This is a genomic window from Bacillus sp. ISL-47 (genome assembly GCF_018613175.1).
In the GTDB taxonomy this organism is placed as follows: Bacteria; Bacillota; Bacilli; order Bacillales; family Cytobacillaceae; genus Cytobacillus.
On the sequence record NZ_JAGGQS010000078.1, the window covers coordinates 1 to 55,091 of the forward strand.

The window sequence follows — 55,091 nt, forward strand, 5'->3', positions numbered from 1 at the left end:
ACCCCCTCCTACTCGATTATTTAGAGAAGATGCTGTTATTGTTAACGACCTGTAATTCTTTTGTCGTCTCGTTCATTTCACTTTTGCAAATTGGACAGATAGGTACTTGGCTGCTTTTAAAATTGTCTCTCACCCAGCAGTTACAAGATTCTGATGAACATTCCCAAACCTTAACTTCCTCAACCTTAATTTCTTCCATATTCTTTCTGCCAAATCCCATTGCCATATTCAGGCACCTCCCAATGAGTAAGACCCTATACCCAAAATAAAAATCACTTGCTATATAAAGGGGACAAAAATACCAGCTCTATATAACAAGTGTTTACGGGCAATATTATATTCTTTTAACTAAAAATAGTATAACATATATAGGTTAACCTGTCAAAAAGATATACTTTTTAGTTAGTTTTATAATAAAACCATAATTATACTCAAATTAACAAACAGAGTAAATACTATCATCCTCTTCTGGGAAAAGTGTATAATGACTTGTACGGCAGGTTATGTTTATGTAGGAAAGGATGGAGGCCATGAACATTACAGGATATTCAGTTGAGTACATAAAAGATCCGACAGGCATCCTCTCGGGTGACCGTTATGAATTCTTTTTAGATATCGATGTGGATGAAGAAGACGAATTGTATTCAGAAAACGGCATTAAATTAAGAGTTCTTTTCTTTAAAAAACAGGAGGACGAAAAGATTCTAAATTATCACTTTCTCGAAAACCAGACAGGAAAGGTTTTAGAATTCGCGTTGGATGAAGAAGAGGAGAAAGTAGTGTCCCATTTTTGCAGCGAAAACATATCTCAAGCTGAATAAAAAGAGCAGGGTTTTTTCCCTGCTCTTTTTATATGTATATTATACCTCGATTTTCTTTCCTTCTTCTGAAATGTGGTACATTAAGTGGGCTAAATGTTGAATAGGTGTATACAACTCTTCATCCTCATTCTGATCATTTTCCTCATTAAAATCCAAATCATTCAGGTGAAGTGCTGTAAATTGATAAAAGTCTTTTAATTCAAAAGCATAGCAAGCACTCGGCTCGTCCTGGTCTTCTTCATATTGCAAAACCATGTAAGATTCTTGGCCATCATTATCAAGGCCATCAAAAAAAATAAAATAGCCAATGTTGGTATCCAACTCAAATAAATGCCTCGTTCCGCCCTCAGTGTATTGCTCAAAGTCTTTTTCACTTAGTTTTTGAACATGCATAGGCTGCACCTGATCTTCATTGTGGAAATTTACAGTAAAAGTTTTCATGGATTCTCCCCCTCTACTCATCCCATGCTAACATAAAGAATATTATATTCCTATTATTACCCTCTCTAAAAGGCAGTAACCCAATTTAGGTCTATTCGTTTGTAATTTTTTCCTATATGATATGTAAGAAGTAACTTAGTCAGATTAATTCCAGGGAGGCAGAAAGATGTGCTGGCAAATAAACAATTAGAAGATATTAGATCTCTGCAGCAAATATGCGAAGCGAAAGAAAATATTGAGTTAAAGCTAAATTGGGATAGCTTGCGAAACAGGCCTGATGGGCAGCAAAATGACTTTTTCCAATATGATGATAATGGTAAATTACTCGGTTATCTCGCTCTCTACACTTTCGGAGGGCCTATGGAATTATGCGGAATGGTTCACCCTGATCACAGGCAAAAGGGTATTTTCAGCAAACTGTTCAAGGAGGCAAGGAATTCGCTGGAAAAAGCCACCAAGTTGCTTATAAATGCTCCAGCCAACTCTCGATCTGCAAAAAGCTTATTAAAATCCTGGCCCTGCACTTACTCGTTTTCTGAATACCAAATGAAACGCCAGGCAACCAAGGTATTAGCAGAAGTAAATCCACAAGTAACTTTGCGAAATGCAGTTGATAGCGACCTCAAATTCATCAGTTACCTGGATTCTGTCTGCTTTAATATCCCCGAGCAGGAGGCAATAGCTTTTAATAAAGAAATTTGGGCTGGAGAAAATGAACCAACCTTTATCGTTGAATACGTTGGGAAAGAGGCTGGGAAAATAAGGATTCAAAAAGTTGATGATGCAACTTGGATTTATGGTTTCGCCATCGAACCCTCTCTGCAGGGAAATGGAATCGGCAGAAGCGCACTTTCACAAATTGTTTTGAATGAACAAAACAAAGGGATTGAAAGGGTGCATCTAGAAGTAGCAGCTGAAAACGAGCATGCACTGGGCTTGTACAAATCATGCGGATTTGAGCCATACGGCACCCAGGATTATTATGAATACAACCTGAATAAACTTTAGCAGTCCGGAAAAAGGGCCTAAAGTTTCCCTTTTCAAACTTTTGAATCGTAAAAGATATGCCTGAGGTGCATTTTATCTTCTATTTCCATAATGCCAAATGAATATTGCGGCTGTCTGCGCTTATCTGTGGGCGAACCCGGATTAAATAGGGTAAGTCCACTTTCATCTTTATTGACCGGAATATGCGAATGCCCAAATATTATGCAATCCACTCTCTCATTGCCAAAAGCCGCGATACTCCTTTTTTCCGTGGTTTTTCCCTGCCCATGTCCATGAACGACCCCAATTTTATAGCCTTTTATCTCAAGCAGCAGGCTTTCTCTAAAAAGTCCGCATATCTCTTCGCTATCGGTATTCCCATATACGCCTTCAACAGGGGCAAAGGTCTTAAATTCATGATATACATCAATAGTCTGCCAATCTCCGGCATGAATAATTAAATCGCAGCCATTTAATTCCCGCATAAGCACACTCGGGAGCTTCTTTGCTTTTTTAGGCATATGGGTATCCGACACAATTATAATTTTTATGGGTGCTCCTCCTCCTTAACTTTCCCATTGTTTAGTTAGCCTGCCTCTATTTCAAAAAAAAAATAAAGGAGCCCCTTATTAGCAAGGGGCTCCTTTATTAGCATTATAACTTTGTTACATTAACAGCTTGAGGTCCACGTTGGCCCTGCTCTATGTCAAAGTTAACTTCTTGGCCTTCATCAAGGGATTTAAAGCCTTCTGTTTGGATTGCAGAGTAATGAACAAATACATCTTCTCCGCCTTCAACTTCAATAAAACCAAAACCTTTTTCTGCATTAAACCATTTTACTTTACCTGTTGCCATTTTATTTCCTCCTAATATCTATAACTCACAGGATGAATTTTACCCTGCATTTACTAATATGGGTAAATTAATCAGATTTTATAATAGGATGTTCAAAAAGTCCTTTAAAAAAAGATGTAAGTACCTTTTGCACTCTTTTTGAAAACATCTTCATATTATTTGCTGCGATTTTTGCTGCGTCTGTCTCTTCCGCCTTTAAAATCTCTTCGATCCCTGCTGCCGGTTCTGGATCTGTCGCCAAATCTTCTTCCGCCGCGGTCACCGCCGCCTTTAGGCTTTCTCACACGGATAGGTTCAACAGCAGTCAATTTAACAGGTGTCACATCAGGACCCTTTGTCAGTAATTTTAATGCAGCTGCCAGCATCGTAACAGAATCGGTATCCTCAAGAAGCGTTTCTGCAGCTCTCTTAAAGTCCGCATGTTCACCTTTATCAATAACTTCCATTAATTTGTTGATGGTAGCCTGCTGGTTGCCTTCAACCACATCCTTGAATGATGGTACCGGCTTTTTGGTCATTTTACTTTTTGTTACACTTTCTATAATTTTCAAATGATCCGTCTCTCTTGGTGAAACGAAAGTAATAGCCAGCCCTTTGTTTCCAGCACGTCCGGTACGACCGATACGGTGAACGTAACTTTCTGGATCCTGCGGGATATCAAAGTTGTAAACATGGGAAACACCGGAAATATCCAATCCACGGGCAGCAACGTCTGTCGCAACCATAATCTCGATTGTCTGCTCTTTAAAACGGCGGATAACCTGGTCACGCTTTGCCTGAGGAATATCTCCATGAATTCCTTCGGCTGAATATCCCCTTTTAATAAGACCTTCTACTACTTCGTCTACCCGTTTTTTTGTTCTGCCAAACACAATCGCCAATTCCGGAGATTGAATATCCAAAAGGTTGCAAAGCACATCAAATTTTTGCTTTTCATGCACTTCCATATAATATTGTTCAATATTTTTTACAGTCATTTCTTTTGCTTTTACTTTAACCATTTCAGGTTCCTGCATGAATTTTTCAGCAAGAGACTGAATTCTCCTTGGCATTGTAGCAGAGAAAAGAAGGGTTTGGCGCTCACCTTTAATTTCACTAAGGATTCGTTCAATATCCTCAATGAAACCCATATTAAGCATTTCATCTGCTTCATCCAAAACAACCATTTTAATGTTACTTAAACGGATTGTTTTTCTTTCAATGTGGTCAATTAGCCTTCCAGGTGTTGCTGCAATGATTTGCGGGTGTTTTTTTAGAGCTCGAATTTGGCGATTAATATCCTGTCCGCCATATATCGGAAGGGTTCTAACCCCTTTTACCTGTCCAATGCGATTTAATTCTTCGGCTACCTGGACAGCAAGCTCACGCGTTGGAGCTAGCACTAGGCCCTGAATGCCTTCATTAATGTCGATTTGTTCTAAAAGAGGTACTCCAAATGCAGTTGTCTTTCCTGTACCGGTTTGCGCCTGTCCGATCATATCCTTGCCCTGCATACCGATAGGAATCGCTTGTGCCTGTATTGGTGTTGGTTCTTCAAACCCCATATTGGAAAGGGCTTTTACTATTTCATTACTTAAACCGAAATCTGAAAAAGTTGTCAAAATAAATTTTCCTCCTTGTACTAAAGCCTTTTTAAAAAGACTGTAACATTTAATTTTGATGACGTTCACTACGTTACTAGGCTTTCCAGTTTGTATCTCTTTTTTACATTTCCAAATGTACTAATTTTAAACTTTATTTTGTAAGTGAAGTAAATTATATAGAAGAAATGAAAAATATTTTATTCCTAAAAAGCAGTTAGATGGGAAGAATCTGTTTTGAGGAATGCATGCAGACTACAAAGTGGATGAGTAAAATAACGTAAAAAGGTGATGCATGATTAGACATGCATCACCTCATTTTAAGCAAGATTATGCTTTTGTTACGTTAGCAGCTTGAGGTCCACGGTTACCTTCAACGATTTCGAAAGTTACGTCTTGACCTTCTTCTAAAGTTTTAAAACCTTCAGTTTGGATAGCGGAGAAGTGTACGAATACATCTTGACCTTCTGAAGATTCGATGAATCCAAAACCTTTTTCTGCATTAAACCATTTTACTTTACCTGTGTTCATTTGTGTTGCCTCCTGAAAAATTGTTTTTCACTATAATGTACCATATAAACTTAAACATAAAAAGTCGCAGCCACAAGAAATGAGGATGAACGATCGCCTACATTTCTTTGCAGCTACGACTTATCCAAAAAGTATATAACGAACTTTACAGCGTTAACCTAATAATAAACGACACATAGTCATAAGTCAATCTTTTTAGCAATCATTTTCAAATAGTGACAAATTGACTATTTGCGCCTTCCTTCTTTTTTATCCCTTTTTCAGCAGCCTGAACTGTATGCTTTAAAAGCATGGAAATGGTAACCGGCCCTACTCCTCCTGGAACAGGAGTAATAGCAAAAGCTTTCTGGTGGCAGCTCGTGTATTCAACGTCGCCTATGTTTCCTTTATTATAGCCTGCATCAAGAACTATAGCGCCTTCCTTGATCCACTCGCCTTTTATGAAATTGGGCTTGCCAACCGCAGCTACAACGATATCAGCTTGCTGAAGGATTTGCGGCAAGTTTCGGGTGTGTGAATGGCATGTTGTCACAGTAGCATTGCGATTAAGAAGAAGGGCAGAGACAGGCTTTCCCAAAATCGGGCTTCTGCCCACAACAACCGCATGCAGCCCATCTGCACCAAGCTTGTAATAGTCCATAATCTCTAAAATGGCCGCCGGTGTACAGGAAGGGTATTCGCCAAATCCGAAGGCGGTTTGTCCGTATCCCAAACTAGTAACACCATCAACATCTTTTTCAATAGTAATCGCTTCGAATGCTTTCCGTTCATCAATATGACCAGGCACTGGATGCTGCAGAAGAATTCCATGTACTGACGGGTCTTCATTTAATTCCGTTATTGTCTGAAGAAGATCATCCGTTGCAATATCCTTTGAGAGGTGAATACGCTTTGAAATAATTCCGAGCTTTTCACAGGCATTGCCTTTCATTTTAACATACGTTTCCGATGAAGGATCATCCCCCACCAGAATGGTTGCCAGGCACGGCTGTACATCGAGCAACCTTAATTCGGCGATTCTACCTTTCAGTTGTTCCTTCACATGATTTGCTACAACGATTCCATCAAGTATAAGCTTATTTTCCATGTATTTCCCTCCAGATACGGAAAAGCGCATTGTAAGGCTGACGGGCTTCTCCATTTATTTATGAAAAAAGAGACAAGGGAATCCCTTATCTCTGCCCAGACGACCGGCTATACATAGACGCAGCTCCCCAGCGGTTAATTCCGCATTGTCGTCAGTCACTGCGATTTGGCTTACTTATTCTAATAATGCCATCATACCACAAAATACATATGTTTCAAGTTTTTTTAAGCTAAATGTTCGTGTTTTCACAAAAAAGCTGTTTTTCGCAAACTTTGTTGCTTTATAAACAAGTAGTGAGGCGAGGTTGATTTCGCTCCAGGATGCTCAGCGAACGCGGGGCGGGCGGTGCCTCGGCGCTCAGCGCCTGTGGGGTCTCACCTGTCCCACTCCTCCCGCTGGAGTCTCGCACCTTCCGCTCCAATCAACCAACCCTTATTTGTCAGTTTTTCACATAATCTATTTAAAACAACAACCATTTAGAAAACAGCCAAAAAAAGTGAATAAATAAGGACAGCACAAGAAATGCTGTCCTTTATATTGATATATTTGAGTTATTAATTATTACCTAAAACAATGAAAGCCCTTCCTCTCTTCCATCCTTGCGGCTCCTTGACCGCGCCAGCGGGAATCAGGTATATCGGTATGATCCGAATCGATGCTCTCTGAGATTTCAAATAAAATGGTAAGAAACTTACTGAAGTAAAAAAACGGAGAAGTGTCTGGTTTATAGAAGATGATTAAGAAGAAATTCGGCATAAAGCCGTCCACACAAATTATTTCTTAATTACAAACACATGCCTACTCTTTTAAAATCCTAAAGAGCATTAAACATAACAAAAAGCCGGACTTCCACACAAAATGAAGGAGCAAAGGCGCCTACACTCACGTGAATTCACGACTTCAAAATTGTACCTCAAATACTTCAATACCTATACTACCTCATAATCTTTTCTCTGTCAAGATAAAAACTTGTCACCTATTTAATGATCTAAACGGTTACGGCTTGCTAATCTTCCCCTTTGTATTCAGTTACATCAAAATAATCAGTTGTATCTTTATAATCATTATAATCAATATCCAGATCATGAAAAAAGCGATGCAGCTTAATGAGATTTTCCTTATCCTTGGAGCCGCTCCCGATTGCTTCCGCCAAATTGCCTATTGTATCCAAGTCATGCTGCAAATCTTGATTCTCAGCTGAAAGGCTGTTTAACGCGCTTGATATTAAATCAGCTTGTTTCCGCTGTTTAGACCAGCTGACAAAACGGTCCCTGCCCCAGCCTAGTGTTTCATTATAATAGGTATGGTTCGTGGCAATAAAATCCCCTAAATCACCGTACATCAAGTCCTGTGCTGCCATTTCTGCTGTTTTGGAACTATTTTGCTCATCCGCAGTATTCTGCTCATTGTTTAAATACACAAGAAGGCTGTATGCAATGGCTATGGCAAAAATTATGCCGATTATGGAAATAATTGGGCTTATTTTTTTATTTTTCAGCAATGGTAAGAGCCTCCATTTTCTTCTGTTGGTTTTATTGGAAACTAAATGGATTTTCTTTCGTAAAAATTGATAACAAACCTAATGGAAGGGGTGAACAAGTTTGGGCTATGGTTTCTTTGATATGTTTTCTATCGCAGAATTTCTGTTCCCCTTATTCTTCATTACTATTTTAACCTTCATCTTTTTTCAGATTTTTCGTGGCATTAAACAATGGAGTGAGAATAATAACCAGCCTGTGCTCGATGTCTCGGTCACAATAAAAGCAAAACGACTCAGGTGAACAGGAATGCCCATAGCAACGGAGAGCATGTACACCACCATACCTCTACTCGTTACTTCATTACTTTCGAAGTGGACAGTGGTGACCGTATGGAGTTCCATGTAAGCAGAAAGGAATACGGGCAGCTTTCTGAGGGCGATTAATAAGATTTCAGGGTACTCGCTTTTTAGGATTTAATAGATGGCAGTAGACCTCCAGGAGGTCTTACTGTACATTCTTTATTTTTCTTGCTCTATTAAGTAAAACCGGATTAGATTATCAAGTGTTTCATGCAAATCAGAAAAAGTAAATCCCAAGCTTTTCACCCTTTCTGTACTAATCGACCAAGAACCCGGCAAAGCATATGGTGAAGCATTATTTGAATCGATTTTATCCGTTACAAATGCTTTTCTAAGTGTAATGTTTTCAATTTTATTTAAGAGCTCATTTAACGAGAGATCTCCTTCGCTACCTGGATTAAACGCCCCGGTGTAAGCCGTCTCACCAATCCTGTATAAAAAATCTGCTGCTTCACCTGATAATATAAAGCTATACCGCGCTTCAATATCATGAATTCCGATTGGCTCCCTATTCTTGACTTTATCAACATGAAACTTGAGGCGGTTTGTATAATCATCTTTTCCGATTACAATCGGAAATCTTATGAAAGATGTTTTAAACCCTTGTTGACGTAATAGTACTGCTTCTGCAGCACGCTTTGCTTCCTGGTATCCTTCGTACCCCTTATATTCATTTCTTGGTTTATATGTAATAGAATATTTTTCGGGCTTAAAATCTCCTTCTTTATGATTTGTCCCAAAATCATAGACAGCCATTGAGGATGTAAATATATAATGCGCCACCTTTCCATCTAAAGCCTCTGCAGTGTCCTTCGCTTCCTGTGGGGAAAAACATGATTGATCATACACCAAATCCCATTTCCTCCCCGAAAAAGCATCAAGCTGTGATTCCTTATTTCCCCTGTCAATAGTCAAGCGTTCCACACTGTCACCGAATGAATCTTTTGTAAGTCCTCGGGTAGCTATTGTTACATTCTTCTCTTTACGTAGCAGCTTTTCAACAAGCCTTTTTCCAAAAAATTGTGTACCGCCCAGAACAAGTATGTCTTGCATTAAGAGTTCTCCTTCTTTGCAAATGTTTTCCATACTATTTCTATACAAAGTGGCTAATTCCTTCATAAGAAAAAAAAAGCCCTTAACATAGTTAAGTTAAAGGCCATTGTCCGTATTGGCTTGGGAAAGGAACACCTCCATAAAATCAATCACAAACCTTTCCAAATCTAGTTCCATCGCGATGTTATCAAGTGTTTCAGGTGGTTCCTCGTCAGGTTTTGGCCTAAAGTCTGCCATACTTTTGCCTTTTGCTCTTCCAAAAAGCTCAACCGTTACCCTTCGAGGTATATACTTTACCAAATCAGGTTTTGTTAGCACACTTAACACCAAAACGTCATGCAGCGGAGCACCCTCTATTCCAGGAACTAATTTTTTATAAGCTTCATAGTAATAATCATATGCAGGCTTGATTAACTCTTTAAAGGGAGACTGGGTATTATTTGCCAAAAAATCGATGGTTTCTGGACGTATGATGGCTTTATTAGTCACGTTTAAAGGAAAAAGATATATGTTTTCTGCCTTTTCCATGACTGAATTTGCTGCAATCGGATCTGCATAAAAATTTGCCTCAGCCTCTGCTGTGACATTTCCAGGTACAAGAAATGCGCCACCCATTAAATAAAGCGCATTAACGTCCTTATACGCATCCTTTCCATAAAGTATAAGCGGCAAAGCCAGATCTGTTTGTCTTCCCAACCCTACAATTACAAGATTATTTTTATATTCATTCACAATCTGAATAACTTTATTGATATCAAAAACTTCCAAGCCCTCAAAATCCTCTGGCGGCTGTATTGGTCCAAGCCCTTCCTCCCCATGAATTTCAGGATAGAAAACAGCTGTCTCCCCAGACAGTGGCCCACTGGCCCCTGCAATGATAGGAATGTCTTCCCGGCCGGCGAGTTTAATTAAATAGGCAGTGTTGTTGATGGATTGCTCTTTCGTGATGTTTCCGTAAGCACTTACTACACCAACAACATTAATTTCGGGATGCTGGAGTGCATACATCAGCGCAAGTGAATCATCGACTCCCGAATCAACAAACATCAAAACATTATGCATAGGCCACCTCCACAACATATCTAGTCTATAGTATGCCCTTGGAATGTCCAGTTTGTTAAAGAATATTCTACTTTAAAGAAAGCTCTCTTCAAAAAAGATTATTGTTTTTAAATAGATTTGGGAATAAAAACATGGATAAATAAGTTGGTTGATTGGAGCTCTTGCATTCCGCTCAATCAACGAGGTGCACAAAAAAAACAACAATAAACTTACCAGAGCCAAAGAAAAAACTCCCCTAAAAGGAGAATTTTTAATTTTGATCTGCGGGAATCGCAGCAAATCGGATTTCCTGATTTAGCTGTTGTTCAAAATTCTTTTTTTCTGATGAATCCCATATGAAGGCATCGGCCATATATTCTATAACCTTATCTTGATAGGTTCTTACGGTTTCGATGTCAAAGAGAAGAGCACCTGTTCTGCGATTAAAGAAATCGACAGGCGTTGCTGCCATTTCATGGTCAACGGCATATTTCAGCTTTGCCCATAATACAGTTGGCAGTCCAAACTTCTTTGCATCACTTCCTTTTTCCTCAATCATTTTAAAAATAATAGGTACATTTGAACCGTACATTTTAACGAGGTGAGAGGACTCTTCTTTTGTTAAGCCTATAGCTATCCCTTTATCTATCTGGAAACCAATAAATTCTTTAAATTTACCTGAGCCCCCAACGTTCCCGCCGGAAATAGGCAGATTCTTCGTTACACTGCTCGTGTAAGTCTGCTTAAATTCCTGTTTGAATTTGTCTGCAAGCAGATCGACAATGGTCTCGGCCATTTTACGATACCCCGTTAGTTTGCCTCCTGCGATTGTCAGCAGTCCTGTTTCTGATTCCCAAATTTCATCCTTGCGGGAAATTTCAGAAGGGTCCTTTCCCTCCTCCCAAATAAGCGGACGTACTCCAGCCCAGCTGGATTCAATATCATTTTCTGTAACTTTTACAGAAGGAAACATAAAATTGATAGCGTTTATGATGTACGTTCTGTCACTTGTCGTCATTTTCGGGTTAACAGGGTCTGAATCATAAAAAGTATCCGTTGTGCCCACATAGGCTTTTCCATCTCTTGGTATGGCAAAAACCATCCTTTTATCAGGTGTATCAAAATACACTGCCTGTTTTAAAGGGAATTTCAATTGGTCAATTACAAGGTGAACCCCCTTTGTCAACCGCAATGTTTTGCCACTCCTGGAACCATCTTTCTCACGGATGGAGTCAACCCAGGGACCAGCTGCATTGATGACTTTCTTTGCTTTTAGTTCATGCTGCTTGCCTGTAAGCTGATCTACAGCCTCGACACCGCACACTTTACCCTTTTCGTCATATAGCAGCTTTTCAACTTTCAGATAGTTAACAGGCACGGCCCCCTTTTCAGCAGCAGCTTTCATCACTTCAATCGTTAACCGCGCATCATCTGTCCGATATTCCACATAATAACCGCCGCCTTTTAATCCTTCTTTTTTAACAAGCGGTTCTTTAGCCAGTGTTTCATGCACAGATAGCATGCTTCTGCGTTCAGATTTTTTAACTCCTGCCAAAAAGTCGTACACTCTTAAGCCAATCGAGGTGCTGAATTTGCCAAAAGTACCGCCCTTATGCATTGGTAGCAGCATCCATTCCGGTGTGGTTACATGCGGTCCGTTTTCATAGACGATAGCACGCTCTTTACCAACTTCCGCAACCATTTTTACTTCAAATTGTTTTAGATATCTTAAACCGCCATGTACCAATTTGGTAGAGCGGCTGGAAGTCCCTGCTGCAAAATCCTGCATTTCCACAAGTGCTGTCTTCATTCCCCGCGTTGCTGCATCAAGGGCTATTCCGGCTCCTGTGATGCCCCCTCCAATGATCAGGACATCGAATTTTTCAGAAGTCAGTTTATTTATCATTTCATTACGATTTAAATTTGAAAATGTCATTGCTGTCTCCTCCTTAATGAAAGGCTAGCCTGTATTCTTACTACCCTTTATTTGCAGGGAATAAAAAAGAGACCACAAAATACATTATCGATTAGCCGATAATGATCTTGTGGTCTCTCCGCATCTCCTGCCGAACTATTAACTTGATTTCATTATAACATAAAGAAGTCTATTTGAGTACTTTTATTTAAAAGCGATCGCGGCCTTGACTGCTTTTTTCCATCCTCCATAAAGGACATTACGGACTTCCTCTTCCATTGATGGATTAAATGATTTGTCAATTGCCCATTGTTCAGAAATTTCCTCCTGGGAATTCCAATAACCGACAGCCAAGCCAGCAAGGTAAGCTGCTCCCAGGGCTGTTGTTTCATTAATATTCGGTCTTTCAACAGGAACATTTAATATATCCGACTGGAAGTCCATTAAGAAATTATTCTTAACTGCTCCACCATCTACACGGAGAGTTCTTAGCTCAATGCCTGAATCCGCCTCCATAGCAGATAAAACATCCTTCGTCTGATAAGCAAGGGATTCCAGAGTGGCGCGAATAAAATGCTCTTTGGACGTCCCGCGAGTCACTCCGAATACCGCACCGCGTACATCACTATCCCAGTACGGTGTCCCCAGGCCCACAAAAGCAGGCACAACGTACACACCCTCAGTGGAGTCCACTTTCTTCGCATAGCTTTCGCTGTCTTTTGCATCCTTAAGCATTCGCATTCCATCTCGGAGCCATTGAATAGCAGATCCCGCAACAAAAATACTGCCTTCAAGCGCATATTCAATATTTCCGTTAAGGCCCCATGCAATGGTAGTTAAAAGGCCATGTTCCGAACGGACTGCTTTTTCGCCCGTATTCATAAGCATAAAACAGCCTGTTCCGTATGTGTTTTTGGCCATCCCTTTTTCAAAGCACGCTTGACCGAATAATGCGGCCTGCTGGTCTCCCGCTGCTCCTGCAATCGGGATTTCCTTCCCAAAGAAATGATAATCAACCGTATGGGCATATAATTCCGAGGAAGGCTTTACCTCAGGAAGCATTGACTTAGGAACTCCTAAAATTTCAAGCAGCTCTTCATCCCATTGTAAATCATAAATATTAAACATAAGCGTGCGGGAAGCATTGGAATAATCAGTTACATGCGCCTTACCGCCAGATAGCTTCCAAATCAGCCAAGTATCAATTGTTCCGAATAATAATTTCCCCTGTTCAGCTCTTTCACGCGCTCCTTCTACATGTTCCAAGATCCACTTTACTTTCGTTCCAGAAAAGTAAGCATCAATTAGAAGTCCTGTTTTTTTCCGGAATAGATCATTATATCCTTTTTCCTTTAAATCATCACAAATGCTGCTTGTTTGCCGCGATTGCCATACGATAGCATTATAAACTGGAGCACCTGTTTCCTTATCCCAGACAACGGTTGTTTCACGCTGGTTTGTGATCCCGATGCCGGCAATTTGTTCAGGTTTGACTCCAGATTCTGAAAGGACACCAGCAATAACAGATAATATTGAGCCCCATATCTCATTCGCGTTATGCTCTACCCAGCCCGGCTTTGGAAAATGCTGAGTGAATTCTTTTTGAGCAGTATGCACAATTTCACCTTTTTTATTAAACAGAATGGCACGTGAACTTGTAGTTCCCTGATCTAAAGATAAAATATACTTTTCCATTATAACGCTCCCCCAATTATTTTAAATAATATGTTTTATGCCGCCACTTTCGAAGTATCCGTTTCTGCTGGCTGCTTTTTTCCTAAAGTATATGAAAGAATTAATACTATTATATTAACAGCAATCACTCCCCATAACATTCCGGAAGTTTTGCCTGCGAACATAAATTGGTAGAACACAGAGCCAAGTGAACCTCCAAGGACTGGACCGGCGACGGGTACCCATGCATATCCCCAATTTGACTTCCCCTTACCCGGAATCGGCAGCAGGAAGTGGGCAATGCGAGGGCCTAGATCACGAGCCGGATTGATTGCATAACCTGTAGTTCCCCCAAGGGACATCCCGATAACGACTATAAGAAGACCAACTGCAATTGGGTTTAATCCTTCAGTAAATTGATTAGCTCCTATAAACAGCAAGCCTAATACTAGAATAAAAGTACCAATGATTTCACTTAATAGATTTGAAAATGTATGCGGAATCGCAGGGCTTGTAGAAAAGACAGCAAGCTTCGCACCCTGGTCTTCGGTTTCTTTCCAATGCGGCAGGTAATGCAGGAAAACGAGAACGCCTCCTAAAAAGCCGCCAATCAGCTGGGCAATTATATAGCCAGGCACATCCGCCCAAGGAAAGTCGCCATTAAGCGCTAAACCAATTGTTACAGCCGGATTTAAATGAGCACCGCTAATGGATCCGACAGCAAAAACACCCATAGTTACCGCTAGCCCCCATGCAATGGTGATGACAATCCATCCCCCATTAAATGAGAAGGTCTTTTTTAAATTCGCTCCCGCTACAACGCCTCCTCCAAAAAGAATCAAGATCATTGTTCCAATTACTTCTCCCATAAAAGCAGACATCTTAAAATCCCCTTTCCCTAATGTTGCATCGAAAAATAAAAAAGGAGATCCACGACAGAATAAACCCTGAAAGGCTAAACTGTGTGAATCTCCTAATCTCCGACACGTGAATTAACTTGTTAAATAGAGTATACAAGCCTATGAAAACGTTGTCAATTGCACATCAAATTTATTTTTAAAATTATTTTATGAGAAAATTTCCCATAGTTCCACCTTAGAGGTAGTAATCGCTGCAGCTCCCGCATCAAGAGCATTTAATACTTCTTCTTTTGAACGGATTAGACCGCCTGCAAAAATTGGCGTATTCAAGCGTTCATTCACTTCTTTTATCATCCAAGGCATTGCTCCCGGCAAAACTTCTATATAATCAGGTCTTGTTTTTTCTAACAGCTTATAGCTCTTCTCAAGAGCATGTGAATCAATCAGGAAAATTCTCTGGACCGCGACAACTCCTTTTTGCTTTGCCTTTAGAATGACACTGGACTTCGTGGAAATCAACCCGTATGGCTTAAATTCCTGGCATATATATTCAGTTGCATAATCATCACTCTTAATTCCGTGGATCAGATCCACATGATAGATCATTTTTTTTTGATGTTCTATTGCCATCTGTGAAACATGCTTTAGCTGAGAGATATGAATGTCGAGAAAAACCCCAATTTCATATGGGCACTTCAGGAATTTTTCAAACTCTTTCATGTTTGAAGAAGCAGGCAAAATCTTTTGATTCATTTTTTCCACTCCGTTTCCGTTATTCTCCCTATGTTATAAGGAAAGTGGGCAATTCTCAATACTTATCACAAATTTTTGCGGAATTCATAATATCGAAATCCTATTATCATGATCGTCAGCCATACACCGCCTGCAGCAAAACCTGCAATCACATCACTTGGAAAATGCACTCCCAAATATATGCGGCTTAACCCGATTGCGATTATAAAAAAGCTCAGGAGCAGAACCCACGCAGCCTTCCATCTTCTTCTCTTTGCCAGATGGACAATCATATAAGCAAGAGAACCATAAAAAATAAATGAACCCATCGAGTGTCCGCTTGGAAAACTGAATCCCTGTTCCTCAATCAGCGGCTTAATATCTGGGCGCTCCCTTTTAAAAATCCACTTTAGTAATATATTGAAAAGCGCGCCAACTCCCGATGAAATAACCATAAAAAGTGCTAAAGAGCGCTTTTTAAAAATAAACAGCAGGACTGCTCCTATAATGACAGCAAAAGCCAGCCACTTTACAGAGCCCAGGAAAGTAATCACTTGCATGAGCTCCGTAAGTCGCGGAGATATAAAAGCTTGAACATAGTTAATCACCTGCTCATCAAAACGGACGAGCTCTTTCTCTCGCAATTCATCAACAATCTCAATAAATAGAAACAAAAACACGCCAAGAATAACTGCTGCCGATGCAATATAGATAATTTTTTTTAAAGTTAACGTATTCCAGCTCATACGCACAAATCCTTTTTAGTTATAGGATTACCACAAATTTGGGGAAAGTGAACGTAATTTTGGATTTTTATAAGAAGAAACAGAATTTATATTTATAGGAGGATTAACTCGTTTAACCTCCACTATCTTTTCAAAGGGGTTAATCACGACGATAAACTCCTTTCAGCTTCACTTTTTCAATTCCAAGTACTACCATATCAAAGAGAGAGCAGACTATTTCGTCGTTAATCCCACTGATTAACTATTCATGGCCTTTAGCTCCCTTCAGATTCTCCTTTTCTGTTCTACGGTGAAAAATGGTGCTTACGTTCCGATATTCAAAATCATTTACCTATAAAAAAACCGATTTTACATAAAGTAAAACCGGTTTAGCTCCGCCCCTGAATTAAGCTTGTTTTTTCACTTTTGCCTTTGCTGTTGCTCGTTTCTTTTTAGCTGCCGGTTTTTTCGCTGTTTCCTTTTCGGCAGGCTTTGTTTTATCAATGGATGCCTGCAGGGCAGCCATAAGATCAGTAACATTGGTGGCTGGTTCTTTTTCAACTGGTGTAACAATTTCTTTTCCTGTTCGCTTGGCTTCAATGAGTTCGAGAAGCGCAGTCCGGTAATCATCATTATATTTTTCAGGCTGGAATTCGGAAGTTAACTGGTCAATCAGCATGATTGCAGTATCGATTTCTTTATCAGTTACTTTATCTTCGGCTGGTACATTTGGAACATCTGCCGCTTTGCGCACTTCGTCCGGATAATGTATTGTTTCCATAACCAGTGTATTTTCATATACACGGACAACTGCCAGCTGTTCCTTTGAACGAATAATGATTTTTGCCAAGCCCACTTTTTCTGAATCCTCAAGCGCTTTTCTTAATAATGAATAAGCCTTTCCCCCTCCATCTCCTGGGGACATATAATACGTACGGTTAAAATAAATCGGATCAATTTCCTGGATTTTAACAAAGTCCATAATCTCTACAGCTTTATCTTCTTTTTCCTGTTTTAGCTTTTCGAGATCCTCATCCTCTAATACAACAAATTTTCCTTTGGTGTATTCGTAAGCTTTTACAATATCCTCATTTTTGATTTCCACTTCGCAAACAGGACACGTCTTTTCGTACTTAATTGGCGAGTGGCACTCTTTATGAAGATTTCTCAGCTTTATATCTTTATCCTCTGTAGCGGCATGAAGCTTAATCGGTATGTTAACAAGCCCAAAGCTGATGCTTCCTTTCCACATTGTATGCATAGGAAAACTCCATTCTCATTATGTTTTATGTACTCTTAATTTGTGTTTTAACAATTTAGCACATACCCGAAAAGAATTGGAAACAGAGTAGTTTTTACGGATAAGGTAAAACTAACGTGGACTATCCGCAAGGAGGCCAATTTCAATGAAACCAATGCTTCCTACATTGACTTTTGATGTACCCGAAGGTGAGGAGTGGCTGTTTGAAGCCAAGTATGACGGTTTCAGGGCGATTCTGCACTGGGATAAGGAAATCACCCTGACAAGCAGAAATGATAAACCCTTGTTAGACTTATTCCCTGAAATAAAAGCATTTTTAGAACAAAACAAAGCAAAGTTCGAGCCCTTTCTTCCGCTCACATTAGACGGTGAACTGGTTTATTTAGAAAATGCCTATAAAGCTCATTTTGGTTCCATTCAGGTCCGAGGGAGAATGAGATCAGAAAAGAAGATTGCTGAAAAAGCAAAATCTGCCCCTTGCCGCCTGCTTATTTTTGATGTCCTGATGCTAAATGGAAAGAAAATCAGCAATCAAGAGTATCTTTTCAGAAAAGAGGAACTGGAGGGACTTTTTAAAGCATGTGATCTTCCTATGAAACCTGATGAGACTAATCCGAAACTGATTCAATTAATACCTAATTATCAGAGCTTTAATGAACTATGGGAAAAAGTTGTCCTTCATGACGGCGAAGGCATAGTCGCAAAGCAAACAAAAAATCATTGGGAAGAAGGCAAAAGATCAGCTTTATGGTTAAAATTTAAAAATTGGAAGTATGTCTCATGCATCATTACCGCCTACGAAAAGTCAAATGGCTACTTTTATGCAGGCGTATTAAAGGGTAATAAAATCTATCCGATCGGACAATTTATCTTCGGCTTAAAACCTGATGAAAAACAAGCCTTATTCCAAATAATCAAAGATAATAAAAAAGATGAAGACAGCCGATTTATTTACGTTGAACCGGCGATCTGCGTGGAAGTTAAATATCTGGAGATCTATGAAGAGCAAATGCGCGAACCTCACTTCCATCGATTCCGTTTTGATCTTAAGCCTGATGATTGCACGTATGATAAATTTATACAGCATCAAAAAAATCTGCCGCAAGAAATAGAAATTACACATCCCGACAAGCCTTTATGGGAAACGCCTTCTGTACAAAAAATCGATTATATACATTTTTTGCGGGAGATCGCTCCCTATATGCTGCCATTTTTGAAAAACCGGCTGCTGACCGTAATCCGTTATCCGCATGGCATTTTCGGAGAACCTTTTTATCAGAAAAATTGCCCGGATTACGCACCAGATTTTGTAGAAACACAAATGTCCGAAGGCATTAACTATATCGTTTGCAATAATTTAAAGACGCTTCTTTGGCTCGGAAACCAGCTGGCATTTGAATACCATATTCCATTTAAAACGATTCAAAGCAAGGGTCCAAGCGAGATTGTATTTGATTTAGATCCGCCTTCAAAGGATGCCTTTTCCCTTGCGATTAAAGCCGCTTTATATATTAAAGAGGTGCTGGATCACTTGGAGCTGATTAGTTTTATCAAAACATCAGGCAATAAAGGCCTGCAAATATATATCCCATTGCCTGAAAATACGTATTCCTTTGATGAAACGCGCCTGTTTACTGAATTTATAGCCGAATATCTTGTCACCAAAGATCCAGATTCCTTCACAACTGAACGAATGAAAAAAAAACGGGGCGGCCGCCTTTATGTGGATTATATCCAGCATGCGGAAGGGAAGACGATTATCGCTCCTTATTCAGCAAGAGGACACAAAGCAGCAACCGTTGCCACCCCTTTATTTTGGGAAGAAGTGAATGAGCGTTTAACGATGGAACAATTTCAAATACCCAATCTTATGAAACGGATTAACAGTGGCGGGGACCCCTTCCAATCGTATTTTCAGACAAAAAATATTCAGAACTTCTTTCCGGTGCTCGACTTCTTAAAGCAGCAGAAAAAAAAAGGATAAGGCATATGCCTTATCCTACATCCATTCCTTTAAAAATTGCTGCGCAAATTCCTGAAGCTTTGCATACTGTTTTATTTCATCTGCGAATTCCACTTTTGGCGAAAGAGTAAACTCTGCCGGGTTTTCCATATTCACATCCGCATCAGCGCGATATACGTAGCTGGCATTCCCGATTAAGTCGATATACTGCCTGCCATTTTTCTCATGAACGACACAGCGTACTTTCCCTCCGTTATTATAAACTTCAACGGGTTCCTCTATTTCATTAAGGCCATTCATGCACGTAACAAGAGTTGAAGCGGACATTGCCGTTCCGCAAGCATTGGTAAAGCCAACGCCCCGTTCAAATGTTCGGACATAAATATGGCCTTTTTTTAGCGGTTTGACAAAGCTGACATTTACTCCATCAGGAAAGAATTCATTCGGTCCGTTCAAATATTCGCTAATATTCTTTTGCAAATCGGAGGAAATATGCTCCGTATCAACTATTGAAACAAAATGAGGATTCGGTACTGCTAAAGCTGTAAAAGTTAATTCCTCAGAAATTTTGCTGAGTTTTTCATTGATTAGTGTTTCTTTTTCAAGATTAAGCGGCAGATCATCCAACTTAAAAGACACCGGCGAAATCTCTACCAGGTAGGTCGGAATATCTTCATAAATATCATCCTGCTTTTTCACCTGAAGATTCGCTTTCATCGTCTCAATGATCGCTTCTTTCAAACCAAGGAGCTCACATACATAACGGGCCACACAGCGCAGCCCATTTCCGCACATGGAAGCTTCAGAGCCGTCCGGATTGAACACTCTCATCCGTGCGTCTGCCTTTTCACTTTTCAATACAAAAAGAATACCATCAGCCCCAAGGTCAGTACTGCGGTCACAAAACGCCTTTGCCAGCTCGGCCCGCTGTCCTTCTGAAAAGTCATATGTGTTAGATATTTCATCTATAATAAAGAAATCATTTCCTGAACCGTGACATTTAATAAGGTCGATCTTCAAAATAAAACCTCCAAACCAATTCTGAATAACTTATAGTAAGATTGCCATAAAACCGTTCATTATTCAATAATAGTTTTCTATATTATATTAATAATATACTATTTGGAGAATATGATTCTCATGTTGCATCCAAGAAGGTGACTGTCATAAACACTGAGGTTTATACCTTTAGATTTTTTATCCTGAAAATTTAGGATTTGGAAGAAGGAAAAAAGTGCATATTCTAGAGATTGACTGCCTTCCGCTCCAATCAACAGACTTTTGTTATAAAAGAAGCCTGCAGAAAGTTCCCCTGCAGGCGTTCTATTATTGAAAAATATTTTCCGGGTTAAGTAATTTATTGGACCAATTCAATGACTCAGCATAAATTTTAAAAAGATCTTTTTCATCAATGTTCAGTTTCTTGCATTTTTCACTAATTGTGCTCCATTTAGCTTTTTCTAATGCTATCGCAAGGTCAAGGACCTCTTTTAGCATATTGTTTTTTCCGTTCAAAGCTTCGCAAATATCATCCTGCAGAGGAAGGTCTGCTAAAATTTGATTCATCGGAATGCTAAGCAGTGAATCCATTAATGAAAACATCCCTGTCATGAAATAGCTGGATGAAGGGTTTTTGCACGATCTTAACCTTTCAATCTCTTCGCACATTTTCGCTCGTGTCATGGATAATCTTATTGTTTCTTCTGCCATTTCAGACTTTTGGCTGGTCGATTCCCTTACAGCTAAAACATAGATCCATTTTTCCAGTTCAATAAGTCCTAGAAGAACAATTGCCTGACGGATTGAATTAATCTTTTGCTTTGGCCTGTATGCCGGTGAGTTTATTAATTTTAGCAGTTTATATGAAAGAGAAATATCTCTTTCAATTAGCTCTGTAATACGGTCAAGACTTGGTTCTGCGCTGGAAAGGCTTTGAATCATTTCATAATAAGAGTGAAAATAGGCAGGTACATCATGTGTAGACATGATAACAGGCTTGGAAAAGAAATAACCTTGAAAATAATCGTAGCCCTTTCTTCTTGCTTCTTCGTATTCTTCTCTTGTTTCTACCTTTTCGGCAACCATTTTAATATCCAGCTTTTTAACGAGCATTTCAATTTTTTCCCTTATATCCCTAGGAGTATGCAGGAAATCCACCTTGATAATGTCCGCATATTTTAGAAGCTCGCTTGCAAAAGGATTGCCTTCATTAAAAACGAAATCATCAAGAGCGATCTGATAGCCAAGCCCTTTAATGTCTTTGCATATGCCGATCAGCTCCTCGCTGGGCTCAACTGTTTCCAGTATTTCAACGACAATCTCCCGTGGCCTGAAATAGGTAGGCAGCCTGAATTTAAGCAATTTTTCGGTAAAATTTATAAAGCATGGCTTGCCGTCTGAAAGCTGGTCAATTCCAATGTTTAAAAAACTATTTATAATGACCTCCGCTGTTGCCTGATCTCCATTTATGTTAGGAAAAGCATTATCCTGATTGTTTCTGTAAAGAAGTTCATAGCCAAAAACCTCTTCTTTTACATTAAATATAGGCTGCCTCGCAACAAATACTTCCATCCTTATACCTCCGGGAACTAAACTACTGCCGTATTTTGTAATCTCATTCTATACAAACAACTTTTATAAGTCTGTCGAAACTTGTTGAAATAACAAAAATTTTTAAGTTTTCAAAAAAAACATTTCTTTTTTTACTGGTAAAATGCGCACATCATGTCATTTAGTGAATGATTGCATTGAAACAAGGATGATGAAAGAAAAGGAGAATTGCCAATAGCCTATATGAAAAAAAGGATACCCTTTTCCGGGCATCCTTTTACTATATTAACTTATGACATGAAAAACAAAGTTAAACAAGAACAGCGCAGCAATTACATATAACGCAACGGAGACTTCCTTTGCTCTTCCAATTGAAATCTTTAGTATCGGATAAAGAATAAACCCAATAGCGATTCCATCTGCGATACTGTATGTGAAAGGAATCATGGCGATGATAAAGATAGCCGGGAAACTTTCACTCATATCCTTTAAATCAAGGTTACGGATGTTTTGGAGCATTAAACCGCCAATAATTATTAAAATTGGCGAAATGGCACTATTTGGAATTAACTTTATGACCGGGATAAAGAATGCCGATAACAGAAACAGCAAACCTGTTGTTACGGTAGTCAGCCCAGTCCGCCCCCCTGCTGCCATGCTGGCTGCACTTTCAACAGTCGAAACAGTCGGGCTTGTTCCTAACATACCGGATAGCAAAGCTGAAACCGAGTTTGCCTGAAACGCGCGGGAAAACTGCTCGGGTCTTTTAATGAATCCTACATGCCCATGAACCAATCCGATATTTTCAAATACAAGAACCATAGTCAAAGAAAATACAGCAATCCAAAAAGTAATGGAAAGAATATTATCAAATGACATCGCTCCAAAGACTTCCATATAATCAGAAACTGAGAACGATTTTTCTTCTGTGCTTTGCACATTAATAAGACCAAAAGCCCATGCAATCAAAGTGCCTGCAACAACCGTAATCAAAAAGTTGCCAGGTACATTGCGCATAAATAATATGATTGCCAGCAAAAAGGTTAATATGGTTGCGAGCACCAGCGGATCTCCAAGTTCGCCAAGAGCAATAATGGAGTTTGTACCTTTTTCAACTATACCGCCTTTTTCAAGTCCGATCAGCATTAAGAAAAGACCCAATCCAACTGTGATCGCTTCTTTAAGTGATTGTGGAATGGATTCGCTTAATGTCTTTGCAAAACGTGAGAATGCTACGAAAACAAAGATAAGACCCGAAATGAAAACAACAGCCAATGCTTCCTGCCAGGAAAGACCCATGGATTGGACCATCGTATAGGAAAATAATGCATTTATCCCCATACCAGGTACAAGAAGGATCGGAACGTTGGCCCAGAAGCCCATTATCAGACAGCCGACAACTGATGTTAAAATGGTTGCCAGAATAGCGGCTTCCAATGGGATTCCTGCTTCTGAGAGAATTAGAGAGTTAACAGCAATAATATAGACAATCGTAAAAAAGCCTATTGCTCCAGCCATGACTTCTCTTTTTACAGTTGTTCCGTTTGAATTTAGCTGAAAAAGCTTGTTAAGCCACTTATTCATATATACTACCTATCTATTCAATTAGCCCTCTCCCTACCCGCTCTCCCCGATAAGCTGGCCTCTTCATGCTGAAGAGGAGCCTTAAAATCAGGTGAGCCACAAGACAGTATTTTAACAAAAAATATGGATCTTGCCAATAGAAAGGTCAGACGTCTATTCACAAAGTGAACTTTCCTCAGTCGAAATTTTCCCAAAGATAGTTAGCTGAAGCTAGCAGAAGACGGGCACTCAGACATCGCCTCAGGGAAAGCTGCGGCAGCGCTTCATCGCAAAATGAAACGCGACAGCTATATCTTTTACAACAGCTTTTCCCAAAATGAGCCTTCGTTTTTTTGCAGCAAGGGATTACTACCCATTAATCTGCAAGTTGTTTATACAAGTTGCCCATTTCAATAGCGCCAACAGCTGCTTCATATCCTTTATTTCCAGCTTTTGTGCCTGCACGCTCAATCGCCTGTTCAATGGTGTCGGTTGTTAGGACACCGAAGATTACAGGTACGCCGCTTTGCATAGCAGTTGATGCTACCCCTTTTGCCACTTCACCACTGACATAATCAAAGTGAGGAGTTGCTCCGCGGATAACAGTTCCAAGTGTAATAACGGCATCATATTTTCCTGATTCTGATAGCTTCTTGGCTGCAAGCGGGATTTCAAATGCTCCCGGAACCCATACAACTGTAACATCTTCTTCATTTACACCATGGCGCTTGAGCGCATCTTCTGCTCCGCTTAAAAGCTTGCCTGTAATAAATTCATTAAAACGAGAAACCACGATCGCCATTTTTAATCCTGTTCCTACTAAATGTCCTTCAATTACTTTTTTCATCTCTTCATCGCTCCCTTAAAATTGTAATAAATGTCCCAGCTTAGATTTTTTCGTTTTTAAGTAATTTTCATTTTCTGTTTTGGCAGGCATTTGCAGCGGTACACGTTCAACTACCTCTAGTCCATAGCCTCCCAAACCTGCTATTTTCCGCGGATTATTAGTTAAAAGCCGCATTTTCTTTACACCTAAATCTCTAAGAATTTGAGCTCCGACTCCATAATCACGGAGGTCATCCTTGAAGCCCAGCTTATGATTGGCTTCGACAGTATCATAGCCTTCTTCTTGAAGCTTATATGCCTTCATTTTATTAATCAGGCCGATGCCCCGGCCTTCCTGCCTCATATAAAGAAGAATCCCTTTTCCTTCTTTTTCAATCTGCATTAAGGCCGCTTCAAGTTGAGGTCCGCAGTCACAGCGGTTTGAACCGAACACATCACCAGTTAGGCATTCCGAATGAACCCTAAGCAAAACCGGTTCATACTCATCGATATCTCCCTTAACCAGAGCAACATGGTCTTTTCCATCAACAGTGTTTGTATAGCCTACAGCTCTAAAATCTCCAAACTCTGTCGGCAGCTGGATTTCCACCTCTTTTTTCACAATGGAATCATGCTTCAATCGATATTCTATCAATTGCTGAATAGTAATCATTTTCAACTCGAACTTTTCTGCCACCTTTTCCAGATCATCGACTCTGGCCATCGTTCCATCATCTTTCATGATTTCACAGATAATCCCGGCTGGCTTAGCACCAGCAAGACGGGCAAGGTCGACCGCAGCCTCAGTATGGCCGGCTCGCCTTAATACTCCGCCTTTTTTCGCTACTAATGGAAAGATATGTCCCGGGCGGGAAAAGTCAGAAGGAGCCGCATCTTCTTCTAGCATTTCTTTTATGGTAAAGGCCCGCTCAAACGCACTGATTCCTGTGGTGGTTTTAACATGGTCAATGCTAACAGTAAAAGCCGTTCCATGGCTGTCTGTATTCACTTCCACCATTGGATTCAATTCCAGCTTTTCAGCCAAATCCTCGGTTATGGGAGCGCAAATTAAACCTCTTCCTTCTTTGGCCATGAAGTTGATGGTATCAGGCTTTGCATATTCGGCGATAGCCAGAAAGTCACCTTCATTTTCCCTATCTTCATCGTCACAGACAATAATGACTTTTCCTGCTTTTAAATCTTCTATAGCATCTTTAATTTCACTGAACATATCACTGTCCCCTCCTTCTGCTGCAATAATTTATAAGAAGCCATTTTCCTGCAAAAATTGCTCTGATATTCCTTTTTTTGGCGCGGCTTGTTCCTGCTGTTTATTCATAAAGGAATACAGGTATTTGGCAAGCATATCAAACTCAAGATTGACCACATCTCCCACGCTTTTGAAGCCTAGAACCGTCTCACTGGCCGTATGCGGGATGATTGATACCGTAACTGTATTCTCCTCAGTGCCAAAGACAGTCAGGGAAATGCCATCCACAGCAATAGACCCTTTCATGATAAGCAAGTGGCTCAATGCAGCAGGTACAGAAATCTGTATATAGATAGCATTTTCACTCGCTGATTTTTTTAGTATCTTGCCGGTACCATCTACATGGCCCGTCACAAAATGACCGCCAAATCGTCCATTGGCTGACATCGCCCGCTCCAAGTTAACTTTTGTGCGTTCTTTTATGGCTGATAGTGAAGTGCTTTTGAATGTCTCGGGCATTACATCAGCTGAAAATCCGTCATTTGTATATTCAGTTACTGTAAGGCACACGCCATTAACCGATATACTGTCCCCAAGGTGAAGATCGGATAAAATTTTGGAGGCATGAATGGTGAGTTTCATTGCTTTTCCCTGTTGAACTACTTTTTTAACTGTGCCAAGCTCTTCGATAATTCCTGTAAACATTAATCATTCGCCTCCTTTAGAGGTTTCGCCGTAATTTTAAGATCACCGCCTAGCCTTTCAACTTTTGCAAATTCAAGGACAGGTGCGTCCTTTACAAAGTCTGCACCGCTCCCCCCGACAAAAGGGATTGCTTCCTTTCCACCAATTATTTTGGGAGCCATATAAAGAATAATTTGCTGAAAGAAATTGCTCTTTATAAACGAATAGTGAACTTCTGATCCACCCTCAACAAATAGTGCCATTATGTTCCTTTCACCCAAATCTTTTAACACATCTTTAATAGGAACATTTTTGGAAGGAAACGAGAAAATCTCCACACCAAACTTGTTGATAGCTTCTGCTTTTGATTCATCTATTTCCGAGCCTGTATAAATGATCGTTTTAACAGTCTGGTCTGTGACGACATTGGCATCAGCCGGTATTCTTAAATTTGTATCTAATATAATTCGAATGGGATTTTTTCCGCCTCGGGGCAGCCTGGCGGTTAGAAGAGGATTATCGTGAATGATGGTATTTACACCTGTCAATATTGCGTCATGTTCATGCCGTAGCCGGTGGACATCCTGCCTGGATTCTGGAGAGGTAATCCATTTGCTGTCACCTGTTTTTGCAGCCGTTTTTCCATCAAATGATGACGCTGCTTTAATCGTTACGTATGGTGTCTTTGTTTTTATAAAATGAAAAAATGGTTCATTAAGAGCGTCTGCTTCTTGTTGTAAAAGACCGGTAACAACTTCTATGCCAGCCTCTTGCATCCTGGCGATCCCTTTACCCGCCACAAGCGGATTTGGATCAACAGAAGCGATAAATACCTTTTTAATGCCTGAGTTAATAATTAAATCAGCACACGGCGGTGTTCTTCCAAAATGGCTGCACGGCTCAAGCGTAACATAAATATCAGCTCCTCTGGCCTTTTCACCAGCTGCCGCAATGGCATGAACTTCGGCGTGGGGGGTACCTGCTTTCAAATGAGTGCCCATCCCTAAAATTTCACCATTTTTAACCACCACAGCTCCTACTTGGGGATTCGGGCTTGTTTGCCCTTTCGTAGCAGATGCTAAGCTTATTGCCAACTTCATATAATCAATATCGTGCACTTTATTTTCAGCCTCCTTCCTTTATTATTTCTCCAGTAATGCAATTTAAGTATTAAAAACGGCAAAACCCCGTACACCATCAAAGGAGATACGGGGCAAAAATTTCATGACTAAATAAGCGTCGAAATCATACTATTTTAAACGCAAACTTCTAATCATTCCTTCTCCCATCCAGACTTTAACTGTCGGCTTTGGAGTTTCACCAAATCCACCGTTTTCATTAGAAAAGCGCAAGCGCCTCGCTCACCCCTGACATGCACAAGTCGAGCCTCACGGAAAGGCGTTCTTTGCCTTTTGAGAGGATTGGCTTGTGACCTCGAGGGGGTAGGCGCCGGAGCTAGACAGTAATCGAATCTCAATGCTTAAACTTACTGTCTAATAACAAAACCGGGTCACGGACTAAGAGGGCGTACCCTCATCACCGCCGGTTGGGAATTTCACCCTGCCCCGAAGGAAATCCTATTCTATTATAAGAATCTTATCACGATTTATCGGAATATACAAAGAGAAATGGCTCAATAAATTGAAACTTTTGTGGCCATTGTACGTATGATTGTTATCAAGTAATTGAAAGGGCGTAAATAGATGATAGAAACGAGAGAGCATTTAAGAATCGAGTTAAAAAAATGCGAAGACTGGGAAAAAAGCCAGGGGGACTTATGGTTTTGGGAAAAGCTTGGGCGGCTTCCTTTCAAACTCATTGACAGATTTACACCTGAATTCATTCAAAAGAAAGTTGGAGTAATTATTGATGAACTAGGCACATACATCCAATCAGGAGGCAGGTATCTTAGCTCAGTATCCTCCTTGAAAAATTATTATCCAGATCAAAATATTCATACGTTAAAGGATGTCGAAAGCCTGCCGATTGCCAGAATGGATGAAGCTGCTGCCAGGCTGTCTTCCAACCGGAAAAGAGCTGCAGCATTTCAAGGGGCAAGTACAGGGATCGGAGGCATTTTCACTCTAACGCTTGATATTCCCCTCCTGCTCGGCATCCAGCTTAAAACCCTGCAGGACATTGCGATCTGTTATGGTTTCGATCCTGCTGATAAAAATGAAAGAATGTTCATCGTTAAAATATTACAATTTATATCCTCTGATATAGTTGGCAAGAAGGCCATTTTGCAACAGCTCTCCTTGTTTGGCTCTAATGCAGATGAACCTAAAAGAGAGGTTGTTTCTGAGCTTCAGGGATGGAGAGAGGTTGTATTTTCCTATCGTGACCAAATTGGCTGGAAAAAGCTTTTTCAAATGGTCCCGATTGCCGGGCTTCTATTTGGAGCTTTCATAAACCGCTCTGCAGTAAACGATATTGCTGAAGCTGGAATGCTGCTCTACCGTAAAAGAGCCATTCTTCATCGCCTAGAACAGGAGAATCCTGAATAAAAAGCCGGAAAGCTGTTCGCAGCTCTCCGGCTTTTCCAACTGTTATGGAAGTTTCGTGATTTCCTTTTCCATATATTCCTCATTTAATGCTCCAAGAACCTTTCCTCTAATGACCCCGTCCGAATCGATAAAGTAGCTTGTAGGGTATGCAAGCACTTCGTAATCAGCACCGACAACCCCTTTTTCATCCATTGGTATGGTGAATGTTAGTCCAAGTTCTTCAACAAACTTTTCTGCGTCACCGCTGTTTTTCTCTGTATTGGTCAAATTAACTGCAACAATATCAAAATTGTCATCTTTATATTTCTTATATAACTTTTCCATATGAGGCATTTCTGCACGGCATGGCGGGCACCAGCTTGCCCAAAAGTTCAATAGTACCGCTTTGCCCCTGAAATCGCTTAGCTTTACCTGGTTGCCTTCCATATCTGTCAGATCAAAATCTGGAGCAAGATTTCCTTTCTCCAATCCAACAGGCAGCTCTTTTGGATTCTCTATTTTTTTATACTTTTGCATTTGTTCAGCTTGTTCTACTACCCCTTTATCCTTAAGAATTGTTTTATCAACAATGAACAGCAATAGGACAATTACTGCCGCTCCCAGCAAAAACTTTTTCATCTGGACACCTCTATATCGATTACTATTTTTTCCCGTGCGTTAGCTAAATCCATCATACTATACGGGGAATAGGGAATCCACCTTTCTGCACTTGGCCTTTTAATGATTCTGATAATGAAAAATACAAGCAAAAATGGCGTAAATCCTGATTTTTTCTTCTGCAGCGACACCTTCTTCAAAGGTAAGCACTGGTGTATTGGGATCCTTAAAACGCTGGCCCCATTCGAGTGGCATCCAGCCTTTGCGGAAGCGGGCAATTCTATTGGAGTCCTCTTTGTAAACTTGCAAATCAGTATGGAAGAACGGTTTAGGAATATAGTATTTTACGCTGCTATGTATATATATTAAATTTGATCCTTCTTTTTTTAAAAATATCGTTTCCTTTGCTGAACCTTTGCAATCTAATATTTCAACTCTGTTTCTCTTAATTATAATCATGGCTACGAGAGTGTCATCATCATTAAAGATGCCCAGCTTTTTAGAAAAAAAACGATCGAAAAGATAGGGCAAGAACCATCTGATCTTCCAAAAATTCATATCCCTGATTTCTCCACATCGCCTTCCTTCTGAGTTAAAGATGACCATTCTAAGGGAGGGCGCCGGCATAAAAGCAATCAAGGTAATAGACTGCGAAAGCAGTGGCTGTGCATAATGGCCGCTGCTGAGTATACTTCTTTCCACTACCTCCTCCGCTCTTTGCTTATTCAGTAAATAGGTTTGATAGCAGAAAAAACTATAAATGATAAAAGGAGTCACGATCAGAAACAAATTGGTGCGGGGAACGGCAATAATTGCATATATTAAGAAAAATGAAGGAGGAACAAGTGCTGCCAGACTGCCATTCAAAGAAATGTCAGCTGTTTTTCGATAATATTGCTGGATATTCATTGTTAAGTCTCCCTGCTTTATATGATTCTTCTATATTCTATTAATAGATTCCCGTAAAAATGAATTTTGGAAGGATTTTGTGCAGAAAATGTTTGGGGATATTGCTAAATCACATTTGTTCTTGAAAAACAGAAGTTTATTCGCAGATTCTCCAGTTTTATTCGTATAATTTTAGAGTTTATTCGCCAGATTTACTATTTGTTCGCCAGCTTCATCAGTTTATTCGTAAAGTTTACAGTTCTACCTATTTTTGGATGATCTTTAAAGCAAAAAAAGCTGGCAGATTCTCTCCACCAGCTTTTTTAAACTATTTTTTTAATGCATTAACGGCGTTAATTAGTCCATGGCCAGATTTCGCATCATATCCTGGCTCGAAAATATCTTCGGAAGAAGACTGAATAATTTGTTTTACCTGTGCAGGCGTAATTTGATCTTTGCCATGCTTGGCAATAATCACTCCAGCTAATGCTGCTACTTTCGGAGCAGCCATGGAAGTTCCGCCTTTATAGCCGTACCCCCCCGGAACAGTAGCTAAGGCAAGATACGATGCATCTCTTCCAGCTCCAGTCGCAGGATCATAGTTCGGTCCTAAGTCTCCGCCCGGTGCCATTATATCAATTTTACCTACACCATAGTTTGAATAGAATGCAAGATTTTTTAGAGCTCCGCCCGCAGACACCCTAATCATCAGCTGGCTGCTGGGGCTCCTGTGTGTTGCACCCGTATCATTTCCAGAAAGCTGTCCTGGGCTCTTTAAATCAACAGCATTGTTTCCTGCAGAACCAACTACTGTTACACCTTTTTGGATGGCATATTTGATTGCTCTGTTGAACATTTGTACATCCGCAACTGTTTCACTTGTCGCATAATCAGGGTTTTGGAACCAGTCATAGCCGCCAAGGGACATGTTCACAACATCGACCTTATCATCTGCAGCCGTCATTAATGCTTCTGCAATATGGGAAGTCGCTGCTCCGCCAGTAGGTCCGAATACACGGTAGGCTGCCACTTTCAGATCAGGCCCCACACCCATTGTTCTGCCTTTCGCAGCAATCGAACCGGCAACATGCGTACCATGGCTATTTTCATCCATTGCATCAGGATAGCCAGGAACAAAAGACTTTCCGTATATGTAATTATCTTTTAAATCAGGATGGGTATAGTCAATACCAGTATCAATAACACCCACTACGATATCTTCTCCAGATGCCGTTTTTCCGGTTCCTCCAGGAAGATCCCATGACTTGCCATTGTTTGTAACCTGTTTAATATCCCATTGGAGTTCGTTATATAAATCTGCACTTTCCAATGGAAGATCTGCTTCTGCCGCAGGTCCTTCCGGATAAATGACATTTTCAGCTCCAGCAGCTGATACCAGTGAAGACTTCTTCACTTCATTCAAGAAGTTAGGATTGGTGGATATAACTTCAACAGCTCCTAATTTATCAAGCTTATTATCTACTTGACCGCCAGCCTTCTTCACTAAATCTGAATAGCCTGCAGGAAGCTTTGATTCATCCTTGAAGACCACCAGATATTTTTTCTCAATAGATTGTGCTTGTCCAATGCTGGATGCACCAGCAAACACCGTCGATGCACACAAAGCCAAACTTAATGCGCCGGCAAAGACACTCTTTTTCATATTCATTATTTAGACCCCCTTATGATTCCTAATCTTCATTATATTTAAAATTTTGACGCTCGCAATCTTCGTGTTTCGACACGAACCTTCTGGATTCTGCAGCTTCACCCTGCTAATAATATAGATAAATTGAAAATTATACCATTTTATTCAAAAACCATGGATACTTTAACCTAATTAGGCGGACACTTTTTCTGGAGAACCGTTTCACCCTTTGTCGAAAATACAATTCTATCTTCCTAGTATTAAATAATTTAAAAACCGCACCTTAATGGCTGCGGTTTGTTAAAATTGCTTAATTTTCTCCAAATATTTCCTGGCATCTTCATACCCTTGCAGATAAAGCTTTTCTAATTTTTGCGGATTTCGTTCCATTCGCCCAACCGCCAGCGGTTGCTGCGGCTGGATGACTAGGACAGTGCCATTCTTTTCTTCCTGCTCAAGATAACGAAGTGTTTCGTTATAAATTTGATAACGGTCTGATAGAGCGTTTTGTAGTCCTGTATATTCCGGGTACTTTCTTTTAACAAGAAACTCGAATTTGGAAGGTTTTTTTGTGTACCCCCTGTTTCTTGTCAATATGACTATATTTTTTTTGAACCCATCCTGCTGGGCTTTCTTGATTGGGATTGGATCGCTGATTCCTCCATCAAGCAGTATGCGATCCTGAAAGTTTACTTCCGTTGCAATAAATGGCAAAGAACTGGATGCTTTTAAAATTTTCAGCATGTCTTTTCCATAGTCTTCTTTCCTAAAATACACCGGTTCACCCGTATGGCAGTCTGTTGCTCCAATCACAAACTCAGACTGATTTTTATAAAACTCATCATAGTGATAGGGTACGAGCTTATTAGGGATTTCATCAAAAATAAAATCCATGCCGAAAAACTGCCTTGATTTAAAGTAGTTCCGCCATGAAATATAGCGAGGGTCTTTTATATATTCAACATTCACAATTTTATTTCGGCCCTTTTGTTTGGACAAGTAAGAAGCGGCATTGCACGCACCTGCTGATACGCCAATGACATATGGGAAAAAGAGCTCCTGCTCCAGGAAATATTCGAGAACACCAGCTGTATAGACTCCCCGCATTCCTCCCCCTTCAAGAACCAGGCCCGTTTCACTGATCAATGGTAATCTTCCTTTCATATTTTATAAAACTATACTATCAAAATAATTTACTCCATTATACAAATTTGCCCAATAGAAGAGAACCTGCCTCAGGCAAGTTCTCTTTTCCGGAAGATTGCTATAGAGGCAAAAAGGGACAGAATGATCATGAATAAGGAGATAAGAATGGTCGGCATCAATTCCTCCGGAAAACCGCTGCCCATTATAAAACTATTTGTATAAGCAGATAGCAAAGCAGGACTCCAGTCAAGCAAATGTGATAGTGAGCTGCTTACCAGGCTTAATAGGAGGGTGATGCCCATAGTGATAAAACCAACAGCACCAGGCGATTGTAAAAAGCTATTGAAAAAAATTGTAATCGTTAAAACAAATGTCAGCCAAATTCCATAAACAAAAAAGGATTGTATAAAATCAGTGAAAGAAATAAACTCAAATAGGATTCCTACATAATACCAGGAGAGAAAATAGCTGCAAAAATAGGAGAACCATATGAGCAGCATAACACCAGCCCACTTTGCTGTTACAAAACGGGCATAAGAGACCGGCTTAACTAATATAATTCCTGCTACACCGCTTTTCCTTTCTCCGGCTATTACCCCCATTGTAATTAAAACAATAATTAGTACACCGAATGTATTATACTGGCTAAGGCTTGCCGCGAGGGCTTCACCTGCAGACGGAACAGGGAGTTCTATGACAGCCCCCTCCGGCAGCCCGCCCAGCGAATCAATAATCTGCGGCATATAAAATAATGTCAGCGGCTCTTTTACAGCAATTAAAATAAAAGTAAGAGGTACCCAAATCCATTTATAATTCCGGACCATTTCGAGAAGCTCTTTCTTATATAATGTCAGCCATTGCTTCATTTTTGTACCACCTTCATAAATACATCTTCAAGACTTGTTCTGCTAATCTCAAACTTAATTAAAGGCAAGTTTCGGCTGGTAATCTCTGTTAAGAATAACTTTTTTGCCCCTTCTACATCCTCAACGAACAAGCTGGCCTTTTCACCATTTATTTTTAAAGAGGTAACTGGATAAAGAGCTGATAATTCTTCTGCATATCGAGAAGTGTTTTCTTTAAAAACCAAGTCAATTTTGGCCTGCTGATGTTTATCTTTCAATTGAGACATGGTTCCTGCTTCAACCAGTTTACCATTATGGAGAAATAATATTTCATCACAAACCTCTTCAGCATCATTCAATATATGGGTTGAGAATAGAATGGTTGTTTCTTTTTTTAGCTGTTCCATAAGCTCAAGCACTTCCCTGCGTCCAAATGGATCAAGTGCAGAAACAGGTTCATCAAGCATTACTAGTTTTGGCCGGTGGATAATGGCCTGTGCAATACCCAGCCGCTGCTTCATGCCCCCTGAATACTTTCCGATACGACGATTTTTTGCCTCAGCGATACCGACAAGCTCAAGAAGCCCCTGCGCTCTTCCTTTAGCTTCTTTATTGGAAAGCCCCGCAAGCTTACCCGTATATTCAAGAAATTCCCTGCCTGTCATCCAGTCATAAAAAACAGGATACTGGGGAAGATAGCCTATTAAACTTCGAAAATCCCCTTTTTCTGCTCCCTCGAAAACAATCGTTCCGGAGTCAGGCTTCATCAGGCCCGAGAGCATTTTCAAAGTTGTTGTCTTCCCAGCTCCGTTAGCACCAAGAAGTGCTACACACTTACCTTCTGTTAATTCGAAGTTCAGCCCCTTAATCACTTCCTGTTCCTGAAACCTTTTCATTAGTCCATTAATGCTTACGACAGGCATCAGTAACTTCTCCTTCCAAAAATGAAATAAATAATCGGGCCAAGCAGATTAATAAACAGAATGATTAAAGCCCATACCCATTTTGGGCCATTTGCTTTTTCTATTCTTACTAAATCAATAATGGCAACAACCATAAAAATAAGCTGTATTATTATAAAAGGAGCAAGAATTGCCCAGTTAAAGCCTTCTATTATTTCCAATTTAATTTCCTCCCTCACTCGCTTTTGTCATCCATATGACGTGCAGATCGAGAAATCGTTCACTGGAAAATAAAATTTATTAAATGGGCTCTGCTAAATTTGGCTGTTAATTTCCGTTCCAGGCACTCCCTTTCCGCGGGCGGTCCGACGCTCCATATGCACTAAGCCTGCGGTGATTCCTTTTGCTTTCCTTTTCGCGCTTAGCTTTGGAAGAGCCCCGAGTCTTCCGCTCGAATCAACATGTGCTAATATCAACAAGGAACTTTTACATTGCTAAATAAAAAAACACTCCTATGAGTAGAGTGTTTATGAAAAATTAAAATTTCAAAAACTGGGTCAATCTCCCGCGTTTTCGTACACTTTCATCATTTGGCGGATTTCATTTACTACTTCTTCAACAAGGGCAGGCGGAGAAAGAACCTTGGCCTTATTACCCCAATTCAGCAGCCATTTTACCAAACCTTCACTTACGATTGCCTTGGCTGTTAAAATAAAATGCTCGTCGTCCAGTTTGCGTATATTATCTATTAAAAAAAGCCCTGCGGCAACGGCCATGGGCTCTTCCTCGATTACTTCAAGATTCTGAAAACCAGGGGTATTCTGTATTCCTTTCCTTCATATGCTTTGACTGCAGCCACAATCGTGAAAATAAAGGCCATAATCCCAACAATCCAAATAGTAATGACACCGATTAAGATAATCATTAAAACGACACTGATTGCACTATAAATTGTATAAGAAATCAGGAAGTTTAAGTATTCCTTTCCATGATAATCAACAAACTCGGAGTCATTTTTCTTCAAAAGCCAGATAATAAGCGGTCCGATAAAAGTGGTAAAAAAACTGGTTACATAGATGGCAGCTGCTAAAAGCCTTTCATCATTGGAAGGCATTTTTAATTCGTTCATTCTGCTTCCTCCTAAAACTTCACTTTAATAAAATTAAATTGATAATTCCTGCTTCTATATTATTTACGTTATTCATTCAAAAAGGTTTCATGAAATTTAAATTTTTGGCTCTGTTAATTCTGACCGTTGATGTTCGTTAGAGGATTAAAATCAGCAATGAAGCCTAATTTTTAAACTTTATTTCCTGAACCGCAAAAGCCTGATTTTTTCAGTTCTTGATTGGGACAACTTGAATACACATGAAAGAGACAGGCATTTTTGCTGTTCTTTTGCCTAATTTTGTTATCCATTCGTTTAGGAAGGTGATATAGATGATGTCAAAGCTTGAAGCTTTTATTCTTGGGATCATCCAGGGACTTACGGAATTTTTGCCTATTTCCAGTACAGGCCACTTGTACTTGGGGAGGCATCTTTTCGGTCTTGACGAAGCTGGCCTGTTCCTGGATACCATGCTTCATATCGGAACACTGCTGGCAGTCCTCGTCGTTTACAAAAATGAATTGTTCCAAATTTTAAAGAATCCGTTTGGCAAGTTGTCCATGCTGCTTGTAATCGGCACAATTCCGGCAGTAATCGTTGGTTTATTGCTTAGTGACCTGTTCGATTCCATTTCAAAATCAGGAATTACCATCGGGTGGGAATTTTTATTTACCGGGTTCATTCTTTGGATGGCTGACGGCATAAAAAAAGGTGCCAAAAAGATGGATAGCATCAGCTACGGGGACGCCCTTTTCATCGGCACTTTCCAAGCAGCGGCTATTTTTCCAGCAGTATCCAGGTCTGGGCTAACCATTGCAGCTGGCCTCTTTCGGAAATTGGACAGGGAAACAGCCGCCTATTTTTCCTTTCTGCTTTCCATTCCTGCCATCGCAGGCGGTATTGTTCTCCAATTTGGCGAATTAATGTCAGGTCATACAGAAGCGGTAACCCTTGGCAGTATGCTTATGGCAACCTTGTCATCTACCATCTTTGGCTATATGGCCGTCGTTTGGATGATCAACTTTTTAAAAAGAAAATCGTTGAAAGTGTTTGCTGTTTATGTTTGGATACTTGGGTTTACTGTATTAGTCCTGCAGATGACCGGGATATTTTAATTTTGCATTAAAATCCTGCTGGGGAGGTTTTCGTTTGAAAGATTTGATTAGCGTTATTTTTGAAGTGCTTTCCCAGCTTGGGTATGCTGGAATTGCACTTGGCTTAATGGTTGAGGTTATCCCAAGTGAAATAGTCCTAAGCTATGGCGGTTTCTTAGTCAGCGCGGGCGACATTCACTTTGCTGGAGCCCTGCTTGCCGGCATTGCAGGAGGAACCTTGGCCCAATTGTTTTTATATTGGCTTGGCGCATATGGAGGAAGACCCGTTCTTGATAAGTATGGGAAGTATTTATTGATCAAGAAGAGCCATTTGGATGCCTCCGAAAAATGGTTTGAAAAATACGGGACAGGAGTTATCTTTACAGCCAGATTTATCCCCGTAGTCCGCCATGCCATTTCCATCCCTGCCGGCATTGCCAAAATGCCCCTTTCCGTTTTCACAGTCTATACTATAGCGGCAATGGTGCCATGGACTGTTCTGTTTTTATTGTTGGGAATGGAACTTGGAGATCATTGGAGAGATATTAAGGAGTATGCCAAGCCCTTTATTATACCGATTGTAATCTTCGCCTTCTCTTCGGGTTTGCTTTATTTTCTATATAAAAAATGGAAAGAATGATGGCCTTTTATATATTTACCGTTAAAAGAAAATGAAAGAATGTTCAATTTAAGAAAGAGTGTGGAATGAGCTGATTTCACGCTCTTTTATAGTTGGAGAAGCATTTATCTTTAACTTCAGCTGAAAAGTATCAATTGACTATATATTTTCAACGATAGCAAAATATCGTCCCCCTTTTAAATACATCATCAACTTATCCTGGCCCTGCATAAATTACAAGGTGCTTGCTGAAAGCGCTCTTTTTTTAAAATTCCTGTTCCCCTTTTCGTTCCGTTTTTGTAAAATATAAAAAATACTACAGGACTAAAGGACGAAAACTATGACAAAAACCTTATTAAAAAATGCACAAATTTACCCGGTCACTTCAGCTTCTTTTCACGGTGACGTTTTGATCGAGAATGGGAAAATCTTAAAGCTCGGTAAAAACCTTAAAACTGATTCTAATGTAAAAATTATTGATTGCAACCACCTTCATCTTCTCCCAGGTTTCATAGATGTTCATACACACCTTGGTCTTTATGATGAAGGAACGGGGTGGGCCGGCAACGATGCCAACGAAACAATTGAGCCGCTTAGCCCGCATATCAGGGCAATGGATGGAGTGTATCCCTTGGACCCTGCTTTCTCGGATGCGGTGAAGTACGGAATAACAACAGCCCATATTATGCCCGGCAGCGCCAACGTTATTGGCGGTACAACTTCTGTTATTAAAACTTCCGGAAAGAATATTCAAAAGATGCTCATTCAGGAAACGGCAGGACTTAAGATTGCACTTGGAGAAAACCCCAAGCGGATTCACAGTCAAGGAAACAAAGACTCCATCACAAGAATGGGGATTATGGGGATGCTTAGGGAAGCTTTTTATGAGGCGATTCATTGTGATAACCCGGAATCTTTGAGATTTGCTCCTCTTGTTAAAGCTTTAAAAAGGGAGATTCCAGTCCGAATACACGCCCATAGAGCTGATGATATTATTTCTGCCATCCGTTTTGCTGAAGAATTTAACCTCGATCTTCGTATCGAACATTGTACGGAAGGCCATTTAATTGCAGAGGAACTAGAAGGGCTAAATTTAAAAGTATCTGTCGGGCCCACGCTGACAAGGCGATCAAAAGTTGAGCTGAAAAACAAAACCTGGAAAACCTATCAGCAGCTGACCGAGCATGGAGTGGAAGTCTCTATAACAACAGATCACCCTTACACACCTGTACAATATTTAAATATGTGTGCGGCCATTGCTGTCCGGGAGGGGCTATCAGAGCAAAAAGCCTTGGAAGGGATTACAATTCTGCCGGCAAGAAATTTGCGGATTGATAACCAGTTAGGCAGCATAGAAGAAGGAAAAGATGCTGATTTGGTTCTATGGAGCCACCATCCATTCCATTTTTCAGCAAAGCCAAAGTGGACGATCATAGAAGGAAATATTGCTTACAAAGAGTCGTGAATCTGTCGAAAATTGCTGGTGTTATTTGACAGAAAACCGCAAAAAAAATAATCGAAAAACCTATTTCCTTTTTGAATTTTTTTTAGTATTATACCTTAAGTGAAGTGAAAATTTTGCTTCTAAACGACAGACAATCAAATATCGGAAACGATAGTTATAGGGAAGGCAAATGGTGCGCCACCAGGTTATCTGGTTCTAGTGGGTTCGATTCCCACCCCGAAATTTTTTGCAACATTATAAAAAATTTCGAGGGTGGACCGAAGGCTCTATTTGGCATGGAGTAGGACTGCCCTCAATTGGAGGGATAACCTATGCTCAAGAAACGTGAACTTCACGACTGCCATGCTTTGTATGATTTAATGACGCACCCTGATGTCTTCCCTTTTGTTCGCCAAAAAGCCGATTCCCAAGATGAATTTATGTTTATAACCAAGCAGACAGTCGAAGCAGAAGAACGCGGTGAATTGATTTCACGCACTATTCTTGATGAATGGGGCACTCCGATTGGAACGATTAATTTATTCGATATCCAGGATAATGCTGGATTCTTAGGCACATGGTTAGGAAAGCCCTACCATGGAAAAGGCTACAATAAATTAGCCAAGGATGCATTCTTTGAAGAACTCTTTTATGAAACAGGCATTGAAACCATTTTCATGAGAATTCGAAAAGAAAATATTCGCTCGCAAAAAGCGGCAGAAAAGCTTCCTTATGTCATCCTTGCAAATGAAACAAGAAAGTCTGTTTATGATCAGCTAAATGCGGCTGGAGATATTTACAATTTATACGAAATTCCAAAGGACTTATATACGCTGCATGTTATGCGGCAAGGAGTTGCAGCCCAAGAATCGTCCCAATTACTGGAGGCTTAGCAGAAGTAAAAGCACTGGCTCTTTTAAGCCAGTGCTTTTACTATGTTGTCTCGGTTAGAGCTCATTGATAACATTGGCACCAGCTGATTGGAACAGGGACGCAAGATCCTCTAAAATGCATTCGCATTTCCTTTCAATATAAATTCCGGGACGTAAATTCAACGTTTAGCGGGAGAAGAGAGTAAAAGTGCGATACCTCAGCACCTGAATCCGAGGTGCCGAACGAGTCAGGGGTTCGCTTACACTGGAATGGACAAGTTTAACAGAGCCCATAAGAGAAAAAACAGCTGCCCCGATGCAGGCAGCTGTTAACTGGTTACACTGGATTCCTGTTCCTCCGCTTTTTCACTGATTCCCATCTGTGACAGCAGCTCTTCCAATTCTTCATTTGTCAGTGTTTCAAAACGGCCATCAAAAAACATGACTTGAGTTTGATTCGGATTAATCCTGTTTAAATTAAAGCTCATCTCCATCGCCCCCTTCTAAAAAGTATGTTGCAGACAGAAATAACAATCCAAAACCAAATTGAAATGGTATCTTTATTAATATATATTCCACATATGTAAGCGTTCCCATTCACAATTTTTAAAAGTTCACATAATTGAAAAAATCCTGTGGCAATATTTTTACTTTTATTCCACATGATTATTTCTTCTCGGTGAGGAGTAAAGTAGTCATTCTTATACCATACAGGATTCAGACTACGGTTCCTTTAGAGTTCTTTAAAGGCAAAACTTCTACTTTCTCTAAGTTTTGAATACATTTACTTACCCCTGATATGCCACCTTCAACACCCTCTCCAAAAGCTTGTCCTTATAACCTATGTGCATGATCTTTGATTTCACGACCACTTATAATTTTAGATAAAATATCAAACTATGTTAAAATCCAATAAAAATAAATCTTTTTCACTATTAAACTATTTTTGAAATGATGGTAAAGTAATCGGGTTATTTCTTCGATTGTCAGCATAGTAATAACCTTAGATATGGAGGATAATGGATGGAATTCTTAAATTTAGAAAATTTATGGGTGCAGATAGGCATCTCAGCAGGCATACTTTTACTGTTTTTAGCACTGAGAAAGGTTTTTACAACTTACGTTTTCAAAATGATTCTTTCGTTTATGCAAAAGAGAAAAGTCGAAACTGCCGCAAATATCTTAATTGCTTTTGAAAAGCCGGTAAGGTGGCTTTTCGTCATCATTGGACTTCAGCTTGCACTTAAGTTTTTCCCTTATGATCTTATTGCCGATAATCGGGAAGCACAATTTTTTCGGTCACTTTTTGTTTTATTAATCACCTGGGGCCTTTTTAATTTAAGTACAACCATTACGCTCCTTTTCCCGCGCCTCATGAATAGGCTGGACATTGATGTCGACAGGATTGTGATTCCTTTCATAACGAAAATAGCAAAGCTAATTATCGTTGTGTTGGGCATTACCATTATTGCGGAGGAGTGGAATTATAACATAAACGGATTTATTGCCGGCCTGGGTCTTGGCGGATTGGCTTTCGCACTTGCTGCAAAAGAAACAGTCAGCAACTTTTTTGGCGGAGTCATCATCGTGACAGAAAAGCCTTTTACTATTGGCGATTGGATTAAAACACCGAGTGTGGAGGGAACAGTAGAGGATATTACTTTTAGAAGTACAAAAATCAGAACGTTCGCCCAGGCGCTTGTAACGGTTCCCAATTCTACGCTCGCCAATGAACCGATCATCAACTGGTCCAAAATGGGTAAAAGGCAGATTGCTTTCCATCTGGGCGTTACCTATACTACACCAAAACATAAGCTTGAAAAATTGGTGAGGAGAATCGAGCAGATGCTCATTGATCACGAAGAAATTCATAACGATACAATCCTTGTTAAGTTTGATCGTTTTAACGATTCCAGTCTCGATATATACCTGTATTTCTTTACCACTGTTACTACTTTTGCTGAGTACTTAAACATCAAAGAGGATGTTAATTTCCGGATTATGGACTTGCTTGAAGGAGAAGGTGTAGAAGTAGCCTTCCCTACCCGTACACTTATTGTCCAGCAGGACGGATTGGCAGTTGAAGAACAGCAAGATCTGCTGAAAAAAGAACGATTGCATTCTCATTCGTAAGAAGAAAAAGTGCCCTGCTCGCGGGGCACTTTTTTTACACTCCTGGCAGCCTGCTTCTTAAATTCTTAAAAGGTAAGATCATCAAGATTGAACGAGTAGCGGAAGTTGTATATCATAATTAGTGAATATTAAAAATATTATGATTTCAAACATTACAGAAATTGCAGAAAGAAGGAATCCTATGATTGACGCTTTCTTGTTTGATTTATTGTTAGGCAGCATGGCTGTAATGATAGCTGCAGGTTTACAAGTATTGACTGGGTTTGGTTTTTCACTTGTTGCTATTCCCCTATTACTATATGTATTTCCAGGTTATCAGGCAATATTAATCTGTATGATCCTCTCCTTTTTCACATTATCTCTGCAGGTAAAGGGGAGCTTTAGACTGGCTCGATGGGATCTAATATGGCGACTTTTACTAGTTGGTTTTCCAGGGCTTTTGATTGGGGTTATGTGGAGCGAAAAGTTAAATGCTGGCCATCTTAAAGCAATAGTCGGTGCTACGGTTTTAATCTATGTTTTATTGCAGTGGTTTAAACTTGAGAAGAAAAAACGAAACCCAGGCACATCAAACCATACTGCTGCCGAAACCTCTGCTACCGGCATTTCGGCAGAAAGCGACCCTCATTCACAAACAAATACTGCTCCAAAAGGCTTTTATGCAGCAGGCTTATTATCTGGATTGCTAACCGGTGTAGCAGGATTGCCCGGCCCTCCAGTAGTCGCGATATTAGTTCAATTTTTACCAAGGAATATCTTCCGAGCAACAACAGTTAATTATTTTTTTATACAGTATGCTATTGCCCTTTCATTATCTTTATTCGTATTTAATAAACATAATAACTCTGAAGTTCTCCTTACTGTAGTCATTCTGATATTGCCTACCCTTATAGGATTTTTACTTGGTCATCCACTCCGTAAATTAGTTAACGAACAAAACTTTAAGCGTCTGGTCTTTAGTTTGTTAATAATTGTGGGCGTGACCTCAACCTTGCAAATATTTTAGTTTGATATAGTTAACAAACCTTTAAATGAAATTTCAGGAAAGTGTCCCAATTTTGAGGCGCTTTTTTGCAATTAGGCTTGTTTGTTAAGGATCATTCATATAACTAATTAATCCCATAAAGATAAAAACAAGCCTGCTTACCCTTTCTATGTTATAATTCTTTCGTTACTTCATAGAAAGAGGAAATTTCATGAATCAGACATACAACACTAAAGACAAACTGCGACAGCTTTTATTTATTTTAATTCCTATTCTTATTACACAGCTTGCCATGTATTCAATGACTTTTATTGATACTTTAATGACCGGACGCTACAGTTCAGATGATCTGGCAGGAGTGGCTATTGGCTCTTCCCTTTGGGTTCCTGTTTTTACTGGGCTGAGCGGTATCCTTCTGGCTGTTACACCGATCGTTTCGCATTTGGTTGGGGCGAAGAAACAGGGTGATGTTGCTTTTTCCGTCATACAGGGAGTCTATTTGTCAGTCATTATGGCTCTCATTGTTTTTGCAGCAGGTGCATTTTCTCTAACGCCTATTTTAAACGGGATGAGTCTGGAAAGCCGGGTACACGAAACTGCATTTGATTACCTGGCAGCTTTAAGCATTGGATTGATTCCCCTATTTGCATACAATGTGTTAAGATCTTTTATTGATGCTCTCGGAAAGACACGGGTCAGCATGATTATCACACTCATATCCCTGCCTATCAACGTGGTTTTTAATTATTTATTCATTTACGGAAAGTTTGGCTTTCCAGAACTGGGCGGAGCTGGAGCTGGCTTTGCTTCTGCCATTACCTATTGGCTTATTACCATTATCTCTTTCTATATTATTCATAAACATACTCCTTTTTCATCTTATGGAGTATTCCGAAGACTTTATGCAGTTTCTTTCGCAAAATGGAAGGAAATTCTGTTGATCGGCATCCCTATTGGTTTATCCATCTTTTTCGAAACGAGCATATTTTCTGCCGTTACTCTATTCATGAGCAATTTTGAAACGAAGGTAATTGCCGCCCATCAAATTGCACTGATTTTTGCTTCTTTGCTATATATGATTCCGCTTAGCATCTCAATGGCTTTAACGATTGTAGTAGGTCTTGAAGTCGGGGCTGCAAGGTATGGGGATGCGAAAGAGTACAGCTGGATCGGAGTGATCATAGCTGTTTTAATGGCATTGGTATGCGCTGCGATCCTTCTGCTTTTTCCGGAAGAAGTGGCCTCCATCTATACAAAAGATACTATTGTCTTAGAACTGACGGCAAATTTCCTAATATATGCGATGTTCTTCCAGCTTTCCGATGCGATACAGGCACCAGTCCAAGGGGCATTGCGCGGTTACAAGGATGTGAATGTCACCTTTATTATGTCGCTTATTTCCTACTGGGTGATCGGGCTTCCTTTCGGCTATTATCTTGCCAATTATACAAGCTGGGGAGCATATGGCTATTGGATCGGTTTAATTACCGGACTGGCTGCAGGTGCAATCACATTAACAACCCGCCTAATTTATATTCAAAAAAGGAAATTTCCTGCCGGATTGCAGAAAAATTCTTAAAGGGAAGGTTCTGTTAACAGTTGATTTCCACTCCAGACAGTCAGCGAATGGCAGGCGGCCTGGGAACTTCCTTGTCGCCCAGCGCCTATGGGGGTTCCCATTGACTCGCTTCTCACGCTCGACATTGAATCAGCATCCTTGGCTTGTTACCACACGCAGAAAATGCGAATGTCGGTCTTCCTTTTCAACACAGGTTACCAAGCCTTAACAGAGCCAAAAAGAATAACAAAAGCCATCGTGTTTTAGCGATGGCTTTTGTTATTCTTGAAATATTTTTCCCAAAACGTCTTTCCCGCCTGTAACAGGAATGATGCTGCCTGTAATGAAACCTGATTTTTCATCCGCCAGAAAACTGATTACCCTTGCGATATCTTCACCTGTTCCGGGTCTGCCTACAGGTGAGGTGCTATCTTCAACTTGATGGGTATCTTCAATGGTTTTTTCCTTCCAATCTCCTACAATATCGCCGGGACACACCATATTTGCGGTTATTCCATTTCGAGCTTCCTCAAGCGCAATTGATTTTGTCAATGAAGCTGCACCTGTTTTGGCAGCGGCAAAAGCAGAGCGATAAATCCAGCCTGAGGCAGCTTCAACCCTATCAAAACCGATGGTAACAATCCGTCCCCACTTGTTTTCCCTCATCTTCGGAAGAAGCAGCTTTGATAAATAAAAAACTGCATTCAGGTTTCCATTAATAAGGTAATTCCATTGTTCAATTGTATAATCTGCCATCTCTTTCCGTTCGTGGACGTATGGGCCGGCATTATGTATTAAAATGTCAATTGCAGGAAACTCGCTAAGTGCAGCCTCAGCCATCTTTTCACAATCCGAGGATATGGTAATATCTCCTTGAATAGCTATATTTCTCGTTCTATACTTATCGGTCAGTTCCTTGCACAATGAAACAGCTTCCTTTTGACTGCTACGGTAATTGATCACCAGATGGACACCATTTTGAGCGAGCGCAATCGCCGTTCTTTTACCGATCCCTGTTGCTCCTCCCGTGATTAAAGCTGCTTTATCTCTCACAAAATTACCCCTCAATTTTTTAAAAATTTATTTAAGCCATTAACAATATACTAGTAACTACGCTGTATTTATGCAAATAATAAGAAGTTTTTTCTTCCTTCCATTTAAATATTTGGCTCTGTTATACCTTATTGTTGTTTTTTAACACCCTGTTGATTGGAGCGAAAGGCACTAATCCCGCGAAAATGCTGGCGCATTTTCTTCGTGCGGTGTTTATTCGTGGAAGCTTTTTTCAATGTCCTGCGGGAGTGTGGATTATAGGGAGACCCCCAGGAGCAAATCGACGAGGAGCATCGGACCGCCCGCGGAAAGGGAGTGTCTCGTGCTGAAATCAACAGGCAAATTTAACAGAGCCAAATATTTACGGGCAGGCAAGCTTTTGCAATGAAAAGTCTTAACGGATAGGCTCTTTTCAGCATAGTATAAAAGGACTTTAAATGCCTGGCTGAACCTTGTCAGCAGTTTTGCAAGGAAAGGATGAGAAGGATGTTCCCGTGGAATCTTTTTCCATTTAATAAAGATATGAAAAACCTTATGCAACAGATGAAGCCGGAAGAGATCGATAAATATGTCCAAAATATCATGGGGCAAATGTTCCCTCCAAATATGCAAGGGATGTCCGGCACTCCGGACTTTATGAAAGGATTTAATACAGCTGCAGCAAGTCAAAAACAGCCGAATCCCTCAGTTTTGGATTCCTCTGTCTTTGAGACCCATGACTATGTATATGTTAGAGTTCCCATAAAAAAGGAAAATTGGCTCAAAGATATGAAGCTTTATCACACCTCAAATCAAATGATCATTGAACATATACCTGAGAAGGATGATAAGCATATTATTACCCTCCCGGCCATAGTAAAAAGAAAAGGCTCAACTGCACACTTCAAGGATGGATTTTTGGAGATTAAAATACCGAAAAATGTGGATATGCAATATTCTGAAATAGATGTAACCGAAATCCTTTAACTTCTCTGTTAAGGAAGGAGACCGATTATGGATATGCAAAAATGGACAGAATTGATTAAATTGTCATCCCAATATCAGGATCTAGATTTTTGGAAGGAGTTTTGTGCGCCGGAAAGTTCGGATTTAAGCAAAAAAAGATTTATTCCCAGCCTTGAACAAGAAAAAATAAATGCTTTCCTTTCCACTAAAGAAGTTTATCCCCGTTGTGATATGTACGAAGCTGGCGGAAGGATTATTATTGAAGCAGAGGTTCCTGGACTGGAGAAAGACGATATAAAGGTATCCCTTATACACCATGACCTTGTTATTAAAGGAAAGTGCAGTTCTTTTCAGAATCATTTTCGGTATTTTTTAAAGGAACGGCCGAGCAGAACCTTTGAAAAGAAGCTGACGATCCCTCTGCCCATTGATAAAAACAGTATTGAAACCTCCTTCACCCATGGAATTTTATCGATCATCCTTCCAATTCGTGATAATGGGGATGAAAAGGTGCCTATTTATATGAAAAAAAATGATGGAACGAGTTAAACTAAAAATTTATCATAGCAATAAAACGGATAGTCCCTGTCCATATATATGGTGCCAACTTTTATATATCCGTTTTTTTCAAACAAGCTTTGTGCCTTTTTATTTAGAGAGTATGTGTCCGTTCTCATGTATGTAACACCTTGGTCTACAGCATAACTTTCAGCAAATTTAATAAGCTTGCTGGCAATTCCCTCACCCCTAATTTCAGGATCCACTGCCAGGCGGTGGAATACATAGCATGGCGCATCTTTTCTCCACCCGGCACCTCTATATTCTTCAGCCTGAACTTGATCAACTGTAATGGAACCAGTAACACTTCCATTCAGGACAGCAGTATATAATGTCCCTGCTTTTATATCAGTTAAAAAATCTTGATCCTGTGGGTATGTGCGATTCCATTGGTCATTATCCTCAGATTCCATAATATCAACTGTTTGTTTAACAATATCCATAATTTTTCCCAGGTCTTGTTCTGTACCTTTGCGTATTTCCACTTAAAATCACCTGTCATTTCTGATGTAATGTCTTTTAAATAATGTTCCTTTCGTGAAGTAAATACATACATTAAATAAACAAGTATAATATATAGTTACAGCAAATAAAATATAAAAAAGGGCAGCCTTGTCAGGCTGCCCTTTTTGAAAAAATCATATATTATTTTCCAATGAACATTTGTGTCCAGTAGTTGCCGTCTGCAACATGTCCTACACCAAGATGTGTGAAGCTTGCATTCATAATGTTTTTACGGTGGCCTTCACTGTTCATCCATGCATTTACAACTTCTTCAGGTGAACGCTGACCCATTGCAATGTTTTCACCAGCAGTACGGTAAGAGATGCCAAATTGCTTCATCATATCAAATGGTGAACCGTAAGTTGGGCTTGTATGGCTGAAGTAGTTTTTAGCATTCATATCACGAGATTTTTCTCGTGCTACTTTGCTTAATTCAACATCTAGTTTAAGTGCTGGTACTCCTGCTTTTGCGCGTTCCTGGTTTGTTAATTCGAATACTTTTTGTTCAAATGCACTTACTTCAGAAGTTGCCGGTGCTGCTGCTTTTGGCTGCTCAGCTGGTGCTTGCTGCTGTTGTGCAGGCTGTTGAGCTGGTGCTTTTGCAGGTTCCTGAGCTTTAGCTGGCTCTTGTACTGGAGCTTTCGGCTGTTGTACTTCTTGTTTATTTTCTTGAACATTTCCCCAATTAATATTATAGTTTTTTAAATATTTTTGAAGAATGCTATTGATTTGTTCCTGGCTTAGATTGCCAGCTTGTGATTGAACTATTTTTGCTTGTTCAGGAGTAGGACAATTTGAAGCTGCGTCTGCCTTATTAACTCCTGGAGTAGATACTAGTAATGCTGCTGCCGCTGCTACTGAAAAAATTACTTTCTTATTCATCTATTAAAATCCTCCCTGTTGTTTGTTTTCTTTGTTGTGCTGTGTTGCTTGCACAATCATCATATCACAGGGTTTTTCGTAATATTTTTGGTTTGATTTTACAATAAGGTACATTAAGCGCCTTTTTTAGAAAATCACACGAATAAAAAAATCATATATAAAATAGTAAATCCTTATTTTAAAAGGTTTATAGACTAATTAAAATGGGTATATATATAAGTGGGTATTTTTTACTATAGTGGAAACCGACTTAAAACAATGCCATTTATATACTAAAACATTAGTATTGACAGGTTTTAAGCCGCACGGATATCTTTACGTTTATTACAGGGATGTAACAAAAATGAAAGTCAAGATCATGAATAATCGGGTAATAATACCTATAATGGATAAAAAGAGGGATGAAATATAAAAAGCAGCCTTTGGCTGCCTTTTAATGACTGCTATGTTCTTCCGTGTCCTCCATCTCTTCCATATCTTCTGCTCCTGAGTTTGTTTGATCTTCTTCAGGTTCACTAGGCTGCCCAATGATAAACTCTTTTTTAGGCATATTATGCATTCTCCGTGCAGTTACATGGGAGTATATATAGTAGGTTCCCTCTACTGCAAAGCTTTTTTCCAAACGGTAGATCCCTTTTTCAGCGTGTTCAACAAGAATTTTCTCATGCTCTTCATCATTTGCTCTCCAGATTTCAAACTTTACTTCATCTGCATCTGTCACTTCTTCCTCACCATACGTAACCTTTGCTTCAAAAACTACCGGTTCATTTACCTCTGCTTTCTCCGGGTTGATAGATAATTCTACTTCAAGAAATTGCGGTTCTTCCTCAACAGCGTTATGATCTCCGCAAGCTGTTAAGCCAAAGACCAGTAATAGCATAGGAAGAATAAAATATTTTATTCTGTTCATTATATATCTCCTTTAATATATCAGTTAGCTGCTCTATCTATTCCAATTCAAGGACAGGAAGAATAATCCTTACCGTTGTTCCCTTATTAACTTCACTTAATACGATTAAATCACCTTGATGGAGCTTCACAAGCTTTTCTGCGATTGCAAGTCCAAGCCCGGTACCTCCATCCGATCTGGTACGCCCTTTATTCACTCTATAAAATCTTTGCTTAATTTTATTTAAATGTCCTTCAGGAATGCCGATCCCAGTGTCTTCTATTTCGATCCAGCATTTTTCTTTCATTTGAAATAACCGGATGCTAATTTTCCCATTTTCTGTGTAACGAAGTGAGTTATCCATAATATTTTGGATTACCTGCTCAATTCTGCCTTCATCTCCATTAATGATAATGTCCGGGTCTAAATCATAATGAAGTTCAAGCCCTTTTTCCTGAATAAAAGGTTTGTATTTTTCTATAGCATCTTCTATAAGCTGTGCAAGCGGCAGAGGCATTTTCTCCAGTTTGTATTCATCTGATTCAAGTTTGGACAAATCAAGCAAATCCCCAACGAGCCGTTCCATTCTTCCCGCCTCTCTATGAATAAGCCTTAAATAATTGTTTCTTTCTTCATCTGATTGGACCATGTCAGACATAAGGGCATCACTATAGCCTTTAACATAACTTATTGGTGTTCTGAGCTCATGTGAGACATTTGCCAGAAAGTCTCTTTTCCGTTCGTCCTCTTTTTGTATAGAAGAAGACATATGGTTAAATGCATTCGCCAGCTGACCAATCTCATCTTTCGAATCAATGGCCAATTGCACGTCATAATGTCCCTGAGATACATGCTCGGCAGCATTCTTCATATCCAGCAGCGGTTTGGTCAGTTTTTTAACGAGCATGGTTCCCAATACAATACTGATTACTGTAAAAATAGTAGCTGCAATGAACCAGAGATAAGCAAAACCTTGGGTAATTTCGGAAATTTTTGCAAGAGGCAAATATAAATAAATGATGCCCTGAAGCGTATCTTCGTCCAGAAGCGGGATGATCACACCCATAATTTTACGGTCGAACCTTTCTTCATAGCCCAATTTTTGTACAGCATTGCCTTTAAGGAGTTCTTCCCGCTCATCCTGCCCTATCAAAGTCTGATAATCTATTTCAAAAGGCAAACAGGCACTTAGCTCCCTAGGGTTGCTGACGATAAAGATTTCTGTCTCCGATTTGGAATTATACCAGTCAATTTTCTCCCGGAGATCATCTTCCAAAGGGCCGCCACCATACTCCATTGCCAGACGTTTCCCTTCAGCCAAAAGGGAATCCTCAACATTTTCCACATAAATTTTTTCATAAAAAAGATAAGATAAAAAGTAGGAATAAAGGATTGTAATTAAAATTGCAGCTGTTACAGTCAGCCACATTTTTTTGGCCAGACTATTAGTCAAAAACCTCATTCACCTGGCACCTCAAATTTATAGCCTACTCCCCAAACAGTCTGGATATAGTCCCCAACACCCAATTTCATTCTTAATGTTTTTATATGTGTATCAACCGTTCTCAAACTGCCTGTATAATCCATCCCCCATACCCGCTCAAGCAGCTGCTCCCTGCTTAATGCATGGTTTTTATGTTCGATAAAAAACAGGAGAAGTTCGAATTCTTTCAGTGTTAGTGCAATATTCTTTCCCTCTACAGATACTTTCCTTGCCTTCTTCTCAACTGTAATTTTTCCAATTTGCAGTGAACCTGTATCAATCTTCACACCGCCTGTTCTCCGGAGTACCGCATTCATTCTGGCAATGAGTTCTCCTGGGCTGAAGGGCTTAACAATATAATCATCTCCCCCGAGCTGAAGGGCTTTAACTTTATCCCATTCCTCTCCTTTTGCCGAAAGAAAAATAATCGGTATATCCGATTTCTCCCTGATTCTTGAGCAGACCTCAAACCCATCTTCCTCTGGCATCATTATATCGAGAATGATTAAATCGATTGATATATTTTCAAAAATTTTAAACCCTTCACTTCCGTTTGCTGCAGCATAGCATTGAAATCCGGAATTCCCCAGGTACATTTCAATAAGGTGCCGCATATCTGCTTCATCATCAATAATAAGGATGTTCAGCATGCTCATTTCATTCTCTCCCTTAAAACAATTTTGAAGGGTCCTTCCCCAACCTTTATCGTTTTCAGTGATTTTAAATTTTCAGGATCCAAGATATGGACATCGTTGCTGTCATAGCCGGCAACCAATAATTCCCCTTCGGTAAAAGCCATTTCAAATGGATTGGCAGCGATGGAAACAGAGGCATCCTGTTCACCTGATTCTTTTAGTTTATATAACATGTTTGACCCATGGCTTAAAACATATACATGGTTATCTTTTTCAAGAAAATTAATCGGCATGGACGGGGCCGGGATTGTCTTCTTTATCTCTCCAGTCTCCGAATCATAGATATGAATATCCTGTTCAATTTCAATACCTTCTCCATGGCCGCCAATCCATATTTCATTGCTTTCTTCATTTAGCCAAGCGCCAGCAGCTGAAGGATGGATGACAAATTCATCCGTTTTCTCTTTTGTATGAAGATCGATCACAGCGAGTTTTTCATTATTAAAGCTGAGCGCAAATAACTTTCTGGCTTTCTTTGACTCCAGGATTGTAAGCGGATCGCTTTCAGTATCGATCTGTTTGAGTTCCTTCCCTTCTATATCAAAAAAGCGTATTTTATTCAGGTCCTGGTCGACCAGGGCGACTTCTGTCATGTTATCCAGCAAAATTCCGTTTACAATGCCGGTTCCCGTTTCCCAGCTGCCAATCTTCTTTCCCTCTTTTAAGGAATATAAATCAGCAGTTTCCAGCTGGTTCCCGTAAAAGAGGATCGTATCCCGGTCCGGCAGGATAAGTGAACCTGTATAAGGCTTTTCCATCTTCCATTCCTCTGCAAGAGCCAGCTTCTTTAAGTCCACAAACGAAATTGTCATATCTTTTATATTGACAGTTGCGGCAAAAGAAAGATCCTCCGGTATTGAGGGCTGGACTTTTTCTTTACAAGAAGAAAGAAGGAGGGTTATCAAAATCACTGCGAAAAACCAATATTTTTTAAACATACATTTTCTCCTTAAGACAATCTTAACCTCATCATACATCAGTTTTGTGTGATAAATGTGAAAGGACTTTGAATCTTGAAAGAAAAGCCTACGATTATGGCGTTTTTCCAAAGTATTGGCAGTAACGGTACAGCAATAAAATTGAAAGAAATTCCAGATTACAAAAAAATAGGAAGCTGACACTTCCTATTTCAAACTTTCAAGCTTCTCAATATGTAATTGGATGAGGACATTTTTGTCAGCGGGCTCCAAATTTGAGCCTGTTACTCTTTTCACAGCAAGGAAAAACTTTTCATAAAGCGGTTTACGGACTCTCGGATGGGAATTTTCATCCTTTAGTTCTCTTTCGATCGCTTCTTTTAAAACGGCTTCTGCATCTTCATCTCCGGCAAGCTTTCGATTATTCCAGAGTTTTCTATATTCATTAAGTAAATGAGCAAAGTTCGGCTCCACTCTATGCACATCCTTCCAATTCAGGAAAATTAATATTCTATAGATGTATTTTTACATAAATAAATTTGCAAATGCAAAAAATATAGCTAATATGCTAGAAAGGAGAATAATTATATGAGTTCACCATATCGGTGCCCAAACTGCAAGACGAACAGAAGCCGTTTTAATATTATTCAGCAGGTTCCACAATCGATCAAGATGGATCCTCAGACAGGGCAGGTGCTCGAGGAGTATAGCAGTGAACAGCTGTCCCCTTTTCACATGCCATATAAAGGCCCTGAAAAAAGAGTACAATGTGCTGCATGCGGACTTGTAGAGGATGAGCGTACATTTGTTAAATTTGGTGAAAAGCTATAAAACAAATGCTTGCCCCCTTGAATAGTAATAAATAAAAGCTTGAGATTTTTTCTCAAGCTTTTATTTTTTTGAAATGAAACCATTATCCTGCAGAAATCTTTGGTTATCCACCTTCCATGAATCTCCCGGGGAGAAACGGACCAAGTAAATACTGCCTCGAAAATGCTTCCTCCCCTGATCTTTTATAAACCAATCTATTTCCACCGGTATTTCGAGGCTTACTTCCTCTGCTAAGTCTTCAGCAGGTAAAACGGGCATTGCGCTTAGTCTTACATTTTCTATTTTTGGAATCAATTTGTTCCAATTCAATGTTTGAAGGGATATAGCCCTTACTATCTTGGGATCTTGCTGCTTCAATCCAGCAACAAATGCACTGATTACATCATAAGGATTTGCCTTATACAGATAGTCTTCAAGCTTGCCGGCTGCTTTTAAAATCATCAATTTATGAGATAAGTCCATAAAATTCGTACGGTGTGTTGTACTGCCATAAAAGTGTATACAAAAGTGGCCGGGAAAGTTATTTTTTAATGCACCGCCTCCATGAGGCATGCCATGCATGGAAGCAGCAATCCATCGTTCACCATGGATAACGATAATGGCGCGCCTCTTCCAGCTCCATTTTCCTCCATAAATGCTTTTCATAATCTTCGTTTCTTTGGCTGTTAATGGCTGCACATCCGCATGATGGCTCCCTGCTCTCCTTTGGACTTTAAATTTTTTGCCTGTTTCAACATCCAGAACCGTAAATTTGCTGTATTTCGGCAGAATTCCGTTTGCTTTTTCCCAGGGAAGCATTTCGATTTGCCAGCTTATCCCCTCTTCCTCTGCAGATACAGATGAACCGCCTGAAGACAGGAGAACAACAGCCAAAACCATTGCTTTAAAGGTTTTCATTAGCTCCACTCATTTTTTATTATTTTTCAGATCAGCTTTATATAAAGAAGTTTCCCAAAAGCCTGCTCAATTCATTCATGAAACCGTAAAAAATCGCACCTAAAACAGGCACGATTGAATTAAATAATAGTAAAAATAATAGGCACTAAGTTAACAGCAGCTGAAATGATAATGAGTGACATACCCACCCCGCTCAGTAACCCTGTTAGACTTCTTAAAAAATTATTGCTGACTCTCCATTTTTTAAGCTGGGAAACACCATCCAAAAGCATAGGGATATGGAGAAAAATCCCCATAATAAGGAAGACTGGAGAAGAAATTGTTTCCGCATAAAATGACAGCGGTATGATTGCCGTATAGCCTGCCAATATAAACATGCAGCGATAGCAAACCGGAAATTGCCTTCCCCGTAAATGTAATGACCTTTCAGGTTTCCGGTGACAGGGCATGAATTTTAGGAGAAGCATATCTTTAAAAAAATCTTTAATCATTTAATTTCCGCACTCCGGGGTGCAATCACAATCAGTTGTTTCACAATCAAACAGGCCGCTGTCTTTCCTTTTACTAGAATGCCCGCTTAGAGGGCAATCCAAATAACCGAAGGAGAAATCACAGCAATCGTCACCCTCGCCCTTTTTCTTTTTATTCCGCTTTCTGTAATAGGAAACAACAAATACAATTAAAGTTACTCCCATAACCACAAGCAATCCACTAATAGCCAATTCATTTCCAGCTTTAGATGAAGAAACGCCAACAATTCCTGACATCAATAGTATTAGCCCTGCAGCCAACCCCAAAAATACCATAGCACTACCCAGCCTATTCTTTTTTTTACATTTTACCATGTTTACATAGGTTAAACTTAATTTTTTCAAATCGAGTAGGAGGGGGTG

Annotated in this window: 60 protein-coding genes and 1 riboswitch; of the genes, 16 read left to right on the plus strand and 44 right to left on the minus strand. The window is 39.9% G+C overall.

Annotation, left to right across the window (positions count from 1 at the left end):
• Nucleotides 1–16 precede the first annotated feature (16 nt).
• On the minus strand, nt 17–226 hold the full coding sequence (locus tag J7I93_RS22990) for a cold-shock protein (RefSeq protein ID WP_144541951.1): 210 nt from the start codon (nt 224–226) through the stop codon (nt 17–19).
• 304 nt (nt 227–530) lie between these two features.
• Here J7I93_RS22990 and J7I93_RS22995 point away from each other — a divergent pair, with 304 nt between their 5' ends.
• Nucleotides 531–821 carry a DUF6509 family protein gene (locus J7I93_RS22995; RefSeq protein WP_214728917.1) on the plus strand — a complete coding sequence of 97 codons (291 nt, stop codon included), beginning with the start codon at nt 531–533 and terminating at the stop codon, nt 819–821.
• 39 nt (nt 822–860) lie between these two features.
• Here the strand turns inward: J7I93_RS22995 and J7I93_RS23000 are convergent, their stop codons facing one another.
• Entirely contained in the window at nt 861–1,262 is a 402-nt protein-coding gene (locus J7I93_RS23000) for a cytosolic protein (RefSeq protein WP_214728919.1), read from the minus strand.
• A 168-nt stretch (nt 1,263–1,430) separates the two neighbouring features.
• Between J7I93_RS23000 and J7I93_RS23005 the strand changes: the two genes are divergently transcribed.
• Nucleotides 1,431–2,270 carry a GNAT family N-acetyltransferase gene (locus J7I93_RS23005; protein WP_214728921.1) on the plus strand — a complete coding sequence of 280 codons (840 nt, stop codon included), beginning with the start codon at nt 1,431–1,433 and terminating at the stop codon, nt 2,268–2,270.
• Nucleotides 2,271–2,302: 32 nt separating this feature from the next.
• On the opposite strand, the gene J7I93_RS23010 is transcribed toward J7I93_RS23005, so the two are convergent.
• The 6 genes from J7I93_RS23010 to J7I93_RS23035 all read right to left on the minus strand — a co-directional run bounded on the left by J7I93_RS23010 (nt 2,303) and on the right by J7I93_RS23035 (nt 7,803).
• Nucleotides 2,303–2,800 carry a metallophosphoesterase family protein gene (locus J7I93_RS23010; protein WP_214729025.1) on the minus strand — a complete coding sequence of 166 codons (498 nt, stop codon included), beginning with the start codon at nt 2,798–2,800 and terminating at the stop codon, nt 2,303–2,305.
• Nucleotides 2,801–2,903: 103 nt separating this feature from the next.
• A complete protein-coding gene (locus J7I93_RS23015) occupies nt 2,904–3,104 on the minus strand; it encodes a cold-shock protein (RefSeq protein WP_110064024.1) in 201 nt (66 codons plus the stop codon).
• Nucleotides 3,105–3,259: 155 nt separating this feature from the next.
• Entirely contained in the window at nt 3,260–4,705 is a 1,446-nt protein-coding gene (gene cshA, locus J7I93_RS23020; protein ID WP_214728923.1) for a degradosome RNA helicase CshA, read from the minus strand.
• A 309-nt stretch (nt 4,706–5,014) separates the two neighbouring features.
• Nucleotides 5,015–5,215: a cold-shock protein gene (locus J7I93_RS23025; protein ID WP_009332508.1), complete on the minus strand. Its 201-nt coding sequence runs from the start codon at nt 5,213–5,215 to the stop codon at nt 5,015–5,017.
• Between the two features lie 208 nt (nt 5,216–5,423).
• Nucleotides 5,424–6,302, minus strand: coding sequence for a bifunctional 5,10-methylenetetrahydrofolate dehydrogenase/5,10-methenyltetrahydrofolate cyclohydrolase (locus J7I93_RS23030; protein WP_214728925.1), 879 nt, complete (start codon nt 6,300–6,302; stop codon nt 5,424–5,426).
• A gap of 86 nt (nt 6,303–6,388) precedes the next feature.
• Nucleotides 6,389–6,471: riboswitch (ZMP/ZTP riboswitch) on the minus strand.
• 837 nt (nt 6,472–7,308) lie between these two features.
• Nucleotides 7,309–7,803, minus strand: coding sequence for a hypothetical protein (locus J7I93_RS23035; RefSeq protein WP_214728927.1), 495 nt, complete (start codon nt 7,801–7,803; stop codon nt 7,309–7,311).
• A gap of 121 nt (nt 7,804–7,924) precedes the next feature.
• On the opposite strand from J7I93_RS23035, the gene J7I93_RS25650 reads away from it, so the two are divergent.
• Entirely contained in the window at nt 7,925–8,083 is a 159-nt protein-coding gene (locus J7I93_RS25650) for a DUF2500 family protein (RefSeq protein ID WP_483297149.1), read from the plus strand.
• Nucleotides 8,080–8,226 (plus strand): DUF2500 domain-containing protein, encoded by a 147-nt coding sequence (locus J7I93_RS25655; RefSeq protein ID WP_214988753.1) that lies wholly within the window; start codon nt 8,080–8,082, stop codon nt 8,224–8,226. Before J7I93_RS25650 ends, J7I93_RS25655 begins: the two co-directional genes overlap by 4 nt.
• Nucleotides 8,227–8,301: 75 nt before the next feature.
• On the opposite strand, the gene J7I93_RS23050 is transcribed toward J7I93_RS25655, so the two are convergent.
• The 8 genes from J7I93_RS23050 to ku all read right to left on the minus strand — a co-directional run bounded on the left by J7I93_RS23050 (nt 8,302) and on the right by ku (nt 17,403).
• Nucleotides 8,302–9,195, minus strand: coding sequence for an NAD-dependent epimerase/dehydratase family protein (locus tag J7I93_RS23050; protein ID WP_214728931.1), 894 nt, complete (start codon nt 9,193–9,195; stop codon nt 8,302–8,304).
• 96 nt (nt 9,196–9,291) lie between these two features.
• Complete coding sequence (locus tag J7I93_RS23055) at nt 9,292–10,257, minus strand: nucleoside hydrolase (RefSeq protein ID WP_214728933.1); 966 nt, start codon at nt 10,255–10,257, stop codon at nt 9,292–9,294.
• Nucleotides 10,258–10,507: 250 nt separating this feature from the next.
• Nucleotides 10,508–12,172: a glycerol-3-phosphate dehydrogenase/oxidase gene (locus J7I93_RS23060; protein WP_214728935.1), complete on the minus strand. Its 1,665-nt coding sequence runs from the start codon at nt 12,170–12,172 to the stop codon at nt 10,508–10,510.
• Nucleotides 12,173–12,355: 183 nt separating this feature from the next.
• Nucleotides 12,356–13,846, minus strand: coding sequence for a glycerol kinase GlpK (glpK, locus tag J7I93_RS23065; RefSeq protein ID WP_214728937.1), 1,491 nt, complete (start codon nt 13,844–13,846; stop codon nt 12,356–12,358).
• Between the two features lie 35 nt (nt 13,847–13,881).
• Complete coding sequence (locus J7I93_RS23070; RefSeq protein ID WP_214728939.1) at nt 13,882–14,706, minus strand: MIP/aquaporin family protein; 825 nt, start codon at nt 14,704–14,706, stop codon at nt 13,882–13,884.
• 186 nt (nt 14,707–14,892) lie between these two features.
• Nucleotides 14,893–15,438, minus strand: coding sequence for a glycerol-3-phosphate responsive antiterminator (locus tag J7I93_RS23075; RefSeq protein WP_251025970.1), 546 nt, complete (start codon nt 15,436–15,438; stop codon nt 14,893–14,895).
• Between the two features lie 65 nt (nt 15,439–15,503).
• Entirely contained in the window at nt 15,504–16,163 is a 660-nt protein-coding gene (locus J7I93_RS23080) for a phosphatase PAP2 family protein (RefSeq protein ID WP_214728943.1), read from the minus strand.
• A 385-nt stretch (nt 16,164–16,548) separates the two neighbouring features.
• Entirely contained in the window at nt 16,549–17,403 is an 855-nt protein-coding gene (ku, locus tag J7I93_RS23085) for a non-homologous end joining protein Ku (RefSeq protein WP_214728945.1), read from the minus strand.
• A gap of 145 nt (nt 17,404–17,548) precedes the next feature.
• On the opposite strand from ku, the gene J7I93_RS23090 reads away from it, so the two are divergent.
• Nucleotides 17,549–19,387, plus strand: coding sequence for a DNA ligase D (locus tag J7I93_RS23090; protein WP_214728947.1), 1,839 nt, complete (start codon nt 17,549–17,551; stop codon nt 19,385–19,387).
• A gap of 15 nt (nt 19,388–19,402) precedes the next feature.
• On the opposite strand, the gene dapF is transcribed toward J7I93_RS23090, so the two are convergent.
• From dapF to ribD, 7 genes are all read right to left on the minus strand, one after another.
• Nucleotides 19,403–20,386: a diaminopimelate epimerase gene (gene dapF / locus J7I93_RS23095; protein WP_214728950.1), complete on the minus strand. Its 984-nt coding sequence runs from the start codon at nt 20,384–20,386 to the stop codon at nt 19,403–19,405.
• A 306-nt stretch (nt 20,387–20,692) separates the two neighbouring features.
• Nucleotides 20,693–21,937 carry an EAL and HDOD domain-containing protein gene (locus tag J7I93_RS23100; protein ID WP_214728952.1) on the minus strand — a complete coding sequence of 415 codons (1,245 nt, stop codon included), beginning with the start codon at nt 21,935–21,937 and terminating at the stop codon, nt 20,693–20,695.
• Between the two features lie 264 nt (nt 21,938–22,201).
• On the minus strand, nt 22,202–23,500 hold the full coding sequence (locus tag J7I93_RS23105) for an NCS2 family permease (protein ID WP_214728953.1): 1,299 nt from the start codon (nt 23,498–23,500) through the stop codon (nt 22,202–22,204).
• Nucleotides 23,501–23,855: 355 nt separating this feature from the next.
• Nucleotides 23,856–24,326 (minus strand): 6,7-dimethyl-8-ribityllumazine synthase, encoded by a 471-nt coding sequence (gene ribH, locus J7I93_RS23110; RefSeq protein WP_214728955.1) that lies wholly within the window; start codon nt 24,324–24,326, stop codon nt 23,856–23,858.
• A gap of 15 nt (nt 24,327–24,341) precedes the next feature.
• Entirely contained in the window at nt 24,342–25,535 is a 1,194-nt protein-coding gene (locus J7I93_RS23115) for a bifunctional 3,4-dihydroxy-2-butanone-4-phosphate synthase/GTP cyclohydrolase II (RefSeq protein WP_214728957.1), read from the minus strand.
• Between the two features lie 30 nt (nt 25,536–25,565).
• Nucleotides 25,566–26,219 (minus strand): riboflavin synthase, encoded by a 654-nt coding sequence (gene ribE, locus J7I93_RS23120; RefSeq protein ID WP_214728959.1) that lies wholly within the window; start codon nt 26,217–26,219, stop codon nt 25,566–25,568.
• Nucleotides 26,219–27,298, minus strand: a complete 1,080-nt coding sequence (gene ribD, locus J7I93_RS23125; protein ID WP_251025972.1) for a bifunctional diaminohydroxyphosphoribosylaminopyrimidine deaminase/5-amino-6-(5-phosphoribosylamino)uracil reductase RibD — start codon at nt 27,296–27,298, stop codon at nt 26,219–26,221. Before ribD ends, ribE begins: the two co-directional genes overlap by 1 nt.
• A gap of 603 nt (nt 27,299–27,901) precedes the next feature.
• On the opposite strand from ribD, the gene J7I93_RS23130 reads away from it, so the two are divergent.
• The gene (locus J7I93_RS23130; RefSeq protein WP_214728963.1) at nt 27,902–28,705 is read left to right on the plus strand and encodes an EcsC family protein; all 804 of its coding nucleotides are present in this window, start codon (nt 27,902–27,904) and stop codon (nt 28,703–28,705) included.
• 42 nt (nt 28,706–28,747) lie between these two features.
• On the opposite strand, the gene J7I93_RS23135 is transcribed toward J7I93_RS23130, so the two are convergent.
• The 9 genes from J7I93_RS23135 to J7I93_RS23175 all read right to left on the minus strand — a co-directional run bounded on the left by J7I93_RS23135 (nt 28,748) and on the right by J7I93_RS23175 (nt 35,860).
• Nucleotides 28,748–29,323, minus strand: coding sequence for a TlpA disulfide reductase family protein (locus J7I93_RS23135; RefSeq protein WP_214728965.1), 576 nt, complete (start codon nt 29,321–29,323; stop codon nt 28,748–28,750).
• Nucleotides 29,324–29,422: 99 nt separating this feature from the next.
• Nucleotides 29,423–30,211 (minus strand): hypothetical protein, encoded by a 789-nt coding sequence (locus J7I93_RS23140; protein ID WP_214728967.1) that lies wholly within the window; start codon nt 30,209–30,211, stop codon nt 29,423–29,425.
• A gap of 307 nt (nt 30,212–30,518) precedes the next feature.
• Nucleotides 30,519–31,859 carry a S8 family peptidase gene (locus tag J7I93_RS23145; protein WP_214728969.1) on the minus strand — a complete coding sequence of 447 codons (1,341 nt, stop codon included), beginning with the start codon at nt 31,857–31,859 and terminating at the stop codon, nt 30,519–30,521.
• A gap of 279 nt (nt 31,860–32,138) precedes the next feature.
• Nucleotides 32,139–32,984 carry a patatin-like phospholipase family protein gene (locus tag J7I93_RS23150; RefSeq protein ID WP_214728971.1) on the minus strand — a complete coding sequence of 282 codons (846 nt, stop codon included), beginning with the start codon at nt 32,982–32,984 and terminating at the stop codon, nt 32,139–32,141.
• Between the two features lie 89 nt (nt 32,985–33,073).
• Nucleotides 33,074–33,850, minus strand: a complete 777-nt coding sequence (locus J7I93_RS23155; RefSeq protein WP_214728973.1) for an ABC transporter permease — start codon at nt 33,848–33,850, stop codon at nt 33,074–33,076.
• A complete protein-coding gene (locus J7I93_RS23160; protein WP_214728975.1) occupies nt 33,847–34,752 on the minus strand; it encodes an ABC transporter ATP-binding protein in 906 nt (301 codons plus the stop codon). Before J7I93_RS23160 ends, J7I93_RS23155 begins: the two co-directional genes overlap by 4 nt.
• Nucleotides 34,752–34,952 (minus strand): PLDc N-terminal domain-containing protein, encoded by a 201-nt coding sequence (locus J7I93_RS23165; protein WP_214728977.1) that lies wholly within the window; start codon nt 34,950–34,952, stop codon nt 34,752–34,754. Before J7I93_RS23165 ends, J7I93_RS23160 begins: the two co-directional genes overlap by 1 nt.
• A 336-nt stretch (nt 34,953–35,288) precedes the next feature.
• The gene (locus J7I93_RS23170; RefSeq protein WP_214728979.1) at nt 35,289–35,507 is read right to left on the minus strand and encodes a WYL domain-containing protein; all 219 of its coding nucleotides are present in this window, start codon (nt 35,505–35,507) and stop codon (nt 35,289–35,291) included.
• 14 nt (nt 35,508–35,521) lie between these two features.
• Entirely contained in the window at nt 35,522–35,860 is a 339-nt protein-coding gene (locus tag J7I93_RS23175) for a DUF4870 domain-containing protein (RefSeq protein ID WP_214728981.1), read from the minus strand.
• Between the two features lie 314 nt (nt 35,861–36,174).
• Between J7I93_RS23175 and J7I93_RS23180 the strand changes: the two genes are divergently transcribed.
• The 4 genes from J7I93_RS23180 (at nt 36,175) to J7I93_RS23195 (ending at nt 39,889) form a co-directional block, all read left to right on the plus strand.
• A complete protein-coding gene (locus tag J7I93_RS23180) occupies nt 36,175–36,954 on the plus strand; it encodes an undecaprenyl-diphosphate phosphatase (RefSeq protein WP_214729027.1) in 780 nt (259 codons plus the stop codon).
• 34 nt (nt 36,955–36,988) lie between these two features.
• The gene (gene uptA / locus J7I93_RS23185) at nt 36,989–37,573 is read left to right on the plus strand and encodes an undecaprenyl phosphate transporter UptA (RefSeq protein WP_214728983.1); all 585 of its coding nucleotides are present in this window, start codon (nt 36,989–36,991) and stop codon (nt 37,571–37,573) included.
• Between the two features lie 319 nt (nt 37,574–37,892).
• Nucleotides 37,893–39,017 (plus strand): amidohydrolase, encoded by a 1,125-nt coding sequence (locus J7I93_RS23190; RefSeq protein ID WP_214728985.1) that lies wholly within the window; start codon nt 37,893–37,895, stop codon nt 39,015–39,017.
• Between the two features lie 311 nt (nt 39,018–39,328).
• The gene (locus tag J7I93_RS23195) at nt 39,329–39,889 is read left to right on the plus strand and encodes a GNAT family N-acetyltransferase (protein ID WP_214728987.1); all 561 of its coding nucleotides are present in this window, start codon (nt 39,329–39,331) and stop codon (nt 39,887–39,889) included.
• Between the two features lie 308 nt (nt 39,890–40,197).
• On the opposite strand, the gene J7I93_RS23200 is transcribed toward J7I93_RS23195, so the two are convergent.
• Nucleotides 40,198–40,356, minus strand: a complete 159-nt coding sequence (locus tag J7I93_RS23200) for a hypothetical protein (RefSeq protein WP_214728989.1) — start codon at nt 40,354–40,356, stop codon at nt 40,198–40,200.
• A gap of 535 nt (nt 40,357–40,891) precedes the next feature.
• Between J7I93_RS23200 and J7I93_RS23205 the strand changes: the two genes are divergently transcribed.
• The 3 genes from J7I93_RS23205 (at nt 40,892) to J7I93_RS23215 (ending at nt 44,565) form a co-directional block, all read left to right on the plus strand.
• Complete coding sequence (locus J7I93_RS23205; RefSeq protein WP_214728991.1) at nt 40,892–42,001, plus strand: mechanosensitive ion channel family protein; 1,110 nt, start codon at nt 40,892–40,894, stop codon at nt 41,999–42,001.
• Nucleotides 42,002–42,182: 181 nt separating this feature from the next.
• Entirely contained in the window at nt 42,183–43,007 is an 825-nt protein-coding gene (locus J7I93_RS23210; protein ID WP_214728993.1) for a sulfite exporter TauE/SafE family protein, read from the plus strand.
• Nucleotides 43,008–43,197: 190 nt separating this feature from the next.
• Nucleotides 43,198–44,565: an MATE family efflux transporter gene (locus tag J7I93_RS23215; RefSeq protein ID WP_214728995.1), complete on the plus strand. Its 1,368-nt coding sequence runs from the start codon at nt 43,198–43,200 to the stop codon at nt 44,563–44,565.
• A gap of 258 nt (nt 44,566–44,823) precedes the next feature.
• Here J7I93_RS23215 and J7I93_RS23220 read toward each other — a convergent pair whose 3' ends face one another.
• Nucleotides 44,824–45,597: an SDR family oxidoreductase gene (locus J7I93_RS23220; protein WP_214728997.1), complete on the minus strand. Its 774-nt coding sequence runs from the start codon at nt 45,595–45,597 to the stop codon at nt 44,824–44,826.
• A gap of 486 nt (nt 45,598–46,083) precedes the next feature.
• Between J7I93_RS23220 and J7I93_RS23225 the strand changes: the two genes are divergently transcribed.
• Together J7I93_RS23225 and J7I93_RS23230 are read left to right on the plus strand one after the other, a co-directional pair.
• Entirely contained in the window at nt 46,084–46,563 is a 480-nt protein-coding gene (locus J7I93_RS23225; protein ID WP_214728999.1) for an Hsp20/alpha crystallin family protein, read from the plus strand.
• A 27-nt stretch (nt 46,564–46,590) separates the two neighbouring features.
• On the plus strand, nt 46,591–47,091 hold the full coding sequence (locus tag J7I93_RS23230) for an Hsp20/alpha crystallin family protein (protein ID WP_214729001.1): 501 nt from the start codon (nt 46,591–46,593) through the stop codon (nt 47,089–47,091).
• On the opposite strand, the gene J7I93_RS23235 is transcribed toward J7I93_RS23230, so the two are convergent.
• From J7I93_RS23235 to J7I93_RS23265, 7 genes are all read right to left on the minus strand, one after another.
• Complete coding sequence (locus J7I93_RS23235; protein WP_214729003.1) at nt 47,088–47,585, minus strand: GNAT family N-acetyltransferase; 498 nt, start codon at nt 47,583–47,585, stop codon at nt 47,088–47,090. The genes J7I93_RS23230 and J7I93_RS23235 overlap by 4 nt on opposite strands.
• 160 nt (nt 47,586–47,745) lie before the next feature.
• Nucleotides 47,746–48,486 (minus strand): CAP domain-containing protein, encoded by a 741-nt coding sequence (locus J7I93_RS23240; RefSeq protein WP_214729005.1) that lies wholly within the window; start codon nt 48,484–48,486, stop codon nt 47,746–47,748.
• 433 nt (nt 48,487–48,919) lie between these two features.
• Complete coding sequence (locus J7I93_RS23245; protein WP_214729007.1) at nt 48,920–49,396, minus strand: FixH family protein; 477 nt, start codon at nt 49,394–49,396, stop codon at nt 48,920–48,922.
• Between the two features lie 37 nt (nt 49,397–49,433).
• Nucleotides 49,434–50,837, minus strand: coding sequence for a sensor histidine kinase (locus tag J7I93_RS23250; RefSeq protein ID WP_214729009.1), 1,404 nt, complete (start codon nt 50,835–50,837; stop codon nt 49,434–49,436).
• A complete protein-coding gene (locus tag J7I93_RS23255; RefSeq protein WP_214729011.1) occupies nt 50,834–51,514 on the minus strand; it encodes a response regulator transcription factor in 681 nt (226 codons plus the stop codon). Before J7I93_RS23255 ends, J7I93_RS23250 begins: the two co-directional genes overlap by 4 nt.
• Nucleotides 51,511–52,491 (minus strand): YncE family protein, encoded by a 981-nt coding sequence (locus tag J7I93_RS23260; RefSeq protein WP_214729013.1) that lies wholly within the window; start codon nt 52,489–52,491, stop codon nt 51,511–51,513. Before J7I93_RS23260 ends, J7I93_RS23255 begins: the two co-directional genes overlap by 4 nt.
• A gap of 186 nt (nt 52,492–52,677) precedes the next feature.
• Nucleotides 52,678–52,944: a hypothetical protein gene (locus J7I93_RS23265; RefSeq protein WP_214729015.1), complete on the minus strand. Its 267-nt coding sequence runs from the start codon at nt 52,942–52,944 to the stop codon at nt 52,678–52,680.
• Nucleotides 52,945–53,058: 114 nt separating this feature from the next.
• On the opposite strand from J7I93_RS23265, the gene J7I93_RS23270 reads away from it, so the two are divergent.
• Nucleotides 53,059–53,301, plus strand: a complete 243-nt coding sequence (locus J7I93_RS23270) for a DNA alkylation repair protein (RefSeq protein ID WP_214729017.1) — start codon at nt 53,059–53,061, stop codon at nt 53,299–53,301.
• A gap of 60 nt (nt 53,302–53,361) precedes the next feature.
• On the opposite strand, the gene J7I93_RS23275 is transcribed toward J7I93_RS23270, so the two are convergent.
• The 3 genes from J7I93_RS23275 to J7I93_RS23285 form a co-directional block, all read right to left on the minus strand.
• Nucleotides 53,362–54,198, minus strand: coding sequence for a hypothetical protein (locus J7I93_RS23275; RefSeq protein ID WP_214729019.1), 837 nt, complete (start codon nt 54,196–54,198; stop codon nt 53,362–53,364).
• Between the two features lie 119 nt (nt 54,199–54,317).
• Nucleotides 54,318–54,689: a DUF2085 domain-containing protein gene (locus J7I93_RS25575; RefSeq protein ID WP_214729021.1), complete on the minus strand. Its 372-nt coding sequence runs from the start codon at nt 54,687–54,689 to the stop codon at nt 54,318–54,320.
• A partial coding sequence (locus J7I93_RS23285) for a hypothetical protein (protein WP_214729023.1) occupies nt 54,690–55,091 on the minus strand: 402 nt, incomplete at its 5' end.

What these genes read in the sequence shown, in the direction of transcription:
- J7I93_RS22990 (WP_144541951.1), bottom strand. Translation starts at nt 226, where the DNA reads ATGGCAATGGGATTTGGCAGAAAGAATATGGAAGAAATTAAGGTTGAG.
- J7I93_RS22995 (WP_214728917.1), top strand. Translation starts at nt 531, where the DNA reads ATGAACATTACAGGATATTCAGTTGAGTACATAAAAGATCCGACAGGC.
- J7I93_RS23000 (WP_214728919.1), bottom strand. Translation starts at nt 1,262, where the DNA reads ATGAAAACTTTTACTGTAAATTTCCACAATGAAGATCAGGTGCAGCCT.
- J7I93_RS23015 (WP_110064024.1), bottom strand. Translation starts at nt 3,104, where the DNA reads ATGGCAACAGGTAAAGTAAAATGGTTTAATGCAGAAAAAGGTTTTGGT.
- J7I93_RS23025 (WP_009332508.1), bottom strand. Translation starts at nt 5,215, where the DNA reads ATGAACACAGGTAAAGTAAAATGGTTTAATGCAGAAAAAGGTTTTGGA.
- J7I93_RS23030 (WP_214728925.1), bottom strand. Translation starts at nt 6,302, where the DNA reads ATGGAAAATAAGCTTATACTTGATGGAATCGTTGTAGCAAATCATGTG.
- J7I93_RS25650 (WP_483297149.1), top strand. Translation starts at nt 7,925, where the DNA reads ATGTTTTCTATCGCAGAATTTCTGTTCCCCTTATTCTTCATTACTATT.
- J7I93_RS23050 (WP_214728931.1), bottom strand. Translation starts at nt 9,195, where the DNA reads ATGCAAGACATACTTGTTCTGGGCGGTACACAATTTTTTGGAAAAAGG.
- J7I93_RS23055 (WP_214728933.1), bottom strand. Translation starts at nt 10,257, where the DNA reads ATGCATAATGTTTTGATGTTTGTTGATTCGGGAGTCGATGATTCACTT.
- J7I93_RS23060 (WP_214728935.1), bottom strand. Translation starts at nt 12,172, where the DNA reads ATGACATTTTCAAATTTAAATCGTAATGAAATGATAAATAAACTGACT.
- glpK (WP_214728937.1), bottom strand. Translation starts at nt 13,846, where the DNA reads ATGGAAAAGTATATTTTATCTTTAGATCAGGGAACTACAAGTTCACGT.
- J7I93_RS23070 (WP_214728939.1), bottom strand. Translation starts at nt 14,706, where the DNA reads ATGTCTGCTTTTATGGGAGAAGTAATTGGAACAATGATCTTGATTCTT.
- J7I93_RS23075 (WP_251025970.1), bottom strand. Translation starts at nt 15,438, where the DNA reads ATGAATCAAAAGATTTTGCCTGCTTCTTCAAACATGAAAGAGTTTGAA.
- J7I93_RS23080 (WP_214728943.1), bottom strand. Translation starts at nt 16,163, where the DNA reads ATGAGCTGGAATACGTTAACTTTAAAAAAAATTATCTATATTGCATCG.
- ku (WP_214728945.1), bottom strand. Translation starts at nt 17,403, where the DNA reads ATGCATACAATGTGGAAAGGAAGCATCAGCTTTGGGCTTGTTAACATA.
- J7I93_RS23090 (WP_214728947.1), top strand. Translation starts at nt 17,549, where the DNA reads ATGAAACCAATGCTTCCTACATTGACTTTTGATGTACCCGAAGGTGAG.
- J7I93_RS23100 (WP_214728952.1), bottom strand. Translation starts at nt 21,937, where the DNA reads ATGGAAGTATTTGTTGCGAGGCAGCCTATATTTAATGTAAAAGAAGAG.
- J7I93_RS23105 (WP_214728953.1), bottom strand. Translation starts at nt 23,500, where the DNA reads ATGAATAAGTGGCTTAACAAGCTTTTTCAGCTAAATTCAAACGGAACA.
- ribH (WP_214728955.1), bottom strand. Translation starts at nt 24,326, where the DNA reads ATGAAAAAAGTAATTGAAGGACATTTAGTAGGAACAGGATTAAAAATG.
- J7I93_RS23115 (WP_214728957.1), bottom strand. Translation starts at nt 25,535, where the DNA reads ATGTTCAGTGAAATTAAAGATGCTATAGAAGATTTAAAAGCAGGAAAA.
- ribE (WP_214728959.1), bottom strand. Translation starts at nt 26,219, where the DNA reads ATGTTTACAGGAATTATCGAAGAGCTTGGCACAGTTAAAAAAGTAGTT.
- ribD (WP_251025972.1), bottom strand. Translation starts at nt 27,298, where the DNA reads ATGAAGTTGGCAATAAGCTTAGCATCTGCTACGAAAGGGCAAACAAGC.
- J7I93_RS23130 (WP_214728963.1), top strand. Translation starts at nt 27,902, where the DNA reads ATGATAGAAACGAGAGAGCATTTAAGAATCGAGTTAAAAAAATGCGAA.
- J7I93_RS23135 (WP_214728965.1), bottom strand. Translation starts at nt 29,323, where the DNA reads ATGAAAAAGTTTTTGCTGGGAGCGGCAGTAATTGTCCTATTGCTGTTC.
- J7I93_RS23140 (WP_214728967.1), bottom strand. Translation starts at nt 30,211, where the DNA reads ATGAATATCCAGCAATATTATCGAAAAACAGCTGACATTTCTTTGAAT.
- J7I93_RS23145 (WP_214728969.1), bottom strand. Translation starts at nt 31,859, where the DNA reads ATGAATATGAAAAAGAGTGTCTTTGCCGGCGCATTAAGTTTGGCTTTG.
- J7I93_RS23155 (WP_214728973.1), bottom strand. Translation starts at nt 33,850, where the DNA reads ATGAAGCAATGGCTGACATTATATAAGAAAGAGCTTCTCGAAATGGTC.
- J7I93_RS23160 (WP_214728975.1), bottom strand. Translation starts at nt 34,752, where the DNA reads ATGCCTGTCGTAAGCATTAATGGACTAATGAAAAGGTTTCAGGAACAG.
- J7I93_RS23170 (WP_214728979.1), bottom strand. Translation starts at nt 35,507, where the DNA reads ATGGCCGTTGCCGCAGGGCTTTTTTTAATAGATAATATACGCAAACTG.
- J7I93_RS23175 (WP_214728981.1), bottom strand. Translation starts at nt 35,860, where the DNA reads ATGAACGAATTAAAAATGCCTTCCAATGATGAAAGGCTTTTAGCAGCT.
- J7I93_RS23180 (WP_214729027.1), top strand. Translation starts at nt 36,175, where the DNA reads ATGTCAAAGCTTGAAGCTTTTATTCTTGGGATCATCCAGGGACTTACG.
- J7I93_RS23190 (WP_214728985.1), top strand. Translation starts at nt 37,893, where the DNA reads ATGACAAAAACCTTATTAAAAAATGCACAAATTTACCCGGTCACTTCA.
- J7I93_RS23195 (WP_214728987.1), top strand. Translation starts at nt 39,329, where the DNA reads ATGCTCAAGAAACGTGAACTTCACGACTGCCATGCTTTGTATGATTTA.
- J7I93_RS23200 (WP_214728989.1), bottom strand. Translation starts at nt 40,356, where the DNA reads ATGAGCTTTAATTTAAACAGGATTAATCCGAATCAAACTCAAGTCATG.
- J7I93_RS23205 (WP_214728991.1), top strand. Translation starts at nt 40,892, where the DNA reads ATGGAATTCTTAAATTTAGAAAATTTATGGGTGCAGATAGGCATCTCA.
- J7I93_RS23210 (WP_214728993.1), top strand. Translation starts at nt 42,183, where the DNA reads ATGATTGACGCTTTCTTGTTTGATTTATTGTTAGGCAGCATGGCTGTA.
- J7I93_RS23215 (WP_214728995.1), top strand. Translation starts at nt 43,198, where the DNA reads ATGAATCAGACATACAACACTAAAGACAAACTGCGACAGCTTTTATTT.
- J7I93_RS23225 (WP_214728999.1), top strand. Translation starts at nt 46,084, where the DNA reads ATGTTCCCGTGGAATCTTTTTCCATTTAATAAAGATATGAAAAACCTT.
- J7I93_RS23230 (WP_214729001.1), top strand. Translation starts at nt 46,591, where the DNA reads ATGGATATGCAAAAATGGACAGAATTGATTAAATTGTCATCCCAATAT.
- J7I93_RS23240 (WP_214729005.1), bottom strand. Translation starts at nt 48,486, where the DNA reads ATGAATAAGAAAGTAATTTTTTCAGTAGCAGCGGCAGCAGCATTACTA.
- J7I93_RS23245 (WP_214729007.1), bottom strand. Translation starts at nt 49,396, where the DNA reads ATGAACAGAATAAAATATTTTATTCTTCCTATGCTATTACTGGTCTTT.
- J7I93_RS23250 (WP_214729009.1), bottom strand. Translation starts at nt 50,837, where the DNA reads ATGAGGTTTTTGACTAATAGTCTGGCCAAAAAAATGTGGCTGACTGTA.
- J7I93_RS23255 (WP_214729011.1), bottom strand. Translation starts at nt 51,514, where the DNA reads ATGAGCATGCTGAACATCCTTATTATTGATGATGAAGCAGATATGCGG.
- J7I93_RS23260 (WP_214729013.1), bottom strand. Translation starts at nt 52,491, where the DNA reads ATGTTTAAAAAATATTGGTTTTTCGCAGTGATTTTGATAACCCTCCTT.
- J7I93_RS23270 (WP_214729017.1), top strand. Translation starts at nt 53,059, where the DNA reads ATGAGTTCACCATATCGGTGCCCAAACTGCAAGACGAACAGAAGCCGT.
- J7I93_RS23275 (WP_214729019.1), bottom strand. Translation starts at nt 54,198, where the DNA reads ATGAAAACCTTTAAAGCAATGGTTTTGGCTGTTGTTCTCCTGTCTTCA.
- J7I93_RS25575 (WP_214729021.1), bottom strand. Translation starts at nt 54,689, where the DNA reads ATGATTAAAGATTTTTTTAAAGATATGCTTCTCCTAAAATTCATGCCC.